Raw genomic sequence first — 57,671 nt, forward strand, 5'->3', positions numbered from 1 at the left:
TTAGGCGCAGTAAAACAAACACCAGATCAAAACGGTTTGTATCAAGCGATGCATTATTTGAAGACTCATTTAGACGAGCCATTAGATGTAGAAAAGCTCTGTAAAATTAGCTGCATGAGTAGAAGTCGCTTTTTCAATCAATTTAAAAAGTCATTTGCGACGACGCCACAGCAGTGGCTCCAAGCACGAAGACTAGCTGAAGCAAAGGCAAAACTAAAAGCAGGAATTCAGATCACCGCAATTAGTTTTGCACTCGGCTTTAAACATCCAAGTCAGTTCAGTCGAGCGTTTAAACAAGCCTTTAATATCACGCCAAAGGACTATCAACTTCAGGCACTAAAAGCCGATAAAAACGACTGGTTACTCCGTTAGTCCAGCCAAAACCCTGTTGCACCACGTATTCTCCGCCACTTGCCTGTTTATCCGGTTCAACCACATTATACTTCTCAAGCAAACAGCCGATTTGCTCAAAGCCGGTTTCAACAGCATAAAGCCATGCTTGCATAATCTTATTCGCGAGTTGATTTTGACCATATGCCCTTAAACCTGACACTGCAAACCACTGCAGTGGTGCCCAGCCATTAGGACTGTCCCACTGCTGTGAAGTAGTGACTAAGGTACTAACCAATCCACCTTGCTGCAAAAACTCTGCCTCGAGTTTTTTGCCAATATGCTCTGCCTGCTCGGGTGTAACCAGCTCAGCAAACATAGGCACAACGCCCGCTAGAGATTCAACTGTGGTACGCGCATAATCATTAAGATCCACATCGAAAAACCAGCCTTTTTTATCACACCAACAATATTTCTGTATCAGTGCACTGCGATTTGACGCTAAATTGGCATAGTACTGAGCTTGCGTTAGCTCGTTTAATTTCTCAAAACACCGCGCGATTTGCGACTCAAGCAATACCAGCAGTGCATTTAAATCCACAGGGATAATGTCCGTCGTACGAATGCTCGCTAAATCGTCAGCGTTTGCTAACCAGCGGCTACTAAAGTCCCACCCCGACTCACAAGCCGCACGAATGTGCTGATAAAACGTTTCGCTGTCCGTAACCGCTGCGGCTAATTCTATATCCTCAATAAAAGACTCTGGTCGCGGTGCTGCAAGCGGATCCCAGTAGCGATTCAGTTTGCCCCCACACGGCATGATTACGACTCGGTACTGCGCTTTTTTATCCGTGCAACTCAAACCCTCTCCGGTCTGCCAAAACTGATGTTCTTTCAGTAATGCCTGAGTAACTCGCGATAACCACTGCTCATCGTGGGATTTTTCCTGCCACAGCAAATCAACCATTAATGCGGTTACAGGCGGCTGGGAGCGGCTTTGGTAATAATCTCGATTACCGTTAGGTACATGTCCAATACGATCAATAAGACTCACAAAGTTATCTAACATTCCCTCAACGAGATCGCTTCTGTTCGCATCCAAAAGCCCAAGTGCCGTAAAGTAGCTATCCCAGTAATAAATCTCATTAAAACGTCCACCCGGTACTACATACGGATGAGGTAAAGGTAGCAAGGAGCCTTTAGCAACGGTACTCGGCTTTCTAGATAAACGCGACCACAGCGCACTGATATACTGCTGCGCACTAGTAAAGTCAGGTAAGGCATCTAGCTCTTTGTTGGCAACAAAGTCAAAATGCGCATGCACAAATCTAAGTAACGCCTCTCCCGTCGGCTTTTGCATCACATACTGGTTTTCTATCTCTGCGAGCGGAATTTTTGCGATGGCATCTGCAAAAACTTTACTGTCTGAAAACAAGCCAGCGCTTTGCACCGCCTTGAAAATCTCTGTGGAATAAAAGTTTGATTGGTACTGCATGTAAAACCTCAGCTCACCTTTTGTTGATTTGGCGTGTGAGCATGATTTGATTGGCTAGACTCACTCATCGATTTAAAAAAATATAAACATACAGCAATCACCAGCATGGGAATAAGTGCCCCATAAAACGCTTGTTGACCGCCAAAATGTTGAAATACTAAACCTGTGATCATTGAACCCGTGCTACCACCCAGCGCTGAAAATACAACGATTAGCCCTGTCATCGAAGCGTGCTGTGTAGTGGGTAAACTACTTAGCATTACCGAATTAATCACTGGATAAATAGGCGCCATAAAAAGACCGATCAGCGGCATGAGAAAAGCCACGAGGGGTGCGTCAAATAACGAAGAAATAAGCGTTTTCTCAATACCCTCAGTCATAGGTAAGGTTAAAATCACTAACCCTGCCATAGCGGCAAGACAAACATTTAACACCACATACCAATGTACTTTGGTTAACACAATGCCAGCACCTAGCCGACCGAGTGCTAAGCAGGCAGCAAAAACACTGGTAATTTGCACGCTAATGTTCACCGGTAATGACAGGATCTCATTATTAAAAGTAGGCAGCCAAGTGCCTATACTCTGCTCTATCAATACATATAAAAATGCGGAAATCACAAATACCAGCACAAGCGGCTTAGCAACAAGCTTTAGCATCGCCATAAATGCAGAGACACTAGACTCGGTGGCTTGCGTTGGCTCTGGCTTTGCAATTGGGGAAATCCAAACGATAAATGCAGTAAAAGCACTCAGAACAGCTAACACGAAATAGACGTTTAACCATCCAAGAGAGTTATCGCCGTTGTCAATAAACGCCGCGAAAATCCAATAACCGCCGAGGACCCCCAACATAAACACGCCTTCAATGAAATTAAGCAGGCTTGAATGCTGGTTGCTCCCTTCAGTAACTTGACCAACCAGCGCATAAACCGACACTTTAACCACCGCAAATGCCGCCCCTACAGAAGCAAATACTAATTTAAGAATCCAAAACTCAGCGACCATGGGAGTGATACTACAAATTAATGCTACGCCCGCGAGCACTGCAGTCAGAGCGATCTTAAACCCAACCCTGGGGATAACCGACGCAACCAGAAATGAAACGATGGCGATAGGAAGATCTTTAAATGCCTCTAGCGTGGCGGCCTGGGCTTTTGTAATACCAAAACTATGAATGGACTGCAAAATGACCGTCCCTACACTATTAAGCAAAATAGCGAATAGGAAGTAACTAACGGCCATGGCAAGTATGATACGTGCTCGGTTCATTGTTATTCTCGTTAAAACACTGTGATTTCTTTTTAGTCTAGACAGACTTTTTCTTTTTTGCAATCGTTTGCATTTTAAATCATAACGAGGCTTTATAAGCTAATGATTATTATAACAATTGCAAAGGTTTAACTGGATTGTCTGATAACCAATGAGGATGGAACCTCTTGAGAAGTGGTTTTTTCACCACTTAGCTGAGAGAGTAGCTTCTCCACCAATAACTGCGCCGCCGCACTAGTGTCTTGTTTAATCGTCGTAAGTGCTGGAAAGCTAATTTGTGCCATCGCAATATCGTCAAAGCCAACAATTCGAACGTCATTGGGCACGCTGACATAACGCTCTTTTAGGGCTTTTAGTACCCCAAGTGCAACCATATCACTACAAGCAAATATCCCATCAAAGGTTAATCCTTGTGCACGCAACAAAGCGTTTATACTAGCGTAGGCTGCTTCTGAGGTAATATCGATTTTAACCATTTGCGCTTCTACTTGAGCTTCTTCTACCGCATGGCAAAACCCCCGATAGCGCTCACCAAGTTCAGCATGACCTGGGTCGCCCATAAACAGAAGTTTAGACGCACCCTTGGCTATTAAGTGCTTCGTTGCGCTAATACCACCAATAAAATTATCACTACCAACGATAGGATAATTAGCAGAAGTTTTAGGGTCGCCCCACACCACGATTGGCGTTCCTGCTTTTGCGGCCCGCTCGATTCGTGCTTGCTCTTTGCCTTGCCCTACGACGATAACTCCATCAGCTCGGCGCCCAGAAATAAAGTAGCCATGCCAGTCCTCCCCCGCCATATATGAATTGGAGAGCAGTAACTCGTAACCTTTTCGATTCACTGCACGATTTATATCGCTCACTACCTTAAGTAAAAATGGGTCGTCAACGGATTGTTTGGTTTCAGCTTCGAGATTAATAATAACAGCGATGACTTTGGTTTTTTGCATCCGTAAGCGACTAGCCGCTGCGTTGATACTAAAGTGATGCTCTTTTGCAAGCGCCTGAATACGCTCTCGAGTTTCCTTTTTTATCAGTGGGTTATCATTGAGTGCACGGGAAGCTGTGGAGGTAGAGACTCCAGCTAACCTTGCTAGATCAGATAGCTTTAATTGTGTAGTTCCCATCGCAAACCTCTTAATAAACGCACTTAATAGCACTGCTATTCTTACAATTTTTTGATAATTAGACCATAACTAATTGAATCCCTTAATCTAACTGAGCAGAAAAGAACACCAATCAAGCTATATTTGTAATGCCTTACATCATTTTATGACAAAATTTTAAACAACATTATTGCAAACGTTTGCATTAAGATCTATTTTAAAGAGTAGACAGTCGTTAAATACCAGTTTATGACAACAACAAGAGGGCTTTAGCCGTGATAAAAACGAACTCCTTAAGCTTGATCGCTGCTGCTATAACGCTTGCGTTAAGCACATCAGCTCAGGCTGAGCAAACACCGAAAGATAATAAAGAGAAAGTAGAAACCATCATTGTGTCAGGTACACCAGGTGGCGCAGGGATCAGAAAAATTGATGCAAGCTTTGCTGTAACTAATATCGATGCAGTGCAAATTGATAAGCTCGCTCCCAAAAGCACAGCTGACTTACTGAAAGCGGTACCAGGGATCTGGGTTGAAAGTTCAGGTGGAGAATCCGGCGCTAACGTTTTTGTTCGTGGTTTTCCAGGTGGTGGTGATGCGCCATTCTTAACTGTTAGTTTGCAAGGCAGTCCAATCTATCCTGCACCAACACTCTCATTTTTAGAAAACACGTCGATTTTCAGGCTCGATGAAACCATCAGCATGATGGAAGGCCTGCGTGGTGGACCAAATCCAGTGGTATCTAATGGTCAGCCGGGCTTAACGACGAACTTTCAACTTAAACGTGGCCAAGCCGATACCGAAGGCACATTTAAATATACCACCACAGACTATGGCCTAAATCGTATTGACGGCGTGTTAAGTGGTGAGATCTCCGATGACCTTTATTATATGGTTGGCGGCTATATCAAACGCTCTTCTGGGATCCGTGATGCGGGATTTACTTCAGAAAAGGGTCATCAATTTACCATTAACCTAACTAAAGAGTTTGCTAATGGTGAATTTAATCTTTATACCCGTCAAACTGATGACACTGGCGCATGGTACCTACCAACTCCCCTTAATGTTGAAGGTGTAGATGCCGGTTTTACTCAACTAGGCACAAACAATCGCAAAGCAACTATTTATTTTGGTGAACACAACACCACGATGAATGTAGATATAGGGGATGGTCGTGGCTGGAAGGGTCACGTGTCAGGCGGTAGTTTGAAAGTAAATTTCGACAATGGTTGGCAACTAAACGACCGCTTTAGTTTAACGCAAGGAGATGCTAATACAATAGGCCTAGTGCCTGCTGGCAGCGCAATGCTTTTAAGTGATGTAGCGGACAATGGCGAAACAGCTACTGGCAGTGTCACTGGTAATGAGTATGCTGGTGATACAATGGTGCAGCAGTATGGTCGCTGGATTGTATTAAAAGATATCGAAGCTTTCACCAATGACTTAGCTCTAAGCAAAACCTTTGGTGATTGGTCAAGTGCCTTTGGTATTTATACTGCAACTACCTCTGCAAAAGACTGGTGGAGCTTAGGTAATACCGCCTACCACGTTTTAGAACAAGGTGGCGAGGTGTTAGATGGTATCGCGTGTAATAGCGATGTTGCGGGCTGCGCCTTCAACTACGACATTAACAGTTCTGGTGATGCGACAACGTGGGCCATCTACACCACCCAAAGTTACCAAGCAACGGAAGCCCTTAAGTTAGATTTAGGCTTACGTAGCGAGCAGCACGAGGTTGAGTATTCAGTCGACGAAGGTTTAGATGGAGCTATCACCAAAGCGGTTGACTATGATGAGCGCAAGACTTCATGGACCTTAGGCGCTGACTATAGTTTGAGCTTAGATTCAGGTGTTTTTGTGCGTATGAACAAAGGCTACAAAATGCCTTATTTCGACGACTTCAGAGACAACTATAGCACCTATGAATCGGGCGAGTCGCTGATTAAAGAAGTCACACAAGCAGAGCTTGGCTATAAATATATGGGTGAAACTGGCGACCTGTTTGTTACTTTATTTACCAATGAAGTGAAAGGCGACACGTTTGTAAGGCGCCCAGGCGTACCTGCAGAAATTCTCACCAATGAAGCAACCGGTGTAGAACTTGATTACAGCTATAACCATGAATCGGGTTTATCGATAAACTTGAATGCTACTTGGCAAGACACTGAAATTACTGAAAGCCCAACAAATGAGGGAAATAAAGCACAGCGCCAACCTGATTGGATGCTGCGCGTTACACCAAGCTACGACTTTGAAGTATCGGGTATGTACGCCACCTTATATGGCACACTCTCAGCCGTAGACGACCGTTTTGGCGATAACGAAAATACCGTCGTGTTAGAGGGCTATGAAAAGCTCGATGTTGGTCTCATTGTAGAGCCTACTGAAGGCGTAAAGCTACAACTAGCGGTAGATAACCTTACTGACAAGCAAGGGATCACCGAAGGGGATCCACGTAACCCAGATTCACCTAACGGCCGATATATCATGCCAAGGAGTGTAAAGTTTAGCGTTGCGTATACGTTCTAGCTGCTGTAACTAAGTATTCGACATAGCGCTACCTATTTGTACTATTATTAACGTGGTAGCGCTTGCAGATAATTTCAAATTATCCGTTGGCTGTTTTCAAGTACCTTCGAAATGTACTCTCGCCCCGACATCACCAATACGTGAAACATCAGTCCATATTGAATTAGCTCCTCATACTATCCCTGTTATCTACTGTGGCAAATGCAAGAATAACACATTCAGGAATCCCTATTATCGAATTTAAAACTTCCTTCTTTACGAAAACTAAACGATGAGCGATATTATTGCACCAAATGTTAATGCAATGAAATTAAAAATAAAAAAATGTACGACTGTTTATTTTTTGTATCCAAACCATTGACTTTTTGAATTATCAGTTATACCTTGGAGCTGCCTCATAATTATTATGAAGCACTTAATTTTATTATAAGGAAATTTACTATGTTTAATAAAAATACATTATTCGCTGCGTTATCTTGCTTTTCAATTTTTTCACAAGCTAATGCGAGCGAGATTGATAATAGCTCGGTAAATATAGATAACACTCCAGTTAAGATATATCACTTCTTTAATAGTGGCGTACATCCATTTAATCATACAACTTACCAAACTTGGGGCTCCAATGGTTTATATTGCCGAATTCAGGGTGGCAGCTATAATAGAAGCGTACCAAAATCAGGTAAAGAAATCTTTAATGTCGCATACGGTAGACAAATGTGGGTGTTAACTTGCCATGGTTCTATGGGCGATCAAGCTAGAAGCGTTAACTGGACTAACCTTGCAGGCCGCTTTGTCAACGCAGAGGGTGATGTAAAGGCTCCAAGCATTTCAATTGATGAGATTGAGAATAGATATAATGTAGACTTATCTGAATTAAATTTAGACCACGGTCATTTTGATATTGAATTCGGTGATTTGGATGCTAACTCATTCGATGATATTGTCATCGTTGATAAGTATAGCAAAAAGCTCTACATCTATACATCTGATGATAATGGGTTATTAAAATTATCGTATCATCAAGATTCTATTTCCTCTATAGAGAACATCAACAGTATAGATCTTTATAACGGAAAAGTGATAAAAGCCAGCACCAAGTAAATTTAAGGAATATTATTTATTATTAAATAATAAATAATATTATATAAAATAATTTAAGACTCGAAGCCCAGTTGCTTTTTCGGGTCTTATTGCTATTTAAAAGTAAAAATAAAGATTAATTTGATTGGGGTTTAATAGGACCTGACTTCTAAGTAACAAAAAATAAGCGACCAACTTTCATCTTTGAGGTTAACTAATTTAAACTTTGATGATTGTGCCAAGAGAAACTGCCACTAACTTCTCTTCGTTTCCGCTTTTCGCATACACCTTACATTCGCATGTCGCCTGACGTTTACCCGAATACAAAACAGTTGACTTCGCAATTAGCTTATCGCCAATAGCAGGCCTAACATAGTTCACTTTATATTCTGAGGTAACACAGCTGCCCAGCACGGATGCGCCAGCAAACGTAATACAATTATCAGCTAGATAGCTAACCACGCCGCCATGTGCAAAACCATAGTTTTGTTTAAGATCATCTCGAATAGCGAGACTTAACTCAGCAGCGCCAACCTCAAACATCTCCAACTCAGCGCCCAACAACAAACTAAAAGACTGCTGTGCTAGGATCTCCTTTCCTTCCTCTAACATAGTATTGCTCAACTTCTTCTCCTTAGTAATATTTACGCTCAAATAGACTCTACATCGCGAATGGTGTTCACGTTTATGGGTAAACGAGTTACAGCGATATGATTAGCTCAACACGAATAAAAGCTGGACTAGAGATATTATCTACAATTAGATTCCCATAGATTAATCACAATGTAAACAAGCAGTTATATCCATTACTTTGTGTATGCTGAATGAGATTGAAATGTTTCAACATAATTTAGGACGAGACATTTAAAACAAAAAAGCCGCGTAGTAAGAAACTAAGCGGCTTTTTCTATATTCAAACTAGGGCTGGATTAATCTAACCAGAACTCTTTTTTGAACTTAATACCAAACTCACTGCGGTCATTGCTGCGCATGACACCAACAAAGCCACTTTGCTGTAGACGACCTACATCGTACACTTCATTAAGCACGTTTTCACCGTATAACGTTACTTCCATATCGCCTTCAGCGTTGGTGTATGAGATGTTAAAGCCTAACAATTCGCGAGAATCAATATGCTCGCTTGCACGTGTTACAGACTGACCTTGCATGTCTGAGCGGTACGAGTAGCTTGCGTTAACTGCAATCGTTGCACCATGCTCTAAGTCATGGAAGTAAGATGGTGCCACCATCACAGTCCATCTTGGCGTAAGTGCTGGCGCATCGCCTTTACCAATACCAATAACACCTTCATCAACATGGGTAATTTCAGAGTCAAGGTAACCGATTGAGCTGCGTACTGAGAAATCATCAGTAATTGCGACTGTCGTTTCAAGTTCAATACCTTGTGCTTTCGACTCACCCGCATTTTCCACGATAGTGACGAAACCACCGCCAGCTGTCGGGTCGTTGAAAGGTAACGCCAGATCAGTGTAATCCGTTACAAATGCAGCAACCATCATAGATACGTTTTCATGCACTTGGCCTTTGAAACCAATTTCGTAGTTAATTGCTTTAGTTTCATCAAACGCAGCGAATTGATCTGGGCCACCAAATGGGCGAGGTGGGAAGCCGCCACTTTGGTATCCTTTTTGAACCTGTGCGTAGACATTGATGTCACGAGTTAGCTGGTATGACGCATTCACATCCCACGTCACTTCGTCAAAGTCTGCGCTAACGTATTTACGAGCACCAAAGCTTGGGAATAGCGCGTTTGCCTCTTTTTTGTCTTCAGAGTAACGTAAACCACCACCAATGCTGAGTAACTCAGTCACGTCAAAGCTTGCATTGATATATGCCGCATAGGCATCGGTTTCTTGGTTGATGTCAAAGTAACCGTAGCCACCAAAAGAAGCCGTCTGACCATCATTCAATAATCCATTTGGCGTGTTCCATGGGCTAAATACAAACGGACCAGAGCTGGTAAAGCCATCTTCGTTAAAGTAATAAAGACCCGATACAAAATCCCAAGAGTCATAAGTACCATTTAGCTGTAGTTCAAATGAGTACTGATCTGCACCGCCCTCTTCTGGGAATTCTGAGAGATTAAGTGCTACCGCATCGTCATCTAGGCCGCCGGTATATTCAGAGCTACGCTTACTTGCGATAAATTTAACAGAGTAAACATCACTTGCTTGCCAATCGGCAGTCACGGAGCCGCCCCAACCAGAATAATCAGTGCTTTCAATGCCAGCAACCGTTGTTGCCAAATCATCAGGATTGTTTGGCAGCATAGACTCATCTAGCAATGGGAAGTCACCATTGAAAGGATCATTTGAGTCAAGCGGATCTGTTAATTCGATAGTATACGGCGATTGACCAGACTCGTTCTCAACGCCGTCAAATGCAGCGGTGACAACTAAATCATTCGTCGCTTGCCATCTAAGTGCTAAGCGACCACTAAACTCTTGTTCTTCGCCGATTTCTTTTTCAGGATTTGCTAAGTTAATTGCTTTGCCTACACCATCGCGCTCTTTATAAGAAGCACTTGCAGAAAAGCTTAGTGTGTCTGTTAAAGTTTGACTTGTATATAGATCAGTCGCTAAACGACCGCGAGAACCTATTTTAGCTTCAACGCGTGCAACTTCTTCAGCGCCAGGTTGTTTAGTGATTACATTTACTGCACCACCTAATGTGTTACGACCGTACAGTGTACCTTGTGGACCACGTAGTACTTCTACGCGTTCAACATTTGGCAATGAAAGGTTAGAACCCATCTGACGGCCAAGATATACACCATCAACGTACACACCAACACCAGGGTCTGTTGTGATCACATGGTCTTGCAGACCAATACCGCGGATAAATACAGAAGCATGTGCAGCGTTACCTACACCATAGCGAGTAATATTTAAGTTTGGAACGAACTTACCAATATCGTCTAGATTGCTGATATTGGCTTTATCAATATCACTAGCACCGATAGAAGTAATTGCGGTAGGCGTTTCGAACAAGCTTTCTGTACGTTTACGAGCAGTCACTTCTATTTTTTCAAAAACTTGTTTTTCTTGCTCTACATTAGCTTGTTCAGCCAATGCTGTACTAGGAAGGGCTACTGCTGCTAACACTGCAGCTGAAATCGCAGATAAACCAAGGCGAGGTAAAACTGTAATCATATAATCTCCAAAGGAATCACCGTGTGTGTACTAGTCGCGAGAGGTCACAAACTAGAGAAGCAACAAGCTCAGTGTTATTACTTCTAGCCCTGTAATCCGTCAAATCTAAATAGACTGAACGCTACAAATTTTGGGCATAAAAAAAGATGCACTAGGCGCATCTCTTTCCTCTGGAAGGGTATTATAGTTAAAACCGACACAAATTGAAATAATTATTTAATAAAAATTAATATTTAGGTTTTTGTAGCTACTTTAAACACAATTAAAGGAAAATAAACCTCAAAAAAATCCTTATACAACAAACAATTATACTATATAACTGAACTATAAGCTTTATTTTGTTACTAAAGTGATACATCACTAGAATGCCAAATTATTGCCTTGACCTTGCCTTTAGTAGAACAATTGGCTGACCTTGCGAAGTCTAAAATAAGCAGTAAAAGGCGAACTTTACCTTGGTCAAAAAATACTTCTACTCGTTTTTGAGCCAGAACTTTCATTGCAAGTTATCGGTGGGTAAACCACCTCCGACCACGCTGCTCATTGCTGATGTGGTGGTAGGAGCGAGTTTACCTCGCGATCTTTAATAAGGCCCCGGCTCGCTACGAAGTAAGATGTTCTACTTTCACATGGGAAGCCCAACAGCTCGGCGGGTAAACCACCTCCGACCACGCTGCTCAGTGCTGATGTGGTGGTAGGTGCACATTTACTTAGGTTTAGAAAAGCTCGTGATGTTACGAAGTGATGCTTTTATTCTTTTTTGCCAAGCCCAACAGCTCGGTGGGTAAACCACCTCCGACCACGCCGCTCAGTGCTGATGCTGTGGTGGGAGCGAGTTTACCTCGCGATGTGTTGATTTTGCGAGGTTTTCTAAAATCCCAAACAGCAAAAAACCCGTCACATCTCTGCAACGGGTTTGACGTACATGGAGGTACTAATGTCGATTAGAATCATGGATGAATGCTGTTAATCGACCTTTAATAAGGCCCTGGCTCGCTACGAACTAGGATGTTTTACTCTCTTTGTTTGGGGAGCCCAACAGCTCGGTGGGTAAACCACCTCCGACCACGCTGGTCAGTGCTGATGCTGTGGTAGGAGCGAGTTTACCTCGCGAGGTTTTATACCTCAAATCTCTATGCCCCAAACAGCAAAAAACCCGTCGCATTGCTGCAACGGGTTTCTTTAATAAGGCCCTGACGATGTTCTACTTTCACATGGGAAGCCCACACTATCATCGACGCTGTTTTGTTTCACTTCTGAGTTCGGCATGGGGTCAGGTGGTTCCAAAACGCTATGGTCATCAGGAAATCTGGGTGCAAATGTCTAATGACATCGTGCCTCGCACGAGCATTCCATTTGCGCAAGGTGAACCGATTTCGCGATACCGCTGAGGTTGGTCACCTTGTTTAATTCTTAAATCTGGAAAAAGCTTATTAAATTCTTTTGTCTACTTCAGTCTATTAACTTCTGTCGCTTATAAACCACTTTGGCGTTGTATGGTTAAGCCTCTCGGGTAATTAGTACGAGTTAGCTTAATGCCTCACAGCACTTCCACATCTCGCCTATCAACGTTGTAGTCTTCAACGGCCCTTCAGTTGACTCTAAGTCAAAGTGAGAACTCATCTCGAGGCCTGCTTCCCGCTTAGATGCTTTCAGCGGTTATCAGTTCCGAACGTAGCTACCGGGCAATGCAATTGGCATCACAACCCGAACACCAGCGGTTCGTCCACTCCGGTCCTCTCGTACTAGGAGCAGCCCCTCTCAATTCTCAAACGCCCACGGCAGATAGGGACCGAACTGTCTCACGACGTTCTAAACCCAGCTCGCGTACCACTTTAAATGGCGAACAGCCATACCCTTGGGACCGACTTCAGCCCCAGGATGTGATGAGCCGACATCGAGGTGCCAAACACCGCCGTCGATATGAACTCTTGGGCGGTATCAGCCTGTTATCCCCGGAGTACCTTTTATCCGTTGAGCGATGGCCCTTCCATTCAGAACCACCGGATCACTATGACCTACTTTCGTACCTGCTCGACGTGTCTGTCTCGCAGTTAAGCTTGCTTCTACCATTACACTAACCGTACGATGTCCGACCGTACTTAGCAAACCTTCGTGCTCCTCCGTTACTCTTTGGGAGGAGACCGCCCCAGTCAAACTACCCACCAGGCACTGTCCTCAACCCCGGTTCAGGGGCCTAAGTTAGAACATCAACACTACAAGGGTGGTATTTCAAGGTCGGCTCCACAGAAACTAGCGTTCCTGCTTCAAAGCCTCCCACCTATCCTACACATGTAGGGTCAATGTTCAGTGCCAAGCTGTAGTAAAGGTTCACGGGGTCTTTCCGTCTAGCCGCGGGTACACAGCATCTTCACTGCGATTTCAATTTCACTGAGTCTCGGGTGGAGACAGCGTGGCCATGGTTACACCATTCGTGCAGGTCGGAACTTACCCGACAAGGAATTTCGCTACCTTAGGACCGTTATAGTTACGGCCGCCGTTTACCGGGGCTTCGATCAAGAGCTTCGCCTAAGCTAACCCCATCAATTAACCTTCCGGCACCGGGCAGGTGTCACACCGTATACGTCATCTTACGATTTTGCACAGTGCTGTGTTTTTAATAAACAGTCCCAGCCACCTGGTCACTGCGGCTCTCGTTTGCTTACAGAGCAAGTCTTTCACAAACAAGAGCGTACCTTCTCCCGAAGTTACGGTACAATTTTGCCTAGTTCCTTCACCCGAGTTCTCTCAAGCGCCTTAGTATTCTCTACCTGACCACCTGTGTCGGTTTAGGGTACGATTCAGTATGAACTGAAGCTTAGAGGCTTTTCCTGGAAGTAGGGCATCAACAACTTCACCACCTTAGTGGCTCGTCTCGACTCTCAGCCTTAGCAACCCGGATTTTCCTAAGTCACCAGCCTACAGCCTTTCACATGGACAACCAACGCCATGCTTGCCTAGCCTGCTCCGTCCCCCCATCGCATTCATACCAAGTACGGGAATATTAACCCGTTTCCCATCGACTACGCTCTTCAGCCTCGCCTTAGGGGTCGACTCACCCTACCCTGATTAACATGGGATAGGAACCCTTGGTCTTCCGGCGGAGGAGTTTTTCACTCCTCTTGTCGTTACTCATGTCAGCATTCGCACTTCTGATATGTCCAGCATGCCTCCCGGCACACCTTCAGCCACTTACAGAACGCTCCCCTACCCCGCATACTTACGTACGCAGCCGTAGCTTCGGTGGTATGTTTAGCCCCGTTACATCTTCCGCGCAGGCCGACTCGACTAGTGAGCTATTACGCTTTCTTTAAAGGGTGGCTGCTTCTAAGCCAACCTCCTAGCTGTTTTAGCCTTCCCACATCGTTTCCCACTTAACATACACTTTGGGACCTTAGCTGACGGTCTGGGTTGTTTCCCTCTCCACGACGGACGTTAGCACCCGCCGTGTGTCTCCCGGATAGTACTTTACGGTATTCGGAGTTTGCAAAGGGTTGGTAAGTCGGGATGACCCCCTAGCCTTAACAGTGCTCTACCCCCGTAAGTATTCGTCCGAGGCTCTACCTAAATAGATTTCGGGGAGAACCAGCTATCTCCCGGTTTGATTAGCCTTTCACTCCTAGCCACAGGTCATCCCCTAACTTTTCAACGTTAGTGGGTTCGGTCCTCCAGTTGATGTTACTCAACCTTCAACCTGCCCATGGCTAGATCACCGGGTTTCGGGTCTATACCCTGCAACTTAAGCGCCCAGTTAAGACTCGCTTTCGCTACGGCTCCCCTAAATGGTTAACCTCGCTACAGAATATAAGTCGCTGACCCATTATACAAAAGGTACGCAGTCACCCACCCCAAATAGCTCTGCTATTTGAACCACCTAGGTTCTATTTCTTCGAGATGTCTTTTATCATCGGCTGCTAAAGCAGGTCGATGTTAAAGAACCCCAACAAAGGTATTTGGTGGTGGGCTCCTACTGCTTGTACGTACACGGTTTCAGGTTCTATTTCACTCCCCTCACAGGGGTTCTTTTCGCCTTTCCCTCACGGTACTGGTTCACTATCGGTCAGTTGGGAGTATTTAGCCTTGGAGGATGGTCCCCCCATATTCAGTCAAAGTTTCACGTGCTCCGACCTACTCGATTTCACTTTAGATAAGTTTTTGTGTACGGGACTATCACCCTGTTTCGTCATGCTTTCCAGCATGTTCCACTAACTACACTAAAGCTTAAGGGCTGCTCCGATTTCGCTCGCCGCTACTTTCGGAATCTCGGTTGATTTCTTTTCCTACGGGTACTTAGATGTTTCAGTTCTCCGCGTTCGCCTCGTTAACCTATGTATTCAGTTAACGATACCTGCAAGCAGGTGGGTTTCCCCATTCGGAAATCCTAGTCTCAAGCGCCTCTTACTGGCTTGACTAGGCTTATCGCAAGTTAGTACGTCCTTCATCGCCTCCAACTGCCAAGGCATCCACCGTGTACGCTTAGTCACTTAACCATACAACCCAAAATGGTTTATTACTTTGAGGTGTATGTGTCAAAGACAGTTTAACTTCGCCAGAAGTTAATATTGAATACTAAAGTAGACGCTAATTAATCATCGAAATGATTAATCGGCATTTTCTTTCGAAAACTCGATAAATAACTTTTCGTTATCTATCAGAATTTAATTTTTCAGCTTTTCCAAATTTTTAAAGAGCAATATCACTTAGCCATCAGGCCAAGCAACAATCATCTGTGTGGACACTTCGAACAAATAAGTTCTAAATCGTATAAGGAGGTGATCCAGCCCCAGGTTCCCCTAGGGCTACCTTGTTACGACTTCACCCCAGTCATGAATCACTCCGTGGTGAACGTCCCCCCGAAGGTTAGACTATCCACTTCTGGAGCAACCCACTCCCATGGTGTGACGGGCGGTGTGTACAAGGCCCGGGAACGTATTCACCGCAACATTCTGATTTGCGATTACTAGCGATTCCGACTTCATGGAGTCGAGTTGCAGACTCCAATCCGGACTACGACAGGCTTTAAGGGATTCGCTCACTATCGCTAGCTCGCTGCTCTCTGTACCTGCCATTGTAGCACGTGTGTAGCCCTACACGTAAGGGCCATGATGACTTGACGTCGTCCCCACCTTCCTCCGGTTTATCACCGGCAGTCTCCTTAGAGTTCCCGACCGAATCGCTGGCAACTAAGGATAGGGGTTGCGCTCGTTGCGGGACTTAACCCAACATCTCACAACACGAGCTGACGACAGCCATGCAGCACCTGTATCAGAGCTCCCGAAGGCACCAAACCATCTCTGGTAAGTTCTCTGTATGTCAAGTGTAGGTAAGGTTCTTCGCGTTGCATCGAATTAAACCACATGCTCCACCGCTTGTGCGGGCCCCCGTCAATTCATTTGAGTTTTAACCTTGCGGCCGTACTCCCCAGGCGGTCTACTTAATGCGTTAGCTTTGGAAAAGTTGTCCGAAGACCCCAGCTCCTAGTAGACATCGTTTACGGCGTGGACTACCAGGGTATCTAATCCTGTTTGCTCCCCACGCTTTCGTACATGAGCGTCAGTGTTGACCCAGGTGGCTGCCTTCGCCATCGGTATTCCTTCAGATCTCTACGCATTTCACCGCTACACCTGAAATTCTACCACCCTCTATCACACTCTAGTTTGCCAGTTCGAAATGCAGTTCCCAGGTTAAGCCCGGGGCTTTCACATCTCGCTTAACAAACCGCCTGCGTACGCTTTACGCCCAGTAATTCCGATTAACGCTCGCACCCTCCGTATTACCGCGGCTGCTGGCACGGAGTTAGCCGGTGCTTCTTCTGTCAGTAACGTCACAGCTAGCAGGTATTAACTACTAACCTTTCCTCCTGACTGAAAGTGCTTTACAACCCGAAGGCCTTCTTCACACACGCGGCATGGCTGCATCAGGCTTGCGCCCATTGTGCAATATTCCCCACTGCTGCCTCCCGTAGGAGTCTGGACCGTGTCTCAGTTCCAGTGTGGCTGATCATCCTCTCAAACCAGCTAGGGATCGTCGCCTTGGTGAGCCTTTACCTCACCAACTAGCTAATCCCACTTGGGCCAATCTAAAGGCGAGAGCCGAAGCCCCCTTTGGTCCGTAGACATTATGCGGTATTAGCCATCGTTTCCAATGGTTGTCCCCCACCTCAAGGCATGTTCCCAAGCATTACTCACCCGTCCGCCGCTCGTCATCTTCTAGCAAGCTAGAAATGTTACCGCTCGACTTGCATGTGTTAGGCCTGCCGCCAGCGTTCAATCTGAGCCATGATCAAACTCTTCAATTAAAAGTTTTTTGAAACCTAAGTTTCATGCTCATTGAATTCTGATTTTGATACCTTTCGGTATCGAATTGACTGTGCTGAATAAACTATGTTTATTCTGTTGGTCACTCAGTTCAATTGAGACTCTAAATTTGTTTGCGCCATCTAGCGAACTAGAATCTGCTGTTAGAACTCAATCTGTACGAGTACCCACACAGATGATTGCTTCATATTTTTAAAGAACGTTTCGAAACATTTCGTTGTTTCGAGGGGTGTGCATTCTAAGCATTCCCAATTTTTTGTCAACACTTAATTTTTAATTTCTTGAGAAGTTTTCAAAGCTAAGTTTTACTCGACTACCAACTCGTTGGCTCATTGCTTTTCAGCGCTGCTCCCCGTGTCGGTGGATGCGCATTATAGGGAGATCCGATTTTAGTGCAACCCTTTTTTCATTAAAACTTATAAAAAAGGTTTGTTCGAACAAAAAATAAACGAAACATGTCGAAACAGTATATTTTTCGCCCAAAAAGACCGAATTGAGGTCACGCGAGTCTACATAAACTTTAAGCATCACTAAGGAACAACTAGCGTTATGTAACATCTGTTAGCATATCAACTTGCCAACTTACATATAGAACTCGAAACAAAGCCAGGTCAATTCTGCTTTATGTAGAGAAGGTGTACGTAAATTATGTGGAAGTGAAAATACAAAGCGACTAAGAAGCAGTAAGTCTATCCGATAAGCAGGACTAGATACCAAAATGATACCTTTTATTGAAAATATGAATATAGATGCGTTTATAAAGGCATTGAATATTAACTTTCGATTCTTGTTATTAGTTAGTGGTTGTAATAATTATGGGATCTAAAGAAACAGTGTTTAAGTAAAAGAAGATGTGGATAAATCAGTAACAGTGGTGTTCTTGGATAACAAAAAGGTAAATTAGTGGGATATTAAGAATAAAGAGAATATGCGATATGGAGGCGGAACCCGGAGTCGAACCGAGGTAGACGGATTTGCAATCCGCTGCATGGCCACTCTGCCATTCCGCCATGAAGAATATTGGAGCGAGTAACGAGGTTCGAACTCGTGACCTCGACCTTGGCAAGGTCGCGCTCTACCAGCTGAGCTATACTCGCATTCCATTTTTCACACTGGTAAATTTGATATGTGAAAAATAAATGGTGCCCGGGGCCGGACTTGAACCGGCACGCTGTTACCAGCGAGGGATTTTAAATCCCTTGTGTCTACCAATTCCACCACCCGGGCATCGGGCTTGCTTTCGCATGTGGATATGTTGAGAAATGGAGGCGGAACCCGGAGTCGAACCGAGGTAGACGGATTTGCAATCCGCTGCATGGCCACTCTGCCATTCCGCCGCAAATTTGGAGCGAGTAACGAGGTTCGAACTCGTGACCTCGACCTTGGCAAGGTCGCGCTCTACCAGCTGAGCTATACTCGCGTTCCATTATTTAAATCCACTTATTTACTAAGCTTCTTTAAACTTTAACTTGCTAGGTGATGCTATCTAAATTTCATTTAGATGACACATTGCCCTCTCAACACGGACGCATTCTACAGAAGTTCTGGAACGCGTCAACATAAAAAATGAATGTTTTGAATCGTTTGCTCAAAATTTATCTAAACCGCTGGGTTTATAATCATTTCAAGTCAAGAATTAGTCAATTCTCCTTTTGCAGCATAGAGATACTGGATCATAGAAACTAATGTTAGCAATGTCGCGATAGCTAAAAGTGCGTAACTTAGCATTGTCATCCACTCTGATAATTGCCAAATCAAACCTATAATAGCTAACATCTGCGCAGCTGTTTTAAATTTACCCAGCCAAGATACTGCAACACTTCCTCTTTTACCTTGCTCAGCCATCCATTCACGCAGCGCAGAAATAACTATTTCTCTACTAATAATGACAACAGCAGAAATAGTAATGAAATAATTATCATAATGTGTAGCAAGTATCACCAAAGCGACACTGACCATCACTTTGTCGGCAACAGGATCTAAAAAAGCGCCAAATGGTGTTGACTGTTCCAACTTACGAGCAAGATAGCCATCGAGGATATCGGTAACTGAAGCTAACCAGAAAATAAAAGCGGCGGCAAAAAATGCCCATGAATAAGGAAGATAAAAAACGACTGCAAACACAGGAATGAGTAGCAATCTAAATGTTGTGAGCGTATTTGGAATATTCCACATAACTACTTGGTATTGTCTTTTTTTCTATGTTCGCATGATTGCTTAAGCTTTGTCATGCAAATGATTAAATATCTTTTCAGCCATTTCAGGGCTGATCCCAGGAACTTGCTTTAATTGATGTATATTTGCAGATTTAACTCCCTGCATGCCTCCTAAAAACTTAAGTAGTGCCTGACGTCTTTTCTGACCTACGCCTTCAATCTCTTCAAGCACAGATTGCGTTCTTTGCTTTTGTCTTTTATTACGATGCCCTGCAATTGCAAAGCGATGTGATTCGTCGCGGATATGCTGGATAAGGTGTAATGCAGGTGAATCACTTTCGACATTCACCGTTTTACGACCACCATCTATTAATAACGTTTCTAATCCCGGCTTTCGGCTTGTGCCTTTTGCAACCCCTATCAGTATCGGCATTTTCTTGAGTTGCCAATCAGCGAAGAAAGACTCTGCCCTACCTAACTGCCCCTTACCACCATCAATGAAAATAATATCGGGAACTTTAGCTTCATCCGACATTTTGCCGTAGCGCTTATTTAATGCAAAATCCATCGCTGCGTAGTCATCCCCAGGGGTGATCCCTGTGACGTTATATCTGCGATACTCTCTATTGTTTGGCCCTTGACCATCGAATACGACACACGATGCAACCGTGTTTTCTCCCATGGTATGGCTGATATCAAAACACTCCATTCTTTGAATGTCTGAAAGCCCTAGCACTGCTTTTAGTTTGGCATATCGTTTGGTGATTGAGTCTTGTGCACTTTGTTTAACTTCAATACTGTTTTGCGCATTTTTATTTGCCAATGCAAGATATTGGGCTCGCTCACCGCGAACGTTACATTTGAAATTAACTTTGCGCTTCGAAACTTGAGTCAGCGCGGCTTCTAATGCACTTCCCTCTTCTATTTCGAATGGCAATACAATTTCTTTAGCAATTCTAGAGTGGTTACCCGTTGAAATATAATACTGTCCAAGGAAAGAAGTTAGCACTTCATCTGCGCCAGAATCTTTTGGTACTTTTGGAAAATGTGTTTTCGTCCCAAGTACCTTATGTTCTCTTATCATCAGTACATGAATGGCCACTAAACCGTTCTTCTGCTCATAACCAATGACATCAAGCTCTGCAAAGTTTCCTGCAATGGACTGCTGTTCTTGCATTTGCCTTAATAAAGCAATTTGATCTCTGTGTTTTGCCGCTTTCTCAAAATCCAAAGACATACTAGCGGTTTCCATTCGTTCCACCAGCGCTGAGATAACGTCCTGTGAACGTCCCGTCAAAAACTGTCGAACCATGGCAACTTGTTCTTGGTATTCTTCGTCGCTTACCTTGCCAACGCATGGTCCTGAACACCTTTTTAGCTGATACTGTAAACAAGGTCGGCTGCGTGCTCGGTAATACGCATCTTCGCATTGCCTAACCGGGAAAATCTTCTGCATTAATCTTAAACTTTCTGATACCGCAGCACTGCTAGGGAAAGGACCAAAGTATTCACCTTTTTGTTTTCTACTACCACGATGAAATGCAAGTCTTGGATGTTGGTGAGCGCTCAGGAAAATATACGGATAACTTTTATCATCTCTTAAAAGGATGTTATATCGCGGTTGATATTTCTTAATTAAATTATTTTCTAAAAGCAGCGCTTCAGTTTCAGTGTTCGTTAACGTGACTTCAATATGGTCAATATTACTGACCAATACTCGCGTTTTACTATCTGTGATATTTGAACGGAAGTAACTAGAAACTCGTTTTTTGAGGTTTTTTGCTTTACCAACATAGATAACCTGATCGTCCACATCGTACATGCGGTACACACCAGGTTCTGTTGTTAATGTCTTGAGGAAAGGTTTGTAATCAAATTCAGTCATTTAAAAAGAACTTAATGACTACTATCTATATCAATCATTTTATGGCGAATAGCCAAGTGGGTTAATTCTACATCACCGCTCACATTGAGCTTTTCAAACATGCGATAGCGATAACTATTTACCGTCTTAGAGCTTAAGTTCAAGCGATCTGCAATATTTTGTGCTTTCTCACCTTTAGTGATCATGAGCATAATCTGCAACTCTCTTTCCGATAACGATTGGAAAGGGTTTTCGTCATTGCGGCCACTAAATTGCGCAAGGGCAATTTGCTGAGCAATTTCTGGCGCAATATAACGCTGGCCAGCATTGACCGCACGTATCGCATTGATCATTTCATCGGGGCCTGCACCTTTTGTTAGGTAACCATGCGCACCAATTTGCATTACCTTGCTTGGGAAAGGATCTTCACAATGTACAGTAAGCACAATAACTTTTACATCTGGACAGTAACGGCAAATCTTTTTGGTCGCTTCCAATCCACCAATACCAGGCATGTTCATGTCCATTAGCACAATGTCAGGTTCACTTTGGCGACAAAACGTTACGGCTTCTTCACCGGTTTTGGCTTCTCCTACCACTTTAAAGCCACGCACATCATCTAAAATGCGTTTTATGCCAGTCCTGACAAGTTCATGATCATCAACTAAAAGCACATTAATCAATGGCACACCCTCTACATATATATTGGTAAAAGGAGCGAAGCAACCAACAGCCCCGCTTCCAGATGTTTGAGATTACCACATATTTTTTAAAAGCATAACGATAGAGACAAGAGAAAAATACAATTTTGATATGAATTAACTAAATAGTTAATTCATGAAAGAAGCTTTGATTATAATTTCACCGCTTTGCGATTTTTGTTTCAGCCGCTACAGCATTTTAGCAATAGCGGCTCAAAGTAGGTTTATTTACACACTTCAACTTTGCTTGGAAAATTTATCGACCCAAAGTGCAATCACACCGTCACCAGTGACGTTACATGCCGTACCAAAGCTATCTTGTGCTAAGTATAAAGCAATCATTAAAGCCACTGCGCCCTCATTAAAACCTAGCATGCTGGTCAATAACCCAAGTGCAGACATAACTGCACCACCCGGTGCACCAGGAGCCGCAATCATTACTACACCAAGCATAAAGATAAATGGCAACATTTCTGATAATGACGGTACCACCATGTCAGGAGAAAGCAACATTACAGCCATTGCACAAGTTACTATGGTAATAGTCGACCCTGACAAATGGATCGTGGCACAAAGTGGTACGGTAAAATTAGCAACCTCTTCGTTAACATTATTGGATTTACTTGCACGAAGAGAAACAGGAATAGTTGCCGCGCTCGACATTGTACCAATCGCAGTAAAATACGCAGGTAGCATATTTTTGATTAATTCTAGTGGATTTCTACCAAGTAACAGGCCGCTCACCACAAACAAGGTGCTTAGCCATAACCAATGCATAATAATCGCGGCAAGCAATACCACACCAAACGTACTTAGGGTGTCGAATACCGTACCTGCTACTGCCATTTCAGCAAAAACACCAGCAATGTAAAGTGGTAATACTGGAATAATGACTTTCGCAAGCAGTGCATCTATCACATCTCTCGCTTCGTCAGTAACACCTTTTAGTTTAGTTAAACCGCACTGGCTCATTCCAATACCAAAGATAAATGCCGTTGCAAGTGCCGTCATCACTCCCATAAGCGGCGGGATCTCGATATTAATAAAGCTCTTAAGATGAGACTCTTCTACAGCCTGATAAGCAATGCCACCGTCAAAGAACGGAACGAAAGCATTAACTAATAAAAATGCCAACGTGCCTGCAATAATGGTTGACCCATAAGCAAAGCCGACAGTCTTACCAAGCAAGTGGCCCGATCCCTTTGGTAAGCCTGCTATACCTGAAGCAATAAAAAGCAGGATTATCAGAGGAATAGTAAAGCTGATAAGTTGCCCTATGATCACCTTGAAGGTGTATAAGAGCTCAACCAACACAGTTGGCAAGTACAGACCCGCCAAAATACCAGCGACGATCCCCGCCACTAGCTTCAATATAAGAGACATAGTTACTTCCTAGCAGATTTTCAAAGGCGTTGTTGTAACATGTTTTTGGCCATGTTTGCTATTAATTCGATGGAGATAAATCGATTTGTACATTTTATGTATACATATTCGCCACCTAACGTAAATAATTGCAACCTGCCGAGAATAAATTGTTTCGATTAATTGCATATTATCTAATACTGGAAAAGTCTCTGTAAAATAATTAAATTCATGCTTAAAGCTGTAACCTACTCTTTTGTCGCGCTTAGTCTATCTAGTCAAGCATGGGCACTAGACCCAAATAAAATCCCATTTATCGATAGTTCTGCAAAAATTGATGGGATACTTGAAGCCAATATTTGGCAACGTGCATTAGAAATAGATATCAACAACATCACTTGGCCATACGAGAACCAATCAAGTCCAGTACAAACTAAGGCCTACGTATATGAGAATGGTCAATCTTTATTTATTGCTTTTGATGCAAAGGACCCTAATCCTGAATTGATCCGCGCATTTTATCGTGACCGTGACCGCGCCTGGGAAGATGACCTTGTCGGCATTAAAATTGATTCATTTAACAACGCCCAAAGCGCTTATCAGTTTTTCATCAACCCACTAGGCGTACAACAAGACTCCATTGAAAACGAACTCACTAAAAGTGAGAATGGTTCTTGGAATGGTATCTGGGATAGCGTAGGAAAAATAAACAAAGGCGGTTATGTTGTTGAAGTTGAAATCCCACTTCGAGTATTGAATTTTAACGACTCCCTCGAGAGCAAAACCATGGCTTTAGAGTTTCTGCGTTTTTATCCAAGAAATGAAAGATTGCGTATCTCCAGCATGCAACTGCAACATGCAAATTCTTGCTGGATCTGTCAAATGCCCAAATATCAGGGGTTTGCTAAGGCTAAGCAAAGTAGTAACTTTGCCGTTATTCCAACACTTGTCACCAATAGGCAAGAGTCTCGCGACATTGATGATGGTATTGCAGAGCCATGGCAAGCCAACAATAATGTCGAGCCGGGTTTAGACGTAAAGTGGGCAATCACACCGGACACGACGCTAAATGCAACACTAAACCCTGATTTCTCACAAGTTGAAGCTGACACAGGACAATTGAGCGTTAACAATAGCTTTAGCCTATTTTTCCCTGAAAAACGGTCTTTCTTTTTAGATAATTCTGATTACTTTTCTTCTCACCTTAACCTTATCCATACTCGGAATATTTCAGCACCAGATTATGGCGTCAAGCTTACCGGTAATAAAAATGGCCACACTTTTGCCGGATTTATTGCCAACGATGAAAGACTCAATGTCGTTGTTCCCGGAAATCTGGGCTCGAGTGTTGTCTCATTAGAGAGAAAAAGCCAAAACATGGCGCTTAGATATCGTCATGACCTAAACAAAACCTTGTCTATAGGCGTGACATCGACGACGAGGCAAAGCGACGACTATCGCAACCAAGTTGCGAGTATAGACGCCAAATACAAGCCTACAGATAACGATACCTTGCAGGTGCAGTTAATTGGCTCAGATACAGACTATGATAGTGCTTTTGCTGAAGCATTATGTGATAGTACGCTCGTTGAGTGCGACCTAAACGAAAGTGTACTCAGAGTGATTGACGAAGATGACCGTGGTGCTGGCTATTACGTTAATTATGAACATAATCGCAAGCATTGGAAGGCATTCACCAGCTACCAAGTTCGCGATGCAGCACTTAGAACCGATATGGGCTTTATCACTCAAGTCGACTTTAATAAATTTCTTTTTGGCGGTGAGTACCGTTGGTATGGCGATGACAACAACTGGTGGAACCGTGCACGTTGGTACGCCGACTGGGATATTTCCCACAACGAGCAAGGCGAGTTATTAGAAAAAGAAGTGCAAACTAACTTTGCAGTTGACGGCCCATTGCAAAGCTTTCTTGATTTCGGTGTTGAACATAGAAAACGCACTGGTCTGCGACATGATGAAACCCGTTTAGCGATTGACGGCAATACCGATCTATTTACCGAGAATTCACAGTGGACCTACATGGAGTTCAAGCCAATGGCTGGCGTTTTCGCAGGCTTGAAATTAAGTAAAGGAAACCGTGTTGACCTTGCAAACAACCGTGTTGGTGATTTGTACTTCGCCCGCCCGGTTATTAACGTCAATCTTGGCAAGCACTTTGAAGTTAGATTGCGCCACACATACGAAAAAATGAAAGCGGATGGCGCGGAAGTTTATAGCGCAAATCTGAGCGATATACGCCTGACTTACCAATTTAACATTAATAGCTATCTGAGATTGGCAATCATCAACACGGATATTTCGAGAAACCAGAGCAATTATAACGATGATGTTGATGCGACTTATAAAAGCATCAGCACCCAACTGCTCTATTCCTACAAGCTAAACCCACAAACCGTTTTCTTTGCAGGCTACTCCGATCACGGTTATCAAGACGATGATTTGTCAAAGATAACTAAAGACGAAAAGACGGTATTTATGAAGTTCAGTTATGCCTGGTTGATTTAAATACCAACCGTTAAATAACTATTAGCTATAAGCAAATTTGATATATCTTATAGCCAATCTTTCCTTTCGTTTTGCGAAATGCGCAGTAAAGTGATGGAATACAAGTAAACCTAGATTAGGGAACACAAATGACTAAAGTATATGCAGACAACAGTCTAACTATTGGTAATACACCGCTGGTTAAAATCAATCGCGTTTCTGGCGGCAATGTTTACGCAAAAGTGGAAGCGCGTAACCCAAGCTTCAGCGTTAAATGCCGTATTGGTGCGTCTATGATCTGGGAAGCTGAAAAAGCAGGTCTTCTTAGCGAAGGCAAAGAGCTTATTGAACCAACTTCAGGTAACACGGGTATTGCACTGGCTTTCGTTGCTGCTTCTCGTGGTTATAAGTTGACGCTTACTATGCCAAATACGATGAGCCTTGAGCGCCGTAAACTACTTAAAGCACTTGGCGCAAATTTAGTGCTAACCGAAGGCGCTAAGGGCATGAAAGGCGCGATTGAAAAAGCAAATGAAATCCAAGCAAGTAACCCTGAAAAATACGTGTTACTGCAACAGTTTGAAAACCCAGCAAACCCGAAGATCCACTTTGAAACAACGGGTCCAGAAATTTTTGATGCACTTGAAGGTAATATCGATTACTTCGTTGCAGGCGTTGGTACAGGTGGCACGATCACCGGTGTTTCACGCTATCTGAAAAATGAAAAAGGCCTAAATGTTAAGTCAATTGCTGTTGAACCAGTTGACTCGCCGGTTATCACTCAAACCCTTGCAGGTGACGAAGTAAAACCTGGTCCACACAAAATCCAAGGGATCGGCGCTGGTTTCATTCCAGGCAACCTAGATATTGAGCTGATTGATGGCGTTGAATTGGTGTCGAATGAAGATGCAATAGCAATGGCACATCAGCTGATGAAAGACGAAGGTATTTTAGTGGGTATTTCTTCAGGTGCAGCTCTAGTTGCCGCAAAGCGAATTGCCGAGCAACCTGAAAATGCTGATAAAAACATCGTGGTTATTTTACCAAGCGCAGCAGAGCGTTACCTAACTAGCCCACTCTTTGCAGACACATTCTCCGAACAAGAATTAGTACAGTAAAGATAGAGCTTCATATTCTAGATTACCAAGGGGCATGACTGCCCCTTTGTTTTTTATATTATTCCTTTTAATTTCACCTCCCTTCACTACACTTTATCTATTCGCTACGCTTTTTTGACTTAGATGATTGTAAAGACCTTATTACTCTTGTTTTCTCTCATGTTTAGTAGCTTCATCTATGGGGAGAATTTAAACGTCGCCTACTTTAAAGCTGGCGAGTTTCGCCTTGTACCTGGAGAAAAGTATCAAGGAGGTTACCTATATAATAAGAAGGGTAAAAATGCCTTCATTCATGTCGTGACATTAGATTGGCCACCTTATATCGGTGCAAACCTCTGCAATAAAGGCTGGGCCTTTCAGTTTGCTGTCGCACTGCTTACCGACTTAGATTATCAAGTGTATGTCGAATTTTTACCATGGGCTCGTGCTGTAAGAGCTGCAGAAACGGGCAAAGCTGATATCTTATTCCCAGAGTATTACATTGAGGACTCAGCTCCTTCTGACAATAACAAGAATAAAACTCGCAGAGAGCTACTTGCATTATCTAACGCTTTTCCTGGTGGTGAAATCGGTTTTTTGAAGCGCAGAGGCGAAGAAGACCGCTTTGATGGTAACTTAAACTCAGTTAAAAATGAGCTTATCGGTGTCGTAAGAGGCTATCAGAACACCCCTGAGTTTGATGCTATGATGGATAACGGTGAGTTTATAACGGTAGAGGCTGTTGATGATTTACAACTGGTGAAGTTACTCGTTGGTAAGCGCGTAAATTTAGTTATAGGCGATCCAAAGGTGCTTCGCTTTACGGTCAATTATTCAGATTTGCCTAGAGCGGAGAAAATTGAATTGCTAAGAAACATTGAAAGCGTGACACCGCCTATAAAGTATAATCACCTCTACTTTGCACTTAGCAAACAAAAACCACATTGGCGTGAATTGCTCAAAGACATCAATCGCAATCTCTATCAATTTGAAAACAGTGGTGAAACGCAAAGAATGATCGAAATGGTCAGTAACGAGTGTTATTAGCCTCTACATTGAGTTTAACGCCTAAGCACGCGGTTTGTTCAATGCCTCTGCTTAAACACACCGCATTTTTAGCTAAAATACGCTTAGGAAGATCACTTTAGTTAATCCCTAAATATTTGTGCACTTGAACTGATAAGCGCCAATTTTTCGCTTTGCAATTGTCTATTGCGAGCTTAGTGGCCTTGGCTTTTTGGCTGATTGGCTGAAGATAAACTAGCTTTGGCTCAACTCCAGTTTGTACAAATAACGCCTCTAATTCCTCAATATGTTTTTGCATCGCGACAGGGTGCTTTATCTCATCGGCACGAGCCATTGCGCTTGGAAGTACTTTGTAACCCCCACGCATATTAATTTTTGGCGACACAGTAACCCAAGTGTCAGTTGGTGCGAGGATCTCAAATGTACCGCTGGTTTCAATCTGTGTGCTGTACCCTTTACTATGCAATAGCTCGCATAACGGGCGGAGATCAAACATACAAGGTTCACCTCCAGTGATCACCACATGTTTTGCTTGGTAGCTCCGCGCCTCAAAAATCGCCAAAATCTCGTCAGCACTCGCGTTCGCCCACCACTCTGAGTCAGCCTTTTTTTCTACAGTGTTATCCAATGAAACAATAAAAGTGTCGTTGGTTTCCCAGGTTTGTTTGGTATCACACCAAGCGCAACCAACTGGACAGCCCTGCAAACGTAAAAAGATTGAAGGCGTACCAGTGAAGCTTGCCTCACCCTGAATTGTTTCAAATATTTCGTTAACCTTGTACAAAATGGCCCCGTGTTTAAGATAAAGTTGTCGAAAAATACCGCGAGAAAATTGTCATTTCTCCAGCGGCCGTGTAGTATATCGCGCCCTGAAGTAAACCTCTATCAAAATCGAGGCAAATCACCTATGAGCGAAAAAGTTGTCGTAATCTATTCTGGCGGAATGGACTCTTACACTGTATTAAACAAGGCTGTCCGCGAGGGCCATGAGGTTTATGCATTGTCTTTTAACTATGGCCAGCGACATGTAAAAGAGCTACAAGTTGCCGCTGACGTATGTGCAAAACTCGGCGTTGCTCATAAGGTCGTTGATATTTCGGCTATCAATCAATTATTGTCAGGCTCCAGCCTAACAGATGATATCGACGTGCCAGAAGGCCACTATGAAGAAGAGAGCATGAAGAGCACGATTGTGCCTAACCGCAATATGATTTTGCTTTCTCTTGCTGTAGGTTACGCAGTCTCTCTAAACGCAAATAAGGTATTTTACGGTGCTCACTCTGGTGATCATGCTATTTACCCAGATTGCCGCCCAGAGTTCGTTAAAAAGATGGATGATGTTTGTCGCATTGCGAACTACGACGCCGTTGAAATTGTGAGTCCTTACCTTAATAACTCAAAAATTGATATCCTTACTGATGGTCTAAAAATGGGATTAGATTACGCTGACACTTGGACGTGTTACAACGGTCGCGAAAAAGCGTGCGGTAAGTGTGGAGCTTGCCAAGAACGCCTCGAAGCGTTTGAGTTAAACCACGCGACAGATCCGCTCCCGTACGAACAATAGTATCGAAAAAGGCCTCTGTTGAGGCCTTTTTCATATACTTTTCAAGTGCTTCACTTTACTGGAAGCGTCATACCTTCAAACAGCTTGTCGATATCATCTTGATTTCGTAATAAGCTTGCACGCTCTACCACATCTTTTGTAAGATGCGGTGCAAATCGTTCGATAAAATCGTACATGTAGCCTCTTAGAAAGCTTCCTTTCCTAAAACCGATTTTCGTCGTACTTGCTTCGAATAAATGACTCGCATCGATACAAACTAAGTCGCTGTCAGATTTTTCGTCAAGTGCCATTGATGCCAACACACCAACACCAAGTCCTAATCTTACATAGGTTTTGATCACATCAGCGTCTGTTGCAGTAAACACGATGTGTGGCTCCAAACCATGAGCATTAAATGCTTTATCAAGCTCTGAGCGGCCAGTAAAACCAAATACATAAGTGATCAACGGATATTTAGCGACGTCTTGCACCGTCAGTGCAGTGCCTTTTTGTGCAAGAGGATGGTCTTTGGCGACCACAATACTGCGATTCCAGTGATAACAAGGTAGCATGACCAGGTCACTGTACAAGTGCAGCGCCTCGGTAGCGATAGCAAAGTCAGCATCACCTCGAGCGGCAGCATCAGAGATTTGCTGTGGCGTACCTTGATGCATGTGTAGAGAAACCGCCGGGTATTTTTTCATAAACCCTTGGATCACAGGAGGCAACGCGTAACGAGCTTGTGTATGCGTCGTTGCGATGTTCAGTTTACCCTGATCTGGTAAGGTATGTTCATTTGCGACCGCTTTGATCCCTTCCACTTTAGAGAGGATTTCACGAGCAATATTAATTATTTCATTACCTGCGCCCGTAACATGCGTTAAATGCTTACCGCTACGGCCAAAGATTTGGACCCCCAACTCGTCTTCAAGCATGCGCACTTGCTTTGAAATACCAGGTTGAGAGGTATATAAACTTTCCGCCGTCGCTGACACATTCAGGTTGTGATTCAACACTTCGACGATATATCTCAATTGTTGTAATTTCATATTGCTTTTATTCTTATGATCTCTTGATATTGAGCATCAGCCCATAGCAAAACCGCTTTTTGTTAGCGAGTTTAGTGCAAAGCGATAAAAACCGCCTGCTACGACCTAATGTAGGCTAGCACATTTGGTAAAAATGAGGTAGCCAAGAGGTAGTAAATATCAGCATTTTCATAGACACACTGACTGACATTTGACCGAATAACCAGCCTGTTGGCATGCTTTTGCGAACTCCCGAGCTAAATCTGGCGACTATCTTTCACTAAAACTAACCGCTCATTTAGGCATCGGCTATACTAAAAAATAATGAATTCTTTATCTTTTTTACAGGTTATTGTCGTAAACCTGTTCAGAATAGTACGAATTCATGTAAGATTAAAAAATTACACTGGTGGTTACATGAAAGAGATTTCAGTATGTTTGTTTCTATTATAATAATGTTGATTGTTGCACTTATCGTCATAGCAGTTTGGGTAAGTGCGATCCAGCAACATAAAGAGAAACAAGAAGCAGAGAGACGCAAAGAACTCGCTAAGCAAAAACGCGTAATTGAAGAAGCGGAAGACGTCATCATGAATGGCAGCAATATTCCAATGTCTGAAGTCATGATCCGTATCATTCAGCGCCGCGTGCACGACGCTTTAGCCGCAATGGTGGAGCTGTCTCCAACTTCGAGAGAGTTAAAAAGTCGATTGAATGAATCACAAGAACGCTTGAATACTCCGCCTGAAAAATCAAATGACTCTGATTCAATTGCGCTCCCTGATAACGACAAACAAATTATCGCGCTGGTTCAAGGCATAAAAAAGTTACGCCAACTACTGCGCTCTGAACATAGTAAAGGCAAAGTAGATACCCAACTGTTCGTTGGTGAAGATCGTAGGCTGGAGCGATTTCAGCTTAAAATCAATGTTGAAAGCCAGATAAAAAGAGGGCTTTCAGCGAGGACCGCAAATATGGTCGGTTCAGCAAGACAATACTTCGAAAAAGCTTACGCTACCATTTGCGCAGTTTCATACAATGATGACTATGTAAAAGAGAAAAAGGCACAGCTGGAAAGTTATTTAGAAGAGATCAGCAGTGAACTTAGAGCGTCTAACGCATCAGCGGTGAAAAAGAAAGCAGAGCAAGAACAAGACGACTTGGACGTATTATTTGCACCGAAGAAGAAGTGGTAACACCATAATTTACGTAAAAGGCTGGTCTCCCAGCCTTTTTATTACAAATGAAGTAAACCCACTAGCTTAACCAAAAGCAAACTTAACGATAAAGAGTAGTGTCAGTACCCAAACGCTGATACTAACTTCATTTGCTTTGTTGCACGCCACTTTCACTGCTGTATAGGAAATAAACCCCAGGGCAATACCATGTGCGATAGAAAACGTAAGTGGCGTCATCAATAACACAACACTGACCGGAATAGCATCGCTCATCTCATCCCAATTAATTAACTTTAGGTTTTGTAGCATTAATACCGACACATACAATATCGCGCCTGCCGTCGCATAGGCAGGAACCATCTGTGCCAGTGGCGCAAAGAACATCATGAGTAAGAAACAGATCCCTACAACCACGGCAGTCAATCCTGTTCGGCCGCCAACGGATACACCTGACACTGATTCGATGTATGAAGTCGTCGTTGAGGTACCGAGCACTGAGCCTGCAATCGTCGCAGTGCTGTCAGCTGACAGTGCCCTACCCAACCTTGGCATGCGACCATGCTCATCAGATAATCCGGCCTTTTGCGTCACCGCAACCAATGTGCCACTGGTATCAAATAAATCGACAAATAAAAATGCAAACACCACGCTGAGCATGGAAAGCTCAAAAATTCCGCTCAAATCCAACTGCATATAGGTCGGCGCGATGCTCGGGGGCATATCAACAACCCCGTGATAATCTACAAGCCCAAGCCCCCATGCAATACCCGTCACCATTAAAATGCTGATAAGCACACCACTTTTGACTTCACGGTACATGAGCGCCGCAATCACAAAAAAGCTGGCAATGGCTAATAATGGGCCGGGAGAAGTGATATCACCAAGCTGTACTAATGTGGCATCGCTTGCCACCACAATTTTCGCGTTTTTTAACGCAATTAACGCTAAGAACGCGCCTATACCCGCAGCGATCGCACGCTTTAGCACAATGGGAATAGCTTGGATCACCCACTCACGAACTTTGAAGACACTCAAAAATAGGAATAAACAGCCTGACATAAATACCGCGCCTAATGCACTTTGCCACGTATAACCCATACCAAGCACAACACCATAGGTAAAAAAGGCGTTTAAACCCATTCCAGGCGCAAGCGCTAATGGGTAGTTTGCCCATAGTCCCATAATAAAGCAGCCGATTGCAGCTGCGATACAAGTTGCTACAAAAGCAGCGCCGTGGTCCATACCAGCTTCAGCTAGCATTGCAGGGTTTACGAAAACGATGTAAACCATAGTAACGAATGTCGTCAAGCCAGCAATCACCTCAGTTCTTACATTGGTGTGCATAGCTTGCAGTGAAAATAACCGCTCGAGCATAACTAAAATTACAAATTTGAGGAACAAGTGATTGGATTTTAACACGAATCACTTTAAAACTCGGACAAAATAGTTAAAATTCAGCTACACTCTGCTTATCAACATTATTGCGAATACATATATGGATCAAAATAGCACCGATAACTCAGCAAACCATGACTTAGAACAGCAACTGCTGAATGTGCTTGAATTTGTGACGTCACCATTAAAAGCGGACGCAAAATTCCCAGATCTTCACGACAATACTCAAGCACTGAAAAAAGGTCTCTATTACCTAAAAGAAAAGTCTTTCCCGCTTGCAGCAAAGTGGCTAAGACTGGCGGCGATGACTGGTGATTTAAAGGCACAGTTCTTTTTAGGTTTGTTGTTTATGAAAGGCCAAGGAGTGCCACCCAGCCCATTTCATGCAGCTGCTTGGTTGAGTTTGGCCAGCAGTCAAGGACACAAAGGCGCCGAACAAGTACTACTTGATGTTCGCCGCTTTCTTACTACTAAGCGCTTTAGAGATGCACAATGCTATGCAGCAACACTTTACGAGCAAATTCATCAACTACAGCATATTAGCCAATAAATTAAATTTTACTCCTCAAAAAAATGTAGGCTAGGCGTAGCCAAGCCTCTCTTAAGTAAACATACGCTTACCCTCTGCAACGGTCACAATAGTACAGTAGGAAAACTACTGTATAGCAGCTGAGAAAATTTCCTATTGCTTTATTCATATTCAAATTTCGTCAATTAAGCTCTCATTTCAAAAAATCACAACCATTTGTTTTATATTGAAAATTTAAACCAAGTAAAAATTAAGCTTGAATATTGATTAAAAAGCTAGCAATTTTTCTTGCATTCACACACTGTATAAACTACTGTATACACATACTGTATAGATAACCAGTGAGACAATTATGTTACACAGCAATACACTTCTACAGCCAAACAATTCGACTTATTACACACTTAACGAAATCAATAATGTTATCGTTGAAGATGAGATCGTCGCTAGCTTAGAGTTACTTAAAGTTTTACATAAATGTCAGCATAAACAAGGCTGGACGCTACTCGTTGCGCCCGATAATGTACCAAACAAGTCACTGCTAGAAAGTGCTTCTGTTGATGCAAGCAAGTTGCTCGTCATTAGGCAAAAGCACATATACGACCTTGAGTATGTACTTAAAAGTGCTATCAGCAATGGTAATTTCGCTGCGGTGGTGATTTGGACTGATATTGCATCAGTGCAAACTATCAACAAAATGGAACTGCCGGTATCTGACGTTGCAATACACTGTTTTCAAAGCGCTTAACAAGCTACAATAACAGGATATAAATTTGTTAAAACTGAAGTTTTTATGTCTTGTTATTGCAATTCATCCCTTCCCTATTCGCAATGTTGTGAGCCGTACCTTAAGGGACAAAAATTCGCAGAGCGTCCACAAATACTCATGCGTTCTCGCTATACTGCATACTGCTTAAAAGATGCAAAGTATATTCATGACACCTACGCCCAGGCTAAACAAGCACAAAATAGTGTCGACGATATTGCTACATTTGCTAATTATGCACACTTTATAAAATTGGAAGTGCTAGAAGAAGCAGTAGAAGCTACTCAGGGGATCGTTGAGTTTAAGGCGCACTATATCGCAGAAAACACTCACTATATACTCCATGAACGGTCAAATTTTATCACCGAAGCAGGCAGATGGTATTACTTAGATGGCGAATTGTATGATACGCCTACAACCAAGGTAGGCAGAAATGACCTCTGCCCGTGCGGCAGTGATAAAAAGTACAAAAAGTGCCACGGTAGCTAAAATAGCCTGAATTAGAGATTAGATACAAAGCAATAAAAAAGCTTGAAACGAGCGAAAGATGATTAAGGGTAGTTTATACCAATTGAATTAATTCTCTAATCAATTTGAAGGGTGAAATAGCATATTAGCTTCGTTAAAAATTTCTCATTTAGAACAACTAAATAGCAAAATCTTTGCCTTGCCTATATGGATATAGGTACCTTAGCGGTAGCAGGACGCGAGAGCGGTGCTACTAAAGCTATTTCCCCGCTTCAAAATAGATCATTTACTTAATACAACTGGTATTAGCCTAGACATGAAGCTCGATAAGCGTGGCGTTTAATGTCAGTCTAGTAACGAAGCAAACAGTTGTAAAATGACAAGTTTAATACCAGGTTGTCTTAAATTCGCTCAATTTAGCAGCTAATGTTGTTACGCCGTCGCGCGTAACATACTCTGCATATCTCCCGTTGCAATTTGATCATAGAAACCAGCCGCATCCATTGCCTTTTCAGCGACTAAGGCAAGTTTACCTTGCGTACTTGCCAAACGTCTTTTAACCGCTGGTTCCAAATTTTCTACAACTTCGAGTGGAATATGCTTTTTATCATTTCGTGCAGCAAAAGGTTCTGGATTTAAATTTTCTTGCAATCGCAAGGTCGCCATCGCTCCCATAGATACCAGCTGCGCATTATGCTGACCAATAAGCATATTGTACTCTTTTGGTGCAAGCGGCTTTTGTGGTCCTATTTCAAATTGCTTTTTTAGTGTTTCTTCTGAGCTATCTTTCGCGGCAGCTTCAGATTTTGGTAGATGAAATTGGCTAAAGTCTAGTGCATCAGTTGATAGCATAGATAACAGCATGGCAAAATCGGCAGAGCGCGTCTCATGAACACTGATATTTAATGCGGGCCCTAATTGCGACTCACTGATTAAAACGCCATCAACTTGCATGTATTCCAACCGATTATTTTGCTAATTACGAATTTATCGGCCTTTTTCCGAAAAACTTTAGTAGTTTTCTTTACTTCGAAAAAAACTTTGTTATTATCACCGCCGTTGTTTAGGAGGGGTTCCCGAGCGGCCAAAGGGATCAGACTGTAAATCTGACGGCTCAGCCTTCGCTGGTTCGAATCCAGCTCCCTCCACCACCTTCTATTGCTTTATCTCACAATAAGCTTACATATATAAACGAGCTTAAAAACAATCCAAAGCCAAAAATCAAATGTGCTGCCATACTTTTTACCCTTGCCTTATTCGGTTCTGGTAATTTAGATGCTGCGACCCCTGCACCAAAACAGGGTTGCATAATAAAGAATGGAAACACACACGTTATTAAGCCAAAAACTAATGCAATCAAAAGGCTTGGCTCAGTCAACCAAGGCTTGCCCACGCCCAGCAGTATCGCCAAGGCGAATACAATCCCAATGAGATAATGCATGCACCAACCAATGACACGTTCACCAGATATTGGTTTACTATGCCCGATACCTTGATGCGTAAGTTGACCTTGACACAAGTGTCCAATCCACCTACCAACTAATGCATAGTCTAAGCCCTTTATGGCAAACACGCGACTGAGCATAAATGCCCACAAATCCATAACAAGCGTTGCACCTACGCCAATCGCTACTGCTGGCATTAACATCGAATATAGGTTTTCCACTATTTTTACTCCTCTTTTTTACTGATAACCGCTATCCTACTAGTTCAAGTTAACTTTAAGTCAAGGGCAAGAATGGATATCAGTGAAGTTGCAAAAAAATCAGGTTTGCCCGCATCCACGCTTAGATATTATGAAGAAAAAGGGCTGATCCGGTCGATTGGTCGACAAGGGCTTAAACGTGTTTTTCCCCCGTCGATACTTGAACGTCTAGCGCTTATTACCCTTGGTAGAAACGCAGGCTTTTCGTTAGATGAAATAGCGCACATGTTTACCCCCGAGGGTAAAGCGGATATTGATAGGATGAAGTTACAATCTAAAGCGGATGAATTAAATGAAACCATTAAGCATTTAACTGCAATGCGAGATGGCCTCTATCACGCTGCAAAATGCCCTGCGCCAAGCCATTTTGAATGCCCGACATTTAAAAAGTTGTTAAAACGCGCGGCAAAAGCGAGGCCCGACAAATAATAGGCATAAACAGGGCGCTATGCTAATGCTCAATCATCAAGTCACGACCGTGGTCACGTAAATAACGCCGAGCCATTTTATGGTCGTCGCCATAGTGCTTTGTTACCAAATGCCAAAATGCGCTATTGTGTGCCATAACATGAAAATGGCAAAGTTCGTGCACTACCACATAATCAATTACCCACTTAGGCGCACCAATCAAAAGCGTATTAAACGCAAGCACGCCTTTAGATGAAAAACTGCCCCAGCGGCTTTTGTAAACGCGTATTTTTAGCGTATCAAAGCGAGCTTGAATATCAGGTTGATACCGCGCAATAACCATATCTACATAGTCATTTAGCGTTTCGCTTAACAGCGCGATTAACTCACCCCATTCATTTTTGACAGCCTTAAGTAACACTCTTTTGTTATCAAAATCAATTACAGAGGTCGTACTTTCGCTTCTATGAATAGTAAAGGTCTCGCCGAATACTTGCAAAATTCCTGTTTCAAGCGGCCGAGGGCTCTCAGGTATGAACTTTAGAGCAAGCTTTGATTTTATCCAATCGGATTTACTTTCCACCCAAGTATGTAACCAGCGCTCGCAAACTTGCTCTGGTGCATACACAAATACTTGGCCAGCTTTTATTTTTATCGCAACGCTCTTACGTTTTCGGCTTTTCTTCAATTGATATTGCAAGGTAACAAATTCTTAGCCACTAAAGCATGCATTATAATATGAGCAACTTATCAGAGTCACTGCAAACGCCATGTAAGATGGTGAATTTGATCAACAATGACAATAAACTCATCAATAGTGTGGTTTCTAACACACTATAAATTAGAAAGATTTTTTCGTTAAATCACCGTATTTATTATTTTTGCTGCTACGCTTAATGAAAAAGGCATTTTGATTTAGGCAAGCTATGGCTGATAAACCCATTTGCCAATATGTGTCACCTGAGGGAAAAAAATGCAGTGAAATCGATATGGGCTCAGGTTACTGCTTTTGGCATGATAATAAATTCGATAAAGGTGGCTTAGAGCTAAGCCAAAAGCTTGAACGCTACGCCAAGCGAGGCGGCTTGCTACAAGGCTTAGAGTTGAAGCGAGCCAATTTGGAAGGGCTCAACCTTGTTAACTTTGAAAATCATCATGGCTATGATCTATCTTATAGCAACTTTTATCGTGCCAATTTGAAAGGGGCGCACCTGTTTAATAATACCATTAAGCATGCGTCTTTAATGAAGGCGGATTTGAGAGAAGCAAGCCTGCACTGCTGTAATTTAGAAAGCACCAATTTGCTCGGCATAAAGCTGGAAAACACCCGTATCGATAATATGGAACTCGGTGAGCAATTACTGCAAGAGCAGCAAGCTTTTGAAGCACGTAGAAACCGAGCTAAAGAAGATGCGGAAGACTTGTTTCTGCAGTCCGAAGAGATCTATCGTTTACTACGTAAAGGCGCAGAAAACCAAGGACTATTTGAAATGGTTGGGCGCTTTACATATAAAGAGCTGCGCATGCGACATGCTCAGTATCCACGATTTTCAAAACGTCACCTTATTTCCAGCTTTGTCGACCTGCTATGTGGGTATGGAGAAAAGCCAGAAAATGTCATTCGCTTCAGTCTAGGCATGATAATTACCTGTGCATTTTGTTATTTTCTATTTGGCGTTTCGTTTCAAGATCAGATAATGCAGCTAGACTTAGACAGCAGTGTATCTGAAAATGTAATGGCGCTGCTGAATAGCTTTTATTTTAGTGTTGTTACCTTCACAACCTTAGGTTATGGGGACATTACGCCTGTGGGGATCTCCCGGCTGATCGCAGCGGTAGAGGCTTTTACCGGCAGCTTTTCATTAGCGCTATTTGTAGTGGTTTTTGTAAAGCAAATGACGAGATGATACTCATCTCGTCATTTTTAATCCGCGATTTCTGATTTCAGTTGTTCTAAAAAATCCAGCATATATTGAGTGCGGGCTTGTGCCTGCTCACGAGCTGCAGTGGTATGCATGTTATCTTTAATATGCAGCAGCTTAATGAAGAAGTGATCTAAGGTATATTTGGTATCGTCCGCTTTTCTGTGCCCACAAAAAGGGTCTTCTACATTGTAGAGATTACGCGCTATCGCCCCACCTACTTTCATACAGCGGCTAACACCTATCGCCCCTAACGCATCCATTCTGTCTGCATCTTGGACAATTTTGGCTTCTAATGTCGTGGGTGTGACACCAGCGCTAAAGCTGTGTGCAACAATGGCGTGGTGAATCGCCTCAAGTTTACCCGTGTCGTACTTCAACTCTGTTAGGAAGGCAATCGCCTTATCTGCAGCTAATTTCGAAGCCAGCGGTCTATCTGGATGATTTTTTGCTACGGCAACACAATCATGTAACCAAGCGGCAGGGATCACCACAGCAGGATCCGCCCCCTCAGCTTCGCAAAGCGCCTTTGCAACTTTAACTACACGCTTGATATGGGACAAGTCATGGGCGGTATCTGCACATGGTGTCGACAGCATAAACTCTTCACATGCTTTTTCTAATTCATGCATTTTTAACGTCATTAAGCTCAACTTTTATTAATATCCGACAAATAAGCCCACACAAATTCAGCGGGAAAGGCATTACTGATTGTATGTTGCCACACCCTTCACTAAAATGGCAGCTATCAGGAAAGATTAGAGAAAATATATGACTTGCGCGCTATATCTGCAACCAGGCAGAGAAAAATCCCTTAACAGAAAGCACCCTTGGGTTTTCTCAAAGGCCATTAAAAAAGTAAAAGGCAAGCCTGCCCTTGGCGATACCGTCAAGATTTACAGCAATGAAGGTAAATACCTCGCCACAGCCGCTTACAGTCCAGACTCTCAGATCAGAGCCAGAATTTGGACATTTGATGAATCACAACATATTGACCAAGCGTTCTTTGAGCAAAAACTCGCTCGAGCACTAGCAGCCAGAGAATATGTTATTGCTGAAGGTGGTTTAACTGGCTTTCGATTGTGTGCCGCAGAGTCAGATGGTCTGCCAGGTGTAACAATTGATAAGTTTGATAACTACTTGGTTTGTCAGTTGCTAAGCGCTGGTGCCGAGCGTCACAAAGGTGAAATAGTAATGGCATTGCAATCACTATTTCCTGATTGTCATGTTTACGAGCGCTCAGATGTTGATGTGCGCAAAAAAGAAGGCCTTGATAAAATTACCGGACCGCTTGCTGGCGATGCACCAACCGCACCTGTCCTTATTAGCGAAAATGGTTTAAAGATTGAAGTCGATATCATCGGCGGCCATAAAACTGGCTTTTATCTAGATCAACGCGACAGTAGAGCCGCGTTAGAACGCTTTGTAAAAGACAAAGAAGTGCTTAACTGTTTCTGCTACACCGGTACATTCGGCCTTTATGCGCTGCGCGGTGACTGTAGTAAAGTTATCAACGTTGACGTATCGCAGCCAGCACTCGACACTGCAAAACGTAATGTAGAACATAATGGACTAGACTTGTCGAAGGCTGAGTTTGTGAAGCAAGACGTGTTCAAGCTACTAAGACAATATCGTGATGAGGGCCGCCAATTCGATACGATTGTGATGGATCCGCCAAAGTTTGCAGAAAGTAAGGCGCAGCTTAATGGTGCCTGTCGTGGTTATAAAGATATCAATATGATTGCCATGCAAATATTAAAGCCTGGTGGCACATTACTCACCTTCTCGTGTTCTGGCCTTATGGAACAAAACCTATTCCAGAAAGTCGTTGCAGACGCTGCGCTCGATGCAGGTAAAGAGCTGTTGATTATGGAAAGGCTAAATCAAGCCGCCGACCACCCTATTGCGGGCAATTATCCAGAGGGCTTTTACCTAAAAGGTCTTATTTGTAAGGTTTATTGATCAAGCAACTCACAGTGGTATTGGAGAAAGCTTCAATACCACCCTTAGGGCTTTAATTAATCTAATTGAACTTGGTGATTTCAAGTCCTACAACCCACTGCTCATCCTGCTCTTGACTACAGCGGATCACGGTTGCATGAGCACTAAGTGGCTGGATCATATCGCCACTGGAATCAATGAAAATGTCAACGGTTGAATTTGCTTCGATTGGGTCGCTCACTGTCACCGACAACCCCGTAGCACTTAAATCGTGGCAAACTCCTTGGTACACTTTACCTGACTCAAGCTCAGTTAATTTTGCTACCGCATCTACCGACATACGCATAAAACGGCGTTTATCTTCATTGATCATATAACGCTCCTACACCATTGATTTTATTTTTTCTAATAGCGATTGCATTGAGAATGGCTTAACCACATAGGCATCGCAACCTGCATCGAATCCCGCTTTTTGTTCTTTTTCAGACTCTAAACCAGACACCATTAGTACCGGAATGTCCTTAGTTTCTGGTGTATTTTTCAACATTCGACAGGTGTCGTAGCCGTCAAGACCCGGCATACACACATCAAGCAAAATAGCATCTGGAGGATCAGCAATTGCATTCGACAGGCAACTCGTACCCGAGTTTGCATAGCTCAGCTCAAACGCCCCTGACAGTGCCATTTCGAGCATTTCATAGTTAAAATACTCGTCGTCGACCACTAGCAGGTGCGGTGCATTTTTCCTTTTCTCTCGTGTGGACATATTCAATGCCGCTTCCTTCTCACAATCCAAAGTTTTACTTCCTCATATAATAAAGTAACTGTCGTACTCTAAAATGCAAGTTTATATTTCGCACTCTTTTATAGAATTCAGAACGCGTTTAGCCGAAATTGGATAAGCCGTTCCTAATGTTTGAGCGAACAAAGACACGCGAAGTTCCTGTTGCATCCAAAAAATATTTATAAGCGACTCTGGTACAGGTAATCCAGAGGGAATTTTTGCCAACTTGTCTTGATAAGCTGTAGCAACTTTTTCCAATTCTAATACACACAACCTATCTCTGTTTGGATCTACCGCAAGTTTTTCAAGCCTTTTCTCAATCGCTTTCATGTAGCGCAAGATATCAGAGATTTTGTCAGCACCGTGAGCGGTGACAAAGCCTTTAAAGATAAGACCGGATAACTGAGATTTTATGTCGCCATGCGCGGTGATCATCGTGAGATCCACTCTGCCTTTCATGCGCTTGTTAATACTGTGGGCAATGCTAAGCACAGCCTCAACTTGCTTCGCAATTTCAACTACAGTATCGCCTAGCTCAGCTCGAATGTGCTCTTTGGCTTTTTCAAACGCGACATCATCTCTGATCTCACCAAATCCACGCAGCAGCTTGTCAACCCCAGCTTGCGTACAGTCATCAACTAAATCATGCACTTTTCCAAAGGGGTTAAAATACAATCCTAACTTAGCCTTATTTGGTAAGTGTTGCTGTAGGTATTTAACAGGCGAAGGAACATTGAGTAGCATAAGACGGCGCAATCCTGCTTGATGCGCCGCTTGAGCTTTTATTTCGTTATCAAACAATTCTATGGCCGTACTTTGTTTTTTATCGACTAATGCTGGGAACGCCTTAATCTCATAATTTCCTTGCTTTTTAGTATATTGCTCCGGCAGCTCGCCGAAATCCCACTGCTGAATATCCGTTTGCTCGATCCCTTGCTCAGCCACTTGCGAAAGCGTCTCGGTCACTTGACCTTGCAACTTTGCCTTGAGTGCTAGTAAATCAAAGCCATGGGCTATCACCTTGCCTTTGTCATCGACTACCTGAAATTGCATTTTTAAGTGCGGTTCAAGTGCACTAATGTCCCAATCTGACTCGGCGACTTTAACACCTGTCATTCTGAGTAAACGATTGGCCACCGCTTCTCTAAATGAACCTTGCATTACCTCAACGGCGGCAAGCACCGCATCTGCATAATTTGGTGCTGGCACAAAGTTACGTCTTAGGGTCTTCGGCAGTGACTTAATAAGCCCACAAACCAGCTCATGTCTGAGCGCAGGAATATGCCAATCAAAACCTTCATCTTGAACTTGGTTTAATAGTGCCAGAGGAATATTGACCACCACGCCGTCGAGTGCTTGGCCTGGGTCAAAGTGGTAACTGAGAGGCAAAATCAAATTCCCTTGTTGCCACGTATCAGGATAATGTGTATCCGTGATATGTTCAGCGTCATGCTTCATTAACAGATCGCGCGTCATATGCAAAAAGCGTTTGTCTTTTTGCTTTTGTGAACGCCACCATTTATTAAACGCAGCACGATTATTTACGTCTTTTGGAATTCGATCGTTATAAAACGCAACAACATCTTCTTCGTCGACTAGGATATCGCGACGCCTCGCTTTATCTTCAAGCGCCTGCACTTCTTCAACCAACTTTTGGTTTGCGCTCAAAAAGCCTTCGCTTTGGCCAAGTTGACCGTTTGCCAGCGCTTCACGAATAAATATCTCTCGGCTAACCACAGGATCAATATCGCTATACACCGTGCGTTTACGGCCAACGATGATCAAGCCGTATAAGGTTTGCTGTTCAAATGCGATAACCGCTCCAGCCTTTTTCTCCCAATGCGGCTCGCTATAGCTTCTATTTACTAAATGCTTAGCGATTGGCGCAATCCAATTTACATCGATTTTGGCATTAACCCGAGCATAAAGTTTACTGGTTTCCACAAGCTCGGCAGACATCAACCACTTAGGGCTTTTCTTAAACAGTGTTGAACCTGGAAAAATATGAAATTGGCTGTTACGTGCGCCTTTAAATACTTGCTTTTGCTTTTCGTCTTTTACACCAATATGGCTAAGCATACCGCTTAGCAATGATTGATGGACGGCTTCATCGCTTGCAGGACTGCTATTTATTTTAAAGCCGAGCTCCTCACACACCGTAGTCAGCTGATATACAATATCTTGCCATTCACGTACACGCATGTAGGCCAAAAAGTCTTTTTGGCATTGCTTTCTAAACTGGTTACGCGTCAGTGCTTGCTGCTGCGCTTCGATGTAATTCCACAGATTTAGATATGCAACAAAATCAGAGTGTTCGCACTCAAAGCGGTTATGTTTTTCGTCAGCTGCTGCACGTTTGTCTTGAGGACGCTCTCTTGGGTCTTGAATAGACAGTGCCGCAGTGATCACTATCGCTTCCCAAAGCGCGTTGTTTTGTGCCCCTGACATCACCATCTTAGCAAGCCTTGGGTCTATGGGTAAGCGGCTTAGTTTGCGACCTGATTCTGTGAGCTTGGCTTTTTCTCTGCGCTTTGCAGGAACTATCGCCTCCAACTCTTCAAGTAATGACATGCCATCTTTGATATTACGGCTATCAGGCGCTTGTACAAATGGGAATTGACTTATATCACCAAGTCCAAGTGCGAGCATTTGCAAAATAACGGAAGCTAAATTGGTTCTTAGAATTTCAGGGTCGGTAAACTCAGGGCGCCCTAAAAAGTCGTCTTCAGAATATAAACGAATACAAATACCAGATGCCACACGCCCACATCGACCTTTACGCTGGTTTGCACTGGCTTGTGATACTGCTTCAATCGGTAAGCGTTGCACCTTTGTTCGATAACTATAGCGGCTTATTCTCGCAGTACCCGGGTCGATAACATAGCGAATACCTGGTACTGTCAATGACGTTTCTGCAACGTTTGTAGATAATACAATACGCCGCTGGCTATGCGGCGCAAAAATGCGATTTTGTTCGGCATTAGAAAGGCGCGCATACAAAGGTAAAATCTCAACGCCTTTTAAATTGCGTTTTGCCAGCGCATCAGCGGTGTCACGAATTTCACGTTCACCGTTCATAAATACCAGAATATCCCCAGGTCCTTCAGCACAAAGCTCATCAACCGCATCAAAAATACCCTGTAACTGGTCGTTTTCTGCTTCGCTATTTTGTGAGTCTACATCTTCAACTGGACGATATCTCACTTCTACTGGATAAGTTCGTCCTGACACTTCAATAATAGGTGCGTCACTAAAATGTTTAGAAAAACGCTCAGGATCAATGGTTGCTGAGGTAATAATCACTTTAAGGTCTGGACGCTTCGGCAACAGCTGCTTTAAATAACCCAAAATAAAATCAATATTCAGGCTGCGCTCGTGCGCTTCATCAATGATGATTGTGTCGTACTGGTTGAGGAATCTGTCTTGTTGAATTTCCGAGAGCAAAATACCGTCGGTCATCAGTTTTACGTATGTATTGTCAGAGACTTGATCTGAGAAGCGAATTTTAAATCCAACTTCTTGCCCCATCTCGCAGCCAATTTCTTCTGCAATACGGGTAGATACACTTCTTGCTGCTAGTCTTCTTGGTTGTGTATGACCAATATAGCCATCCACGCCTCGACCTAACTCTAAGCAAACCTTTGGCAGCTGCGTGGTCTTCCCCGAGCCCGTTTCACCGGCAACAATAACCACTTGGTTATTCGCAATGGCCGCTTTGATGTCGTCTTTTTTCTGGCTGACAGGTAGTTGCTCAGGATACTCTACTGCTGGAATATTGGCGCTTCTTGTTACCTTTAATTCTTGGCTTTTTGCAATCGCAGCCGCTACTTTTGCGACTACCTGCTTTTGCTTTTCTTGATCGGTAATTTTTTTCGCGCCATGGAGGCGCTTTTTGAGGATGAAGTGATCCTTTTTAAGACATGAATTTAGCTCTTTGAACAGCGAGTCAACCTGCACTACACGACACCTTGTGATTACATAAAACGCCGTGTAGTTTACCAAATCAGATTAGGCGAACCCAACAAAATTTGGTTAGGAATTGAGATTTTTGCCGTTATTCACAAGGCTGCTCCTCATGAGCTACCGAAACGGCCTGTATATTTTATCGCTTCATACGTAGCGGTGGCCAGAGACATAAGCATCATGTAAATGCTTATCTAACGCTAATAACACGTTTGCGCGACTGATGACCCCGAGTAAGCGCCCTTCATCGTCAACTACCGGGTACACTTTGGGTTTATTGCAAATCATCAAATCTGCCATTTGCACTATACTATCTTCACGTTTTACGCAAAGAGGTTCTTTTGTCATGACGTCGGACACCACACTGTGAGACTCATTTTGATAGGTCGCCTCTAGCATTTTTTTGAGACAATCTTGCTCAGATAAAAACCCAATAACTCGCTTTGTCTCGTCTATAACCGGCCCGCCCGATTGACCGCTTTGTAGCAGCTTCTCTACAGCTGATTCTACGCGCATATCTTGCTTGAATGTTACGGGGCGATGATTTAAGTAGTCTGCGACTTTTATTGATTGCATTGCTCATCTCCATTAAAAACGCCAGCTATCATGATAATAATAGCTGGCGTTTGAAGAACTTGCTTAGTCTCAACGAAATATTGTTTTACTCGCTATAAATACCAACATAGGTCTTTGTTGTTGACGACTTGCTCGCACGGTACATCCCCGCGGTATTGAATGGCATACTAATATTGCCTTTCGGGTCAACAATGATCACCCCACCCGTACCACCAATTGGATAAAGCGTATCAAAAATCACTTCTTTCCCTGCTTTTTCAATCGACTTGTTTTGATAAGCAACACGAGCACAAATATCAGCTGCGACATTATATCTAATAAAATACTCACCATGTCCCGTAGCTGAAACAGCACAAGAGCGATTATCCGCAAATGTGCCCGCACCAATCACCGGTGAGTCACCTATGCGTCCAAAGCGTTTAGCCGTCATCCCACCGGTTGACGTTCCAGCCGCTAAATTGCCTTGTTTATCAAGAGCGACAGCCCCCACAGTTCCCATCTTATACTGGCTCTTCAATTGTTGGTGTGCCGCCTGATAGTCCTTGGTCGCCGCTTCTTTCATCTGCAGTCGCTTTTTCGCTTTTAACAGCGATTGATAGCGAGAGTCGGTGTCAAAGTAGCTGTTTTCCACTAACGTAAAACCGCGTTTCTTAGCAAAGTCTTCTGCACCTTCACCGCTTAGCATGACATGTACTGAATGCTGCATCACTTCTTTTGCCAGGTTGATTGGGTTTTTAATGTGCTTCACCCCCGCCACAGCGCCCGCTTGGCGATTACGACCATCCATGATTGACGCATCTAGCTCATGTCCTTCATCATAAGTGTACACGGCACCCTTACCAGCATTAAAAAAAGGCGAGTCTTCAAGAATATTAATGGCAGCCGTCACTGCATCAAGACTTTCTCCACCTTGTTCTAGTACCTTATAGCCAGCCTCAACAGCTTCTTTTAATTTAGCTTTGTATTGTTTTTCTTTTTCTGGCGTGAAGTTACTGCGCTCAATTGTGCCAGCCCCTCCATGAATGGCGATCGCAAACGGGGACACTTTCTCATCAGCGACAGCAGCTGTCGCCGACAAAGCTAATAAGGCTGCTAGCAAAGAAATTTTTTTCATTTTTATACCTTGGTTCGTTGTTAAACTTCAGCATGAGGTGAATTTTAGAGCGATGCAAGCTTTCGCGTTAAAAGTTTTTTATTTAGAACAACTAAATAGTATCCACAAAAAAAGCGCTTCCATCAGGAAGCGCTTTTCTCAAATCATTCTACTATATTAAAAGCAATTAGCTTGCTTCGCGCTGTGCCTTCATACGTGCAAGGCGTGCTACTTGGTGAGTAGAAGTCAAGAATGCGAAGATAGGTGCTAAATAACCACGTTTACGTAGCTCTAGGAAATCTTCGTCACCTAATTCATTTAGCTTACGCTCATCCACAAGGTAAATACCGTTGATGTCTTTCTTCTCACCACGGATTTCTACCGTTAGTGTTTGTTGAACTAAAAGCTCTTTATCAGCAAGATACTGAGTAAATGCTTCAGTTACGCGAGCAAACTCAACATAGCTTACCAACGCTTCTTTACGACGACCTAGATATTCAGTTTCTTTACCGTCTTCGAAAAGCGCATTACCTTCTTCTTCACCAACTAGCGGGCTTGCTTCGTCTATCACAATACCAAACTGATCTTGTTCAGGATGCTTAACCAAACCAAACGGGTAACGTGCTGCGGCCATTGGTACAAAGCTGCCAGTCCACTTATCGCCATCTACAAATAAGTTTTCACCTGGCTGAAGACCAAACATAGCAACCGCTTGAAATTGACCTGACTCAGTGTTTTTAACAAACGCCATCGGGAATTCTGTCGCTACACGCGCAAACTCATGCGCCACTACAGGCATTAAGTGCTGAGTTTTAAGGAAATCAACGTTCACGCCATTTTTTACTTTGATGTTCGCGTGCTTTTCGTTGTGTAAAGGCTGCACTTGTTGTTCCGCCATAATACTGCTCCATTATTTTACGTATTTGTTACTTTATTTATTGCCCCTAAGGCTAGCGGTTTTCGGTGCAAATTGGAAGTTAAATATTTTTTAAGGTGGGCCGGAGCCTTATCACCTATTTAATTGGTAGTTTGTGTATCTAAAGTTTAAAAAGTTATGTCTCTATATTTCTATTGAGATATTAGTGACACTGCGTAAACACCCCTACGACTTTATCAAACGTATGCAACGATCATTTAAGTACCACTGATGAGTAATATTCAATCAAAAAAGTTATTCAAAAAATCAAACCCCTTAATAATCATTAGTTTGAAATAGCAACCTAAAATTACAACTTGAAAAAACTGAATAACATATTGACACCTATAATTTACATATTAAAAATAACGTATCCAATTTCGGTGCTAGTTTTTGCAATGAATGCAAACCAAAGGAATAAATAAATGAAAGATTGGAGAACAGGGATCAGCGTTATTATCCCCACCTATAACCGTAGCCAGCTATTACGTCTGACATTACAGAGCTTAGAAAAACAAACCCTCGATATCACTCTTTTTGAGATTATTATCGTAGACGATGGTTCGAGTGACGATACCCGTGAGGTCGTGAAATCATTTTCAGACACATTGTCAATAAAATATTACTTTCAACAGGATGAGGGATTCCGTGTCGCTCGAGCGAGAAATATTGGCATCTTAAATGCTCAATTTGAACATGTCCTCTTTTTAGACTCAGGTGTTATAGCCGAGCCCTCCTGCCTTTCTCAACACTTAACACGCTACCAAAGAAGTGATGTCGGTGTATTAATTGGGCTTTGCTTCGGATTTGAAGAACTAGAAGAATCAAACTTACGTAAATTCAAGCATCGATTATCTGAAGAAAATATCTTTACCGATAGCGCTTTCCTAGAACAATACCAAGACTGTAGAGCTGCCTTTTTACGCTCCCACCATTTTTCTCTTCACCAAATCAATGAGCCTTGGCTTATCTTTTGGACCTGCCATGCATCATGCAAAACTCATGCACTTTACGAGGCTGGTGGCTTCGATGAGTATTTTTGTAGCTGGGGAGGGGAAGATGTAGAACTTGCGTTAAGATTACATAATCTGGGCTGTAAATTCGAATTGATAACAGAAGCTAAAGCTGTTCATTATCCTCATCCAAAAGTAAAAGAAGATACCTACAGCAGTGCCAAAGAAAATATTGCTTATATTCATAATAAACATTGTTCGGTTGCAACATACCTCCTACAACAAGGCTTGAGTTGGCAAGATATATTGACTGCACATACCCGCCCAAATAGCGCCCTGACAGGTACCCTGTTTCACAAAAAGTCTAGCCCAACACTTAGTCAAGCAATCTAATAAATTACCGAATTTTGGAGTAAAAGATGAATAACAACCAAACTGCAACTGAGCAACAAAATGACATCGCTGTCATTGGTATATCATGTCGTCTTCCGGGAGAAAATAACTCCCCTTTTGATTTTCATAACTTCCTAATAAACGGTGGTAATGGCATCACGGAAATTCCTAAAGAGCGTTGGGATGTCGACGCCTACTATGATAGTGATCGCGATAAAGCAGGAAAAATGTATGTTAAAAATGGAGGTTTTTTATCTGGTCTATCGTTATTCGATGCCCCTTTCTTTGGTATCTCCCCTAAGGAAGCCCCCTATATCGACCCGCAACAACGCTGGGCACTCGAAGTCGCCTATGAAGCGCTAGAAAATGCAGGATTAGATGTTGATAAGCTTAGAGGCAGTGATACTAGTGTATTCATGGGTCAGTTTATGCACGACTTTGAGCAATTACAAACCGATAGCAATGCCCATGAATTGGTTTCTAGTCACTCTGCGACAGGGTCTTCAATGACGCTCACGGCGAACCGACTATCCTACTGTTTTGATTTTCACGGTACCAGTCTTACGCTTGACACCGCTTGCTCCTCCTCACTTGTAGCACTAGATTTAGCATGTAAAGCGATTCACAGCGGAGACAGCCAAATTGCCTTAGCTGGTGGTGTAAACTTATTACTGAGACCAGAGATGACAATGTCGATTTGTAAAGCCTCCATGCTTTCACCTGATGGGCTCTGTAAAAGCTTTTCTAGCGATGCGAATGGTTATGTTAGGAGTGAAGGTGTTGCGGTAGTCGTGTTAAAAAAGCTGTCTGAGGCGATTAAAGATCAAAACCCGGTTCTTGCGATAATCAAAGCAAGTGGTACGAATCAAGACGGCCAGACTAGCGGGATCACCGTACCAAATGGACATGCACAGCAGCAACTTTTATCAAAAACCCTGGCCATTGCAGGTCTTACTGGTAGTGATATAGATTATGCAGAAGCACACGGGACTGGCACTGCAGTCGGCGACCCTATCGAAGTAAATGCGCTAGGCACTGTACTCGGTGCGCGATCCCAAGAGATAGAGCCGTGCTTAATTGGGTCAGTTAAAAGTAACATCGGCCATACTGAACCAACAGCAGGGATAGCTGGCTTGATTAAAACGATCAATGCCATGAATAGCGGCATAATCCCAAAAACATTGCATTGTCACACTATTAACCCCGCTATCAACGAGGCACAATTAAATATAAAAATAGTGACAGATAACACTGCTTGGCCAAATAGGGGCGATTACACTCCTCGTCGCGCTATTGTAAATTCGTTTGGTTTTGGAGGTACTAATGCCAATGTCGTGATTGAGCAAGCACAATCAACCTCCAGATCCTGCTCTACCCGTCCTAGTTTGTTGCAGCTATTCGTCAGCGCAAAATCAGCTGCTGCGCTTAAGTTACAAGTATCCGCCTATCTAGACCACTTAAAACCACTTGATGAAAGTGACGTACCCGATTTTTGTAGTAACTCAGTGTTATTACGGACTGCCTTTAAAAATAGAGCGGTTTTCACCGCGCGAGACAAAACCGCGTTGATTACGCAACTTGAAGACTTTATTTCCGAGCGGCCCAACAAAGTTAATCGTAGCGCAGCCTCCCAACCAACCTCCTCTGCCCCAATCGCTTTTGTTTTCTCTGGAATGGGAACTACTTGGCCAAAAATGGGACAAGCTTTATATAGCAGCAATGCTTTATTCAAGGCTGAACTGGATAAAGTTGACATCGCACTACAACAATATGTGTCATGGTCTTTAATTGAGAAAATGCACTATGCTGGTGACGAAATACATGAAACACAATACGCACAACCAGCAATATTCGCGATTCAAATTGCATTGTTTAAGCTATTAGCTCATTACGGTATCAAGGCTGATGCCATCGTTGGTCATAGCGCAGGAGAAGTAGCAGCAAGCTATTGTGCTGGTGTTTATAATTTTGAAGAGGCGCTTCGTATTATCTATCACCGTAGTCGGCTACAACAAACAACCGCTGGTGAGGGGAAAATGCTAGCTGTTGGAATCAATGAAACCCAAGCTCAAATGCTTTGTAATAAGCACTTTGGAGCTGTGTCAATCGCTGCAATCAATAGCAAAACTTCTATTACTCTCTCTGGTGATACCAACAATCTACAAGCAATCTCAGATGAGCTAGAGCTACAGGGCAAGTTTTCTAGATTTTTAAACGTTGAAGTGCCATATCACAGTCCAGTAATGGATAAGCTTAATAAGCCACTGATTGATTCTTTGTCACCTCTTCATCCAAGCGAACCAAATATTTCACTATACTCCACCGTGACAGGTTCAATTGCCGATTGGCAAAAGTGGACCGCTGAATATTGGCCTCAGAATGTTCGGGAGCCAGTTTACTTTGAAAAAGCGATACAAAACTTACTGGATGATGGCGTAAGGAATTTTATTGAAATTAGTCCGCATACGGTACTGTCAAATGTTATTAAACAGGTGGCCTCGGACCTCCCTATTTTTGCAACCTCTTTTATGATCCGTAACGAAGACGACGAACTCCAGTTTGCAGCAGGGTTGGGAGCTTTAGCAACATCAGGTTTGTTAGACCCTAAAGAAGCTTTACATGTGAAAAATTGCCCCCCTAATCACAATGTTCGGCTACCAAATTATCAATGGGAACATCAATCCTACTGGCATGAGCATCCTGATGTTCAACTTTCTCGCATTGAAAACAAGCAAAAGCGAGACGCTTTCTTAGATCTTAGTTTGCCAACACTCGGTCAACAGTTACTCAGCCAGCAGCCTATTTGGCAAAACAAAATCAGTACAAAAAATCAGCAGCACTTAACAGGACATCAGGTGGGTAATGAAACCATCTATCCAGGCGCGGCATACATTGAAGCTGCATTGCAACTGGCTCGAGTCCAAGCAGACGATACGAAATACACCCTCAGTGATGTTGAGTTTAATAGACCATTATATCTCAATGATGAGGAGATCACTCTTGAGACTCGACTTAATGTTGAAAACTCAACTATCTCTTTGTTTAGCTTTGAAAAAGAGTCCTGGTTCCAGCAAAGCCGATTTACTGTGGAGTGGAGCGAAAAAACAATCATCCAAGGCAAAACTTTTGACCAAAACACACGAGAATTTGAGCAGTGTATAAGTAAAGATGAGTTTTATACTCATTGCCATCGCTTAGATATGAACTATCAAGCACTCTTTCAAAGTGTGGTGCAATGTTGGAAATCATCATCGCAGGTTTTAGTAGAGATACAATGTGACTCTCAGGAAGACTCGAAAGTTATGTTAAGCCCTATGTTGCTTGATGGAGCTTTTCAAAGCTTCTTTCAATTAGTCGAACATTCGTACCTTCCTGTGAAAATTGATGAAATTATCTACCATCAAAAGCCCCCTAGCCATTGCTTCTCATTACTTGATGTAACCTTACTCAGTGATCCGCTTTGTGTTGGCGATCTAAATATCTATACGTTAGACGGACAGCTTTGCATTTCCATTTTAGGAATAGAGCTAAAAGCCAATACGCAACATCAGCTGAACCCTTTAAAAGAACTTAAATATCACTACACTTGGCAAAATTTGACAACGCCTATAACCAAAACAGAAACTCAGGCCAATACGCTTTGTATTCTTCGAAAAGGCTTTCCAATAAAAGGCTTAGGGCATTATCCAGTGGTTAATATTAGCAGTAACGATGATGTTGCTTTGATCACAGAAAAGTTAACCCCTTATTTAACCAGCACTGAACGCTTAATTATAGATCTTAGCCATTTATCCGATATCAAAATGCCAAATGAATGTCTTCCGCATAGCATTATCGATGAAGCTTTGGTCGCACCACTTAGCTACTTTCAAGCGATCCAAGCTGCAGCCTGGGGTAAGCCATTAGAAGTAATCGCCGTGACGAGATATGCTCAAGCTGTTAGCCAAACTCTAGTTAACCCCTTGCAAAGTGCGCTTTGGGGTATGTTGAGAGTATTTGCCGCTGAAAACCAACAATTCAAGCTCAGATTACTAGATATAGACCAACAGTTATCTAGTGTTGACACCTTTGAGCTGCTACTTAATACAAAACAACTCAGCGATACTGAAATGGCGATTCGTGATGGTCAAGCTTTCGTTCAACGACTTGAGCATCTAAGTTCTCAAGCTTGCGCTGAAGATAAATATTTTACCGTTACTACGCAAAAATCAAAATATTACAATTGGCACCTTGATGGGGAAAGTTGGGTTGCCTACGAGCATGATGACGAAAACAAAACTACTCCTGTACATGCCATCTCAATCAACCGTGCAGTTTTGGCAAATCGACCTAGTTACTTTGTTTATCAGCTTAAAGATGTTGCTGAACCCAAAGTAGCACTCGCCAATTGTGGCATCACCAATTACCTAGATAACACAGTGCCGTTCGTGTCGCTACCTGACATTAGTACATCTTGGTTAACTGAAAACTTAGCGGTTGTTCATCAATCTCTTGCCTTAGTGCAAACACTTTTGACACAAACTACTACTGTGACTTTTTTTAGCCCTACCACAGCTGCCAGTCTTGCTGCTATTTCCTGCTTAAAAACCGCGGGGTGCTCCATTCATATTATTGAATCAGCCGACCATCTCGATGTACTAGAACCTATTGACATCTTGGTCATTGATACTGTGATGACGATGCCAATCATACTGCAAGAGAAGTTAAGTTACGGCGCACATATTGTGAGTGCTGAACCACGACCAAAAACTAAATTAAATGAAGCCAACTACAACTATATAAAACCTACAATACAGTTAAATAAAACCCAATCTATAGAATCATTACATGCGTTTATAGTTCAGATTGTCGAGTCATTAAATGAGTATGAACAGATAGCTTTAAGTCAACCTTTGAGCGTACCAATTGATGCACTCACAACAAAGTTTCAACAGGAATATCAAGTAGTAACTCTTAACACTTTGCCTCCGGTAGCACGCCTAGCACATGCTCCGAGTGTTCACTTCCATGACAGTAGCTATCTTGTTACTGGAGGACAAGGAGGAATAGGCCTTGAAGTGGTAACTTGGTTATTTAATCAAGGCGCAAAACAAATCTTTGTTTCGGGTAGAAGTCCACTTAACAATCGCCTTAATACTATTATCAAAACCGCTGCACAATCAGGATGCACTATTAATTACATTCAAGCTGATATTAGTCAATATAATGATGTCATTGAGTTGATAAACAAGATTACTGCTACGGCGACTCCGCTAAAAGGTATATTCCATGCGGCTGGTTTGCTTAAAGATGCAACTTTCTCAGCCCAAACAGCAGAACACATGTATTCAGTTTTAGCACCAAAAGTGAATGGCGCTTGGTATCTGCACCTCGCCACAAGCTCTTTAGCACTCGACTATTTTGTTTGCTTTTCCTCAATCGCATCAATTGTTGGCTGGGCGGGTCAAGCGAACTATGCAACTGCTAACGCTTTTATGGATGGTCTATGTGTCGCTAGAAGACAGCAAGGGAAGCCGGCCCTTAGCTTAAATTGGGGACCGTGGTTAGAAGCAGGCATGGCGGCACAACTTTCAGAACAAGAGCAACAAGCTATGTTGCAAGCTGGAATGCATCCTCTCACCTCTAACGAAGGGGTCATTGAATTAGCACGCTCACTACAAAGTGCAAAACCTCAAATTGGTATTTTCAAAGTAGATTGGCTCAATGCAAAAATGGCAACAGGTAGTAGCGTATTTTCACAATTCCAATCAACAGACTTAAATAAAGATGAAGATCCAATAAAAGCCCAGTTACTTGAGGCAAGTTCAGCATCTCGACATACGCTACTCGAATGCCGTATCAAGGATGAATTAGCTAAAGTACTTGGGTTACAAGATGCCAACAACATTGAAAGTGGCTCCAGCGTGTTTGATTATGGCCTCAATTCATTAATGGCTATAGAGCTTAAGCAGAGATTGCAAACACTTTGTGATAACCCCCTTCCCGCTTCTTTAGTTATGAAACACGATTCCGTAACTAAGCTTACGAGCTTTATCGCGGCCTTATACGAAGAATATCATCAACCTGCAATTGATGTCGTTACCAATGAACAAGTCGTAAAGGTCACTTTATAATGGAACAGTTAATTGAAAAGTGCCAAACGCTTGGTATTTCATTTTCACTCAGTGTTGATGACCAACTCGAGTTACACGCGAAAACACAACCAAGCACTGAGTTGATCAATGAAATAAAAGCGGAAAAACAAAACCTTATTGCGATGCTAAAACGCAATAAAATGAAACAGTTAATACTCAAACTGTCACAGCCGATCAAGACAAGCCGGTCACACACGCGGTCTGAGGTATCATTTCAACAACAACGTATGTGGCTGGCTGATTCGCTACGAGAGGGAGCGACTGAGTATCACCTTGCTAAGGTATTTGACCTAAAGGGATTACTGAATTTAGCGCTTTTTGAACAGTCAATCCTACATGTTATTGCTCACAACAACATACTGACAACTCAATATCAAAAGACAGACTCATCAATACAGCAATACCTTGGAGACAACAGCACTGGAGTCTTTAACATACATAAATGTTCAGGTTTGAGTGACTCAGCTATATTTACCGCTATCCAGAAATGTGTGGAAAAGCCGTTTAACTTAAGTAGTGAAAACCCTATTCGTGTTGAGCTGTTTCAAAAAAGTCCTAATCATTATTACTTTGTTTTTGTAATACATCATATCGCCGCAGATGGATGGTCTATTGCGCTTTTTTGTCAACAGGTTGCGAGCGTCTATGCTCAATTAATTGATGGGCTCTCCGTTGACACAGAATACGACTCCATAAGCTACATTGACTACGCACTGTGGCAACGCGCAGTTCTAGAACCACAACAATTGGATTTACTCAGTCAGTGGTGGCAAGCCAAACTCAAAACTTGTACAACAAATGTTACTTTTCCTAGTGATAAAAACAGACCTTCTTTCTCAGATCTGCCAGCACAGGTTTATACAAGCCATATCAATAGCGAGCAGTTTGCATGCATAAAAGCATTTGCTAAAGCACACGCTTGCACTCCTTTTACTGTTGTTTATAGCTTATTTAATGTTTTGCTCGCATTCTACAGCAATGAAGAAGATATCGTGATTGGTACTCCTGTGGCCAATCGAGATCACCCTCAATTACAGACGTTAATGGGCTTTGTTGCCAATACCGTTGTACTTAGACAAAGTGTTGATTTAGGTAGTTCATTTGCTACGTTAGTGCATGCTGCAAAACAGCAAACCAGTGAAGCATTTGAGCATGCGCATTTACCATTTGAAGTGCTGTTAGAAAAGATATCGATCCCGAGGCATCATAATCAGCCACCGTTGATTAACATATTCCTTGCTATGCACAATATGAAGCCTATTGTGCCAGAGTTAAAAGGTATCGAGATCACACCGACCAAGCAACAATTTCGTAAGGCTAAGTTTGATCTGACTCTCGATATATTTGAGCATTCTGATGCGTTGTTGTTAGAGTGGGAATATGCGTGTGATTTATATCATCATCAAACTATCGAACAGCTAGCCGAAAACTTCTCACACCTCTTGGATACCTTGCTACAAAATGCAACCTCACCTATGTCCTCTGTTGCTTTTGTCGCGCCAAAGCAACGCAACGATATTCAACAAAGTTGGCAAGGTGCACATAGAGACTATAGCAAACACGATGCTTTACCCGAGGCTCTACAACATACATTTGCTCAATATAAAGATAAGATTGCGATAGTAGACGATTCTGGAACATATAGTTATCAAGCGCTACAAAAACTTGTCGAGAAATACACTACCCTCATCCAAACACAACCACTTCACCATAATTGCTTTATTGGCGTGTATTGTCAGCGCTCAGTTCATATGGTTGCGGCGATGTTAGCTATCTTGCGTAGTGGTCATGCCTATCTGCCATTAGACCCAGACTACCCAGTAGTAAGAGTTGAGCATATGGTGAATGATTCAAATGCACAACTTATCTTATGTGATTATAAATTGGAGACACGCTGCCAACTCTTTAATGTTCCAGTGCTGAGCTTACAATGCAACCATGGAGAAGTGGCAACTCATG

Annotated in this window: 39 protein-coding genes, 6 tRNA genes and 3 rRNA genes (2 of these 48 cut by a window edge); 18 read left to right on the top strand and 30 right to left on the bottom strand. The window is 42.9% G+C overall.

Features of this window, described 5'->3' with window-relative positions:
* Nucleotides 1-372 carry the 3' end of a helix-turn-helix domain-containing protein gene (locus CWC29_RS09365; RefSeq protein WP_138523715.1) on the top strand. The gene continues 540 nt to the left of window position 1, outside the view, so 372 of the gene's 912 nt are visible here — the last part of the coding sequence; its start codon lies off the left edge, out of view; its stop codon occupies nucleotides 370-372.
* On the opposite strand, the gene CWC29_RS09370 is transcribed toward CWC29_RS09365, so the two are convergent.
* The 3 genes from CWC29_RS09370 to CWC29_RS09380 all read right to left on the bottom strand — a co-directional run bounded on the left by CWC29_RS09370 (nucleotide 308) and on the right by CWC29_RS09380 (nucleotide 4,226).
* Nucleotides 308-1,825 carry a trehalase family glycosidase gene (locus tag CWC29_RS09370; RefSeq protein ID WP_128725374.1) on the bottom strand — a complete coding sequence of 506 codons (1,518 nt, stop codon included), beginning with the start codon at nucleotides 1,823-1,825 and terminating at the stop codon, nucleotides 308-310. The genes CWC29_RS09365 and CWC29_RS09370 overlap by 65 nt on opposite strands.
* An 8-nt stretch (nucleotides 1,826-1,833) precedes the next feature.
* A complete protein-coding gene (locus CWC29_RS09375) occupies nucleotides 1,834-3,096 on the bottom strand; it encodes an MFS transporter (RefSeq protein ID WP_128725375.1) in 1,263 nt (420 codons plus the stop codon).
* A gap of 128 nt (nucleotides 3,097-3,224) precedes the next feature.
* On the bottom strand, nucleotides 3,225-4,226 hold the full coding sequence (locus CWC29_RS09380; RefSeq protein ID WP_128725376.1) for a LacI family DNA-binding transcriptional regulator: 1,002 nt from the start codon (nucleotides 4,224-4,226) through the stop codon (nucleotides 3,225-3,227).
* A 254-nt stretch (nucleotides 4,227-4,480) separates the two neighbouring features.
* Here CWC29_RS09380 and CWC29_RS09385 point away from each other — a divergent pair, with 254 nt between their 5' ends.
* Nucleotides 4,481-6,733, top strand: a complete 2,253-nt coding sequence (locus CWC29_RS09385) for a TonB-dependent receptor (protein WP_138523713.1) — start codon at nucleotides 4,481-4,483, stop codon at nucleotides 6,731-6,733.
* Nucleotides 6,734-7,174: 441 nt separating this feature from the next.
* Entirely contained in the window at nucleotides 7,175-7,834 is a 660-nt protein-coding gene (locus CWC29_RS09390) for a hypothetical protein (RefSeq protein ID WP_128725378.1), read from the top strand.
* Nucleotides 7,835-8,032: 198 nt separating this feature from the next.
* On the opposite strand, the gene CWC29_RS09395 is transcribed toward CWC29_RS09390, so the two are convergent.
* From CWC29_RS09395 to CWC29_RS09460, 14 genes are all read right to left on the bottom strand, one after another.
* A complete protein-coding gene (locus tag CWC29_RS09395; RefSeq protein WP_235956557.1) occupies nucleotides 8,033-8,437 on the bottom strand; it encodes a PaaI family thioesterase in 405 nt (134 codons plus the stop codon).
* 305 nt (nucleotides 8,438-8,742) lie between these two features.
* On the bottom strand, nucleotides 8,743-10,986 hold the full coding sequence (locus tag CWC29_RS09400; RefSeq protein WP_138523711.1) for a TonB-dependent receptor: 2,244 nt from the start codon (nucleotides 10,984-10,986) through the stop codon (nucleotides 8,743-8,745).
* Nucleotides 10,987-12,177: 1,191 nt separating this feature from the next.
* A 5S ribosomal RNA gene (gene rrf, locus CWC29_RS09405) occupies nucleotides 12,178-12,291 on the bottom strand.
* A gap of 191 nt (nucleotides 12,292-12,482) precedes the next feature.
* A 23S ribosomal RNA gene (locus tag CWC29_RS09410) occupies nucleotides 12,483-15,476 on the bottom strand.
* A gap of 275 nt (nucleotides 15,477-15,751) precedes the next feature.
* Nucleotides 15,752-17,284, bottom strand: a 16S ribosomal RNA gene (locus CWC29_RS09415).
* Together the 16S, 23S and 5S rRNA genes form the textbook arrangement of a ribosomal RNA operon.
* A 955-nt stretch (nucleotides 17,285-18,239) precedes the next feature.
* Nucleotides 18,240-18,313, bottom strand: a tRNA-Cys gene (locus CWC29_RS09420).
* An 11-nt stretch (nucleotides 18,314-18,324) separates the two neighbouring features.
* A tRNA-Gly gene (locus tag CWC29_RS09425) sits at nucleotides 18,325-18,400 on the bottom strand.
* 43 nt (nucleotides 18,401-18,443) lie between these two features.
* Nucleotides 18,444-18,530, bottom strand: a tRNA-Leu gene (locus tag CWC29_RS09430).
* Nucleotides 18,531-18,566: 36 nt separating this feature from the next.
* A tRNA-Cys gene (locus tag CWC29_RS09435) sits at nucleotides 18,567-18,640 on the bottom strand.
* Between the two features lie 7 nt (nucleotides 18,641-18,647).
* A tRNA-Gly gene (locus CWC29_RS09440) sits at nucleotides 18,648-18,723 on the bottom strand.
* Between the two features lie 209 nt (nucleotides 18,724-18,932).
* Nucleotides 18,933-19,478: a CDP-diacylglycerol--glycerol-3-phosphate 3-phosphatidyltransferase gene (pgsA, locus tag CWC29_RS09445; RefSeq protein ID WP_128725210.1), complete on the bottom strand. Its 546-nt coding sequence runs from the start codon at nucleotides 19,476-19,478 to the stop codon at nucleotides 18,933-18,935.
* A gap of 42 nt (nucleotides 19,479-19,520) precedes the next feature.
* Nucleotides 19,521-21,344: an excinuclease ABC subunit UvrC gene (uvrC, locus tag CWC29_RS09450; protein WP_128725209.1), complete on the bottom strand. Its 1,824-nt coding sequence runs from the start codon at nucleotides 21,342-21,344 to the stop codon at nucleotides 19,521-19,523.
* 11 nt (nucleotides 21,345-21,355) lie between these two features.
* Nucleotides 21,356-22,006 (bottom strand): UvrY/SirA/GacA family response regulator transcription factor, encoded by a 651-nt coding sequence (gene uvrY / locus CWC29_RS09455; protein WP_010606537.1) that lies wholly within the window; start codon nucleotides 22,004-22,006, stop codon nucleotides 21,356-21,358.
* Between the two features lie 255 nt (nucleotides 22,007-22,261).
* Nucleotides 22,262-23,407 carry a dicarboxylate/amino acid:cation symporter gene (locus CWC29_RS09460; protein WP_128725208.1) on the bottom strand — a complete coding sequence of 382 codons (1,146 nt, stop codon included), beginning with the start codon at nucleotides 23,405-23,407 and terminating at the stop codon, nucleotides 22,262-22,264.
* A 210-nt stretch (nucleotides 23,408-23,617) separates the two neighbouring features.
* On the opposite strand from CWC29_RS09460, the gene CWC29_RS09465 reads away from it, so the two are divergent.
* From CWC29_RS09465 to CWC29_RS09475, 3 genes are all read left to right on the top strand, one after another.
* Nucleotides 23,618-25,912 (top strand): carbohydrate binding family 9 domain-containing protein, encoded by a 2,295-nt coding sequence (locus CWC29_RS09465; protein ID WP_128725207.1) that lies wholly within the window; start codon nucleotides 23,618-23,620, stop codon nucleotides 25,910-25,912.
* 128 nt (nucleotides 25,913-26,040) lie between these two features.
* Nucleotides 26,041-27,009 carry a cysteine synthase A gene (gene cysK / locus CWC29_RS09470; RefSeq protein ID WP_095727562.1) on the top strand — a complete coding sequence of 323 codons (969 nt, stop codon included), beginning with the start codon at nucleotides 26,041-26,043 and terminating at the stop codon, nucleotides 27,007-27,009.
* A 159-nt stretch (nucleotides 27,010-27,168) separates the two neighbouring features.
* Complete coding sequence (locus CWC29_RS09475; RefSeq protein ID WP_138524935.1) at nucleotides 27,169-28,035, top strand: substrate-binding periplasmic protein; 867 nt, start codon at nucleotides 27,169-27,171, stop codon at nucleotides 28,033-28,035.
* Between the two features lie 97 nt (nucleotides 28,036-28,132).
* Here the strand turns inward: CWC29_RS09475 and queE are convergent, their stop codons facing one another.
* Nucleotides 28,133-28,798, bottom strand: coding sequence for a 7-carboxy-7-deazaguanine synthase QueE (gene queE / locus CWC29_RS09480; RefSeq protein ID WP_138524937.1), 666 nt, complete (start codon nucleotides 28,796-28,798; stop codon nucleotides 28,133-28,135).
* 123 nt (nucleotides 28,799-28,921) lie between these two features.
* Here queE and queC point away from each other — a divergent pair, with 123 nt between their 5' ends.
* Nucleotides 28,922-29,581 (top strand): 7-cyano-7-deazaguanine synthase QueC, encoded by a 660-nt coding sequence (gene queC, locus CWC29_RS09485; protein ID WP_128725204.1) that lies wholly within the window; start codon nucleotides 28,922-28,924, stop codon nucleotides 29,579-29,581.
* Between the two features lie 50 nt (nucleotides 29,582-29,631).
* On the opposite strand, the gene cysB is transcribed toward queC, so the two are convergent.
* The gene (gene cysB, locus CWC29_RS09490) at nucleotides 29,632-30,609 is read right to left on the bottom strand and encodes an HTH-type transcriptional regulator CysB (RefSeq protein WP_128725203.1); all 978 of its coding nucleotides are present in this window, start codon (nucleotides 30,607-30,609) and stop codon (nucleotides 29,632-29,634) included.
* Nucleotides 30,610-31,022: 413 nt separating this feature from the next.
* Between cysB and CWC29_RS09495 the strand changes: the two genes are divergently transcribed.
* Nucleotides 31,023-31,784, top strand: a complete 762-nt coding sequence (locus tag CWC29_RS09495; protein WP_128725202.1) for a hypothetical protein — start codon at nucleotides 31,023-31,025, stop codon at nucleotides 31,782-31,784.
* A gap of 66 nt (nucleotides 31,785-31,850) precedes the next feature.
* Here the strand turns inward: CWC29_RS09495 and CWC29_RS09500 are convergent, their stop codons facing one another.
* The gene (locus CWC29_RS09500; protein ID WP_138524939.1) at nucleotides 31,851-33,140 is read right to left on the bottom strand and encodes an NCS2 family permease; all 1,290 of its coding nucleotides are present in this window, start codon (nucleotides 33,138-33,140) and stop codon (nucleotides 31,851-31,853) included.
* A gap of 121 nt (nucleotides 33,141-33,261) precedes the next feature.
* Here CWC29_RS09500 and CWC29_RS09505 point away from each other — a divergent pair, with 121 nt between their 5' ends.
* The 3 genes from CWC29_RS09505 to CWC29_RS09515 all read left to right on the top strand — a co-directional run bounded on the left by CWC29_RS09505 (nucleotide 33,262) and on the right by CWC29_RS09515 (nucleotide 34,945).
* Complete coding sequence (locus tag CWC29_RS09505; RefSeq protein ID WP_128725200.1) at nucleotides 33,262-33,711, top strand: tetratricopeptide repeat protein; 450 nt, start codon at nucleotides 33,262-33,264, stop codon at nucleotides 33,709-33,711.
* A 331-nt stretch (nucleotides 33,712-34,042) separates the two neighbouring features.
* Nucleotides 34,043-34,438: a SulA-like leucine-rich domain-containing protein gene (locus tag CWC29_RS09510; RefSeq protein WP_010375559.1), complete on the top strand. Its 396-nt coding sequence runs from the start codon at nucleotides 34,043-34,045 to the stop codon at nucleotides 34,436-34,438.
* 45 nt (nucleotides 34,439-34,483) lie between these two features.
* A complete protein-coding gene (locus CWC29_RS09515) occupies nucleotides 34,484-34,945 on the top strand; it encodes a YchJ family protein (protein ID WP_128725199.1) in 462 nt (153 codons plus the stop codon).
* 411 nt (nucleotides 34,946-35,356) lie between these two features.
* Here the strand turns inward: CWC29_RS09515 and CWC29_RS09520 are convergent, their stop codons facing one another.
* Nucleotides 35,357-35,878 carry a VC2046/SO_2500 family protein gene (locus CWC29_RS09520; protein ID WP_128725198.1) on the bottom strand — a complete coding sequence of 174 codons (522 nt, stop codon included), beginning with the start codon at nucleotides 35,876-35,878 and terminating at the stop codon, nucleotides 35,357-35,359.
* 112 nt (nucleotides 35,879-35,990) lie between these two features.
* Here CWC29_RS09520 and CWC29_RS09525 point away from each other — a divergent pair.
* Nucleotides 35,991-36,075: transfer RNA gene (locus CWC29_RS09525), tRNA-Tyr, on the top strand.
* Nucleotides 36,076-36,092: 17 nt separating this feature from the next.
* Here CWC29_RS09525 and CWC29_RS09530 read toward each other — a convergent pair.
* A complete protein-coding gene (locus CWC29_RS09530; protein WP_240036183.1) occupies nucleotides 36,093-36,590 on the bottom strand; it encodes a DUF2938 domain-containing protein in 498 nt (165 codons plus the stop codon).
* Nucleotides 36,591-36,662: 72 nt separating this feature from the next.
* Here CWC29_RS09530 and CWC29_RS09535 point away from each other — a divergent pair, with 72 nt between their 5' ends.
* Nucleotides 36,663-37,058, top strand: coding sequence for a helix-turn-helix domain-containing protein (locus tag CWC29_RS09535; protein ID WP_138522377.1), 396 nt, complete (start codon nucleotides 36,663-36,665; stop codon nucleotides 37,056-37,058).
* Between the two features lie 22 nt (nucleotides 37,059-37,080).
* On the opposite strand, the gene CWC29_RS09540 is transcribed toward CWC29_RS09535, so the two are convergent.
* Nucleotides 37,081-37,737 (bottom strand): M48 family metallopeptidase, encoded by a 657-nt coding sequence (locus CWC29_RS09540; RefSeq protein WP_138522375.1) that lies wholly within the window; start codon nucleotides 37,735-37,737, stop codon nucleotides 37,081-37,083.
* 226 nt (nucleotides 37,738-37,963) lie between these two features.
* Between CWC29_RS09540 and CWC29_RS09545 the strand changes: the two genes are divergently transcribed.
* Nucleotides 37,964-38,944, top strand: coding sequence for an ion channel (locus CWC29_RS09545; protein WP_138522373.1), 981 nt, complete (start codon nucleotides 37,964-37,966; stop codon nucleotides 38,942-38,944).
* Nucleotides 38,945-38,961: 17 nt separating this feature from the next.
* On the opposite strand, the gene CWC29_RS09550 is transcribed toward CWC29_RS09545, so the two are convergent.
* Nucleotides 38,962-39,603: an HD domain-containing protein gene (locus CWC29_RS09550; RefSeq protein ID WP_138522371.1), complete on the bottom strand. Its 642-nt coding sequence runs from the start codon at nucleotides 39,601-39,603 to the stop codon at nucleotides 38,962-38,964.
* 127 nt (nucleotides 39,604-39,730) lie between these two features.
* Here CWC29_RS09550 and CWC29_RS09555 point away from each other — a divergent pair, with 127 nt between their 5' ends.
* Nucleotides 39,731-40,921: a class I SAM-dependent methyltransferase gene (locus CWC29_RS09555; protein WP_138522369.1), complete on the top strand. Its 1,191-nt coding sequence runs from the start codon at nucleotides 39,731-39,733 to the stop codon at nucleotides 40,919-40,921.
* Nucleotides 40,922-40,982: 61 nt separating this feature from the next.
* Here CWC29_RS09555 and CWC29_RS09560 read toward each other — a convergent pair whose 3' ends face one another.
* From CWC29_RS09560 to CWC29_RS09585, 6 genes are all read right to left on the bottom strand, one after another.
* Complete coding sequence (locus CWC29_RS09560) at nucleotides 40,983-41,273, bottom strand: PilZ domain-containing protein (protein WP_128725255.1); 291 nt, start codon at nucleotides 41,271-41,273, stop codon at nucleotides 40,983-40,985.
* A gap of 9 nt (nucleotides 41,274-41,282) precedes the next feature.
* A complete protein-coding gene (locus tag CWC29_RS09565) occupies nucleotides 41,283-41,666 on the bottom strand; it encodes a response regulator (protein WP_010606518.1) in 384 nt (127 codons plus the stop codon).
* A gap of 81 nt (nucleotides 41,667-41,747) precedes the next feature.
* Nucleotides 41,748-45,641 (bottom strand): ATP-dependent RNA helicase HrpA, encoded by a 3,894-nt coding sequence (gene hrpA / locus CWC29_RS09570; RefSeq protein WP_138522367.1) that lies wholly within the window; start codon nucleotides 45,639-45,641, stop codon nucleotides 41,748-41,750.
* A 153-nt stretch (nucleotides 45,642-45,794) separates the two neighbouring features.
* Entirely contained in the window at nucleotides 45,795-46,223 is a 429-nt protein-coding gene (locus tag CWC29_RS09575; RefSeq protein WP_128725257.1) for a CBS domain-containing protein, read from the bottom strand.
* Between the two features lie 85 nt (nucleotides 46,224-46,308).
* The gene (locus CWC29_RS09580; protein WP_128725258.1) at nucleotides 46,309-47,337 is read right to left on the bottom strand and encodes an isoaspartyl peptidase/L-asparaginase family protein; all 1,029 of its coding nucleotides are present in this window, start codon (nucleotides 47,335-47,337) and stop codon (nucleotides 46,309-46,311) included.
* 166 nt (nucleotides 47,338-47,503) lie between these two features.
* Entirely contained in the window at nucleotides 47,504-48,214 is a 711-nt protein-coding gene (locus tag CWC29_RS09585; RefSeq protein ID WP_010375531.1) for a SapC family protein, read from the bottom strand.
* Between the two features lie 443 nt (nucleotides 48,215-48,657).
* Between CWC29_RS09585 and CWC29_RS09590 the strand changes: the two genes are divergently transcribed.
* The 3 genes in view from CWC29_RS09590 to CWC29_RS09600 are tightly spaced (at most 26 nt apart) and all read left to right on the top strand, a layout consistent with a single transcriptional unit that may run on beyond the window.
* Nucleotides 48,658-49,578: a glycosyltransferase gene (locus CWC29_RS09590; RefSeq protein WP_128725259.1), complete on the top strand. Its 921-nt coding sequence runs from the start codon at nucleotides 48,658-48,660 to the stop codon at nucleotides 49,576-49,578.
* Nucleotides 49,579-49,604: 26 nt separating this feature from the next.
* Complete coding sequence (locus CWC29_RS09595) at nucleotides 49,605-55,691, top strand: type I polyketide synthase (RefSeq protein WP_138522365.1); 6,087 nt, start codon at nucleotides 49,605-49,607, stop codon at nucleotides 55,689-55,691.
* Nucleotides 55,691-57,671: the start of a non-ribosomal peptide synthetase gene (locus CWC29_RS09600; protein ID WP_138522363.1), read on the top strand. The gene runs 2,699 nt beyond the window's last position; the window shows 1,981 of its 4,680 coding nt (coding positions 1-1,981); its start codon is at nucleotides 55,691-55,693; its stop codon lies off the right edge, out of view. The genes CWC29_RS09595 and CWC29_RS09600 overlap by 1 nt, the downstream gene beginning before the upstream one ends.

Source organism: Pseudoalteromonas galatheae (assembly GCF_005886105.2).
Taxonomy (GTDB): Bacteria; Pseudomonadota; Gammaproteobacteria; order Enterobacterales; family Alteromonadaceae; genus Pseudoalteromonas; species Pseudoalteromonas galatheae.

Bases quoted from the DNA above. Each gene is read 5' to 3' on its own strand.
- CWC29_RS09370 (WP_128725374.1), bottom strand. From the start codon at position 1,825: ATGCAGTACCAATCAAACTTTTATTCCACAGAGATTTTCAAGGCGGTG.
- CWC29_RS09380 (WP_128725376.1), bottom strand. From the start codon at position 4,226: ATGGGAACTACACAATTAAAGCTATCTGATCTAGCAAGGTTAGCTGGA.
- CWC29_RS09375 (WP_128725375.1), bottom strand. From the start codon at position 3,096: ATGAACCGAGCACGTATCATACTTGCCATGGCCGTTAGTTACTTCCTA.
- CWC29_RS09400 (WP_138523711.1), bottom strand. From the start codon at position 10,986: ATGATTACAGTTTTACCTCGCCTTGGTTTATCTGCGATTTCAGCTGCA.
- CWC29_RS09475 (WP_138524935.1), top strand. From the start codon at position 27,169: ATGTTTAGTAGCTTCATCTATGGGGAGAATTTAAACGTCGCCTACTTT.
- CWC29_RS09580 (WP_128725258.1), bottom strand. From the start codon at position 47,337: ATGAAAAAAATTTCTTTGCTAGCAGCCTTATTAGCTTTGTCGGCGACA.
- CWC29_RS09505 (WP_128725200.1), top strand. From the start codon at position 33,262: ATGGATCAAAATAGCACCGATAACTCAGCAAACCATGACTTAGAACAG.
- CWC29_RS09510 (WP_010375559.1), top strand. From the start codon at position 34,043: ATGTTACACAGCAATACACTTCTACAGCCAAACAATTCGACTTATTAC.
- CWC29_RS09595 (WP_138522365.1), top strand. From the start codon at position 49,605: ATGAATAACAACCAAACTGCAACTGAGCAACAAAATGACATCGCTGTC.
- CWC29_RS09545 (WP_138522373.1), top strand. From the start codon at position 37,964: ATGGCTGATAAACCCATTTGCCAATATGTGTCACCTGAGGGAAAAAAA.
- CWC29_RS09555 (WP_138522369.1), top strand. From the start codon at position 39,731: ATGACTTGCGCGCTATATCTGCAACCAGGCAGAGAAAAATCCCTTAAC.
- CWC29_RS09465 (WP_128725207.1), top strand. From the start codon at position 23,618: ATGCTTAAAGCTGTAACCTACTCTTTTGTCGCGCTTAGTCTATCTAGT.
- CWC29_RS09560 (WP_128725255.1), bottom strand. From the start codon at position 41,273: ATGATCAATGAAGATAAACGCCGTTTTATGCGTATGTCGGTAGATGCG.
- uvrC (WP_128725209.1), bottom strand. From the start codon at position 21,344: ATGACTGAATTTGATTACAAACCTTTCCTCAAGACATTAACAACAGAA.
- CWC29_RS09535 (WP_138522377.1), top strand. From the start codon at position 36,663: ATGGATATCAGTGAAGTTGCAAAAAAATCAGGTTTGCCCGCATCCACG.
- cysK (WP_095727562.1), top strand. From the start codon at position 26,041: ATGACTAAAGTATATGCAGACAACAGTCTAACTATTGGTAATACACCG.
- CWC29_RS09460 (WP_128725208.1), bottom strand. From the start codon at position 23,407: ATGTCTCTTATATTGAAGCTAGTGGCGGGGATCGTCGCTGGTATTTTG.
- CWC29_RS09575 (WP_128725257.1), bottom strand. From the start codon at position 46,223: ATGCAATCAATAAAAGTCGCAGACTACTTAAATCATCGCCCCGTAACA.
- CWC29_RS09550 (WP_138522371.1), bottom strand. From the start codon at position 39,603: ATGACGTTAAAAATGCATGAATTAGAAAAAGCATGTGAAGAGTTTATG.
- CWC29_RS09590 (WP_128725259.1), top strand. From the start codon at position 48,658: ATGAAAGATTGGAGAACAGGGATCAGCGTTATTATCCCCACCTATAAC.
- queC (WP_128725204.1), top strand. From the start codon at position 28,922: ATGAGCGAAAAAGTTGTCGTAATCTATTCTGGCGGAATGGACTCTTAC.
- CWC29_RS09495 (WP_128725202.1), top strand. From the start codon at position 31,023: ATGTTTGTTTCTATTATAATAATGTTGATTGTTGCACTTATCGTCATA.
- CWC29_RS09390 (WP_128725378.1), top strand. From the start codon at position 7,175: ATGTTTAATAAAAATACATTATTCGCTGCGTTATCTTGCTTTTCAATT.
- CWC29_RS09500 (WP_138524939.1), bottom strand. From the start codon at position 33,140: ATGCTCGAGCGGTTATTTTCACTGCAAGCTATGCACACCAATGTAAGA.
- cysB (WP_128725203.1), bottom strand. From the start codon at position 30,609: ATGAAATTACAACAATTGAGATATATCGTCGAAGTGTTGAATCACAAC.
- pgsA (WP_128725210.1), bottom strand. From the start codon at position 19,478: ATGTGGAATATTCCAAATACGCTCACAACATTTAGATTGCTACTCATT.
- CWC29_RS09585 (WP_010375531.1), bottom strand. From the start codon at position 48,214: ATGGCGGAACAACAAGTGCAGCCTTTACACAACGAAAAGCACGCGAAC.
- CWC29_RS09520 (WP_128725198.1), bottom strand. From the start codon at position 35,878: ATGCAAGTTGATGGCGTTTTAATCAGTGAGTCGCAATTAGGGCCCGCA.
- CWC29_RS09565 (WP_010606518.1), bottom strand. From the start codon at position 41,666: ATGTCCACACGAGAGAAAAGGAAAAATGCACCGCACCTGCTAGTGGTC.
- CWC29_RS09515 (WP_128725199.1), top strand. From the start codon at position 34,484: ATGTCTTGTTATTGCAATTCATCCCTTCCCTATTCGCAATGTTGTGAG.